Annotated in this window: 56 protein-coding genes and 1 pseudogene; 15 read left to right on the forward strand and 42 right to left on the reverse strand. The window is 71.2% G+C overall.

Features of this window, described 5'->3' with window-relative positions; translation table 11 throughout:
• A partial coding sequence (locus DSC45_RS33255) for a dihydrofolate reductase family protein (protein ID WP_119295757.1) occupies nt 1–591 on the reverse strand: 591 nt, incomplete at its 3' end.
• A gap of 72 nt (nt 592–663) precedes the next feature.
• Between DSC45_RS33255 and DSC45_RS33260 the strand changes: the two genes are divergently transcribed.
• Nucleotides 664–1,242 carry a TetR/AcrR family transcriptional regulator gene (locus tag DSC45_RS33260; RefSeq protein ID WP_119295758.1) on the forward strand — a complete coding sequence of 193 codons (579 nt, stop codon included), beginning with the start codon at nt 664–666 and terminating at the stop codon, nt 1,240–1,242.
• Nucleotides 1,243–1,608: 366 nt separating this feature from the next.
• Here DSC45_RS33260 and DSC45_RS33265 read toward each other — a convergent pair whose 3' ends face one another.
• From DSC45_RS33265 to DSC45_RS33285, 5 genes are all read right to left on the reverse strand, one after another.
• Entirely contained in the window at nt 1,609–2,445 is an 837-nt protein-coding gene (locus tag DSC45_RS33265; protein WP_119295759.1) for a hypothetical protein, read from the reverse strand.
• 77 nt (nt 2,446–2,522) lie between these two features.
• A complete protein-coding gene (locus DSC45_RS33270; RefSeq protein WP_119295760.1) occupies nt 2,523–2,957 on the reverse strand; it encodes a hypothetical protein in 435 nt (144 codons plus the stop codon).
• Nucleotides 2,958–3,167: 210 nt separating this feature from the next.
• A complete protein-coding gene (locus DSC45_RS33275) occupies nt 3,168–3,593 on the reverse strand; it encodes a MerR family transcriptional regulator (protein WP_346426698.1) in 426 nt (141 codons plus the stop codon).
• A 30-nt stretch (nt 3,594–3,623) separates the two neighbouring features.
• Entirely contained in the window at nt 3,624–4,652 is a 1,029-nt protein-coding gene (locus DSC45_RS33280; protein ID WP_119295761.1) for an MDR family NADP-dependent oxidoreductase, read from the reverse strand.
• A 34-nt stretch (nt 4,653–4,686) separates the two neighbouring features.
• Nucleotides 4,687–5,058, reverse strand: coding sequence for a winged helix-turn-helix transcriptional regulator (locus DSC45_RS33285; RefSeq protein ID WP_119295809.1), 372 nt, complete (start codon nt 5,056–5,058; stop codon nt 4,687–4,689).
• Nucleotides 5,059–5,349: 291 nt separating this feature from the next.
• On the opposite strand from DSC45_RS33285, the gene DSC45_RS33290 reads away from it, so the two are divergent.
• On the forward strand, nt 5,350–6,606 hold the full coding sequence (locus tag DSC45_RS33290) for an amidohydrolase (protein WP_119295762.1): 1,257 nt from the start codon (nt 5,350–5,352) through the stop codon (nt 6,604–6,606).
• Nucleotides 6,606–7,250 (forward strand): histidine phosphatase family protein, encoded by a 645-nt coding sequence (locus tag DSC45_RS33295; RefSeq protein ID WP_119295763.1) that lies wholly within the window; start codon nt 6,606–6,608, stop codon nt 7,248–7,250. Before DSC45_RS33290 ends, DSC45_RS33295 begins: the two co-directional genes overlap by 1 nt.
• Nucleotides 7,251–7,275: 25 nt before the next feature.
• Here the strand turns inward: DSC45_RS33295 and DSC45_RS33300 are convergent, their stop codons facing one another.
• Both DSC45_RS33300 and DSC45_RS33305 read right to left on the reverse strand, forming a co-directional pair.
• Nucleotides 7,276–7,905 carry a response regulator gene (locus tag DSC45_RS33300; RefSeq protein ID WP_205571487.1) on the reverse strand — a complete coding sequence of 210 codons (630 nt, stop codon included), beginning with the start codon at nt 7,903–7,905 and terminating at the stop codon, nt 7,276–7,278.
• Between the two features lie 191 nt (nt 7,906–8,096).
• Complete coding sequence (locus DSC45_RS33305; protein WP_119295764.1) at nt 8,097–9,377, reverse strand: sensor histidine kinase; 1,281 nt, start codon at nt 9,375–9,377, stop codon at nt 8,097–8,099.
• Nucleotides 9,378–9,637: 260 nt separating this feature from the next.
• Between DSC45_RS33305 and DSC45_RS33310 the strand changes: the two genes are divergently transcribed.
• A complete protein-coding gene (locus tag DSC45_RS33310) occupies nt 9,638–10,408 on the forward strand; it encodes a class I SAM-dependent methyltransferase (protein ID WP_119295765.1) in 771 nt (256 codons plus the stop codon).
• Nucleotides 10,409–10,467: 59 nt separating this feature from the next.
• On the opposite strand, the gene DSC45_RS33315 is transcribed toward DSC45_RS33310, so the two are convergent.
• The 4 genes from DSC45_RS33315 to DSC45_RS33330 all read right to left on the reverse strand — a co-directional run bounded on the left by DSC45_RS33315 (nt 10,468) and on the right by DSC45_RS33330 (nt 13,548).
• Nucleotides 10,468–10,965, reverse strand: coding sequence for a GNAT family N-acetyltransferase (locus DSC45_RS33315; RefSeq protein ID WP_240434990.1), 498 nt, complete (start codon nt 10,963–10,965; stop codon nt 10,468–10,470).
• Between the two features lie 32 nt (nt 10,966–10,997).
• On the reverse strand, nt 10,998–11,507 hold the full coding sequence (locus DSC45_RS33320; RefSeq protein WP_119295767.1) for a DinB family protein: 510 nt from the start codon (nt 11,505–11,507) through the stop codon (nt 10,998–11,000).
• Between the two features lie 51 nt (nt 11,508–11,558).
• On the reverse strand, nt 11,559–12,035 hold the full coding sequence (locus DSC45_RS33325; RefSeq protein WP_119295768.1) for a cupin domain-containing protein: 477 nt from the start codon (nt 12,033–12,035) through the stop codon (nt 11,559–11,561).
• 229 nt (nt 12,036–12,264) lie between these two features.
• Nucleotides 12,265–13,548: an adenylosuccinate synthase gene (locus tag DSC45_RS33330; RefSeq protein ID WP_119295769.1), complete on the reverse strand. Its 1,284-nt coding sequence runs from the start codon at nt 13,546–13,548 to the stop codon at nt 12,265–12,267.
• Nucleotides 13,549–13,820: 272 nt separating this feature from the next.
• On the opposite strand from DSC45_RS33330, the gene DSC45_RS33335 reads away from it, so the two are divergent.
• Nucleotides 13,821–14,675 (forward strand): diacylglycerol kinase, encoded by an 855-nt coding sequence (locus tag DSC45_RS33335; RefSeq protein WP_240434994.1) that lies wholly within the window; start codon nt 13,821–13,823, stop codon nt 14,673–14,675.
• 93 nt (nt 14,676–14,768) lie between these two features.
• On the opposite strand, the gene DSC45_RS33340 is transcribed toward DSC45_RS33335, so the two are convergent.
• Both DSC45_RS33340 and DSC45_RS33345 read right to left on the reverse strand, forming a co-directional pair.
• Nucleotides 14,769–15,716, reverse strand: coding sequence for a hypothetical protein (locus DSC45_RS33340; protein WP_162929417.1), 948 nt, complete (start codon nt 15,714–15,716; stop codon nt 14,769–14,771).
• A 1-nt stretch (nt 15,717) separates the two neighbouring features.
• On the reverse strand, nt 15,718–16,677 hold the full coding sequence (locus tag DSC45_RS33345) for a hypothetical protein (RefSeq protein ID WP_119295772.1): 960 nt from the start codon (nt 16,675–16,677) through the stop codon (nt 15,718–15,720).
• A 169-nt stretch (nt 16,678–16,846) separates the two neighbouring features.
• On the opposite strand from DSC45_RS33345, the gene DSC45_RS33350 reads away from it, so the two are divergent.
• Nucleotides 16,847–17,593 carry a DUF1838 family protein gene (locus tag DSC45_RS33350; RefSeq protein WP_119295811.1) on the forward strand — a complete coding sequence of 249 codons (747 nt, stop codon included), beginning with the start codon at nt 16,847–16,849 and terminating at the stop codon, nt 17,591–17,593.
• A gap of 52 nt (nt 17,594–17,645) precedes the next feature.
• Nucleotides 17,646–17,996, forward strand: a complete 351-nt coding sequence (locus tag DSC45_RS33355; protein ID WP_119295773.1) for a hypothetical protein — start codon at nt 17,646–17,648, stop codon at nt 17,994–17,996.
• A 67-nt stretch (nt 17,997–18,063) separates the two neighbouring features.
• Here the strand turns inward: DSC45_RS33355 and DSC45_RS33360 are convergent, their stop codons facing one another.
• Nucleotides 18,064–18,672 (reverse strand): GbsR/MarR family transcriptional regulator, encoded by a 609-nt coding sequence (locus DSC45_RS33360; protein WP_119295774.1) that lies wholly within the window; start codon nt 18,670–18,672, stop codon nt 18,064–18,066.
• A gap of 70 nt (nt 18,673–18,742) precedes the next feature.
• On the opposite strand from DSC45_RS33360, the pseudogene DSC45_RS33365 reads away from it, so the two are divergent.
• The 3 genes and pseudogenes from DSC45_RS33365 to DSC45_RS33375 form a co-directional block, all read left to right on the forward strand.
• A pseudogene (locus DSC45_RS33365) lies at nt 18,743–19,641 on the forward strand (ABC transporter ATP-binding protein); the annotation flags it as partial.
• Nucleotides 19,642–20,084: 443 nt separating this feature from the next.
• On the forward strand, nt 20,085–21,755 hold the full coding sequence (locus tag DSC45_RS33370) for an ABC transporter permease (RefSeq protein ID WP_119295775.1): 1,671 nt from the start codon (nt 20,085–20,087) through the stop codon (nt 21,753–21,755).
• Between the two features lie 111 nt (nt 21,756–21,866).
• Nucleotides 21,867–22,292: a hypothetical protein gene (locus DSC45_RS33375; protein WP_240434995.1), complete on the forward strand. Its 426-nt coding sequence runs from the start codon at nt 21,867–21,869 to the stop codon at nt 22,290–22,292.
• Nucleotides 22,293–22,356: 64 nt separating this feature from the next.
• Here DSC45_RS33375 and DSC45_RS33380 read toward each other — a convergent pair whose 3' ends face one another.
• The 4 genes from DSC45_RS33380 to DSC45_RS33395 form a co-directional block, all read right to left on the reverse strand.
• Nucleotides 22,357–23,565, reverse strand: a complete 1,209-nt coding sequence (locus DSC45_RS33380) for a cytochrome P450 (protein WP_240434996.1) — start codon at nt 23,563–23,565, stop codon at nt 22,357–22,359.
• 239 nt (nt 23,566–23,804) lie between these two features.
• Nucleotides 23,805–24,467, reverse strand: a complete 663-nt coding sequence (locus tag DSC45_RS33385; RefSeq protein WP_119295776.1) for a response regulator — start codon at nt 24,465–24,467, stop codon at nt 23,805–23,807.
• On the reverse strand, nt 24,464–25,840 hold the full coding sequence (locus DSC45_RS33390) for a sensor histidine kinase (protein ID WP_119295777.1): 1,377 nt from the start codon (nt 25,838–25,840) through the stop codon (nt 24,464–24,466). The genes DSC45_RS33385 and DSC45_RS33390 overlap by 4 nt, the downstream gene beginning before the upstream one ends.
• A 213-nt stretch (nt 25,841–26,053) precedes the next feature.
• Nucleotides 26,054–26,878, reverse strand: a complete 825-nt coding sequence (locus tag DSC45_RS33395) for an NAD(P)H-binding protein (protein WP_119295778.1) — start codon at nt 26,876–26,878, stop codon at nt 26,054–26,056.
• Nucleotides 26,879–27,057: 179 nt separating this feature from the next.
• Between DSC45_RS33395 and DSC45_RS33400 the strand changes: the two genes are divergently transcribed.
• On the forward strand, nt 27,058–27,660 hold the full coding sequence (locus tag DSC45_RS33400; RefSeq protein ID WP_119295814.1) for a GNAT family N-acetyltransferase: 603 nt from the start codon (nt 27,058–27,060) through the stop codon (nt 27,658–27,660).
• A 26-nt stretch (nt 27,661–27,686) separates the two neighbouring features.
• Here the strand turns inward: DSC45_RS33400 and DSC45_RS33405 are convergent, their stop codons facing one another.
• The 3 genes from DSC45_RS33405 to DSC45_RS33415 form a co-directional block, all read right to left on the reverse strand.
• Nucleotides 27,687–28,622 (reverse strand): alpha/beta hydrolase, encoded by a 936-nt coding sequence (locus DSC45_RS33405; protein ID WP_119295779.1) that lies wholly within the window; start codon nt 28,620–28,622, stop codon nt 27,687–27,689.
• Nucleotides 28,623–28,722: 100 nt separating this feature from the next.
• Nucleotides 28,723–29,973, reverse strand: coding sequence for a kynureninase (kynU, locus tag DSC45_RS33410; protein ID WP_119295780.1), 1,251 nt, complete (start codon nt 29,971–29,973; stop codon nt 28,723–28,725).
• Complete coding sequence (locus DSC45_RS33415; protein WP_119295781.1) at nt 29,966–30,787, reverse strand: tryptophan 2,3-dioxygenase family protein; 822 nt, start codon at nt 30,785–30,787, stop codon at nt 29,966–29,968. Before DSC45_RS33415 ends, kynU begins: the two co-directional genes overlap by 8 nt.
• Before the next feature lie 184 nt (nt 30,788–30,971).
• On the opposite strand from DSC45_RS33415, the gene DSC45_RS33420 reads away from it, so the two are divergent.
• Nucleotides 30,972–31,391, forward strand: coding sequence for a DUF3151 domain-containing protein (locus DSC45_RS33420; protein WP_119295782.1), 420 nt, complete (start codon nt 30,972–30,974; stop codon nt 31,389–31,391).
• A gap of 28 nt (nt 31,392–31,419) precedes the next feature.
• Here the strand turns inward: DSC45_RS33420 and DSC45_RS33425 are convergent, their stop codons facing one another.
• The 9 genes from DSC45_RS33425 to DSC45_RS33465 form a co-directional block, all read right to left on the reverse strand.
• Nucleotides 31,420–32,568, reverse strand: coding sequence for a MalY/PatB family protein (locus tag DSC45_RS33425; protein WP_119295783.1), 1,149 nt, complete (start codon nt 32,566–32,568; stop codon nt 31,420–31,422).
• Between the two features lie 4 nt (nt 32,569–32,572).
• A complete protein-coding gene (malX, locus tag DSC45_RS33430) occupies nt 32,573–34,195 on the reverse strand; it encodes a maltose/glucose-specific PTS transporter subunit IIBC (RefSeq protein ID WP_119295784.1) in 1,623 nt (540 codons plus the stop codon).
• A 311-nt stretch (nt 34,196–34,506) separates the two neighbouring features.
• Nucleotides 34,507–35,529, reverse strand: a complete 1,023-nt coding sequence (gene fbaA, locus DSC45_RS33435) for a class II fructose-bisphosphate aldolase (protein ID WP_119295785.1) — start codon at nt 35,527–35,529, stop codon at nt 34,507–34,509.
• Between the two features lie 199 nt (nt 35,530–35,728).
• Nucleotides 35,729–36,301, reverse strand: a complete 573-nt coding sequence (pyrE, locus tag DSC45_RS33440; RefSeq protein WP_119295786.1) for an orotate phosphoribosyltransferase — start codon at nt 36,299–36,301, stop codon at nt 35,729–35,731.
• A gap of 157 nt (nt 36,302–36,458) precedes the next feature.
• Nucleotides 36,459–37,256 (reverse strand): aldose epimerase family protein, encoded by a 798-nt coding sequence (locus DSC45_RS33445; protein ID WP_119295787.1) that lies wholly within the window; start codon nt 37,254–37,256, stop codon nt 36,459–36,461.
• 58 nt (nt 37,257–37,314) lie between these two features.
• Complete coding sequence (locus tag DSC45_RS33450) at nt 37,315–38,328, reverse strand: SRPBCC family protein (RefSeq protein ID WP_119295788.1); 1,014 nt, start codon at nt 38,326–38,328, stop codon at nt 37,315–37,317.
• A 106-nt stretch (nt 38,329–38,434) separates the two neighbouring features.
• A complete protein-coding gene (locus DSC45_RS33455) occupies nt 38,435–39,991 on the reverse strand; it encodes a polyamine aminopropyltransferase (protein ID WP_119295815.1) in 1,557 nt (518 codons plus the stop codon).
• 141 nt (nt 39,992–40,132) lie between these two features.
• Nucleotides 40,133–40,651, reverse strand: a complete 519-nt coding sequence (locus DSC45_RS33460) for a DUF2617 family protein (protein ID WP_119295789.1) — start codon at nt 40,649–40,651, stop codon at nt 40,133–40,135.
• 284 nt (nt 40,652–40,935) lie between these two features.
• On the reverse strand, nt 40,936–41,250 hold the full coding sequence (locus DSC45_RS33465; RefSeq protein WP_119295790.1) for a hypothetical protein: 315 nt from the start codon (nt 41,248–41,250) through the stop codon (nt 40,936–40,938).
• A gap of 968 nt (nt 41,251–42,218) precedes the next feature.
• On the opposite strand from DSC45_RS33465, the gene DSC45_RS33475 reads away from it, so the two are divergent.
• Entirely contained in the window at nt 42,219–43,427 is a 1,209-nt protein-coding gene (locus tag DSC45_RS33475; RefSeq protein ID WP_119295792.1) for a pyridoxal phosphate-dependent aminotransferase, read from the forward strand.
• A 12-nt stretch (nt 43,428–43,439) separates the two neighbouring features.
• Here DSC45_RS33475 and DSC45_RS33480 read toward each other — a convergent pair whose 3' ends face one another.
• The 3 genes from DSC45_RS33480 to clpB all read right to left on the reverse strand — a co-directional run bounded on the left by DSC45_RS33480 (nt 43,440) and on the right by clpB (nt 47,459).
• Complete coding sequence (locus DSC45_RS33480) at nt 43,440–43,820, reverse strand: Uma2 family endonuclease (protein WP_240434991.1); 381 nt, start codon at nt 43,818–43,820, stop codon at nt 43,440–43,442.
• Between the two features lie 271 nt (nt 43,821–44,091).
• Complete coding sequence (locus DSC45_RS33485; RefSeq protein WP_119295793.1) at nt 44,092–44,649, reverse strand: YbjN domain-containing protein; 558 nt, start codon at nt 44,647–44,649, stop codon at nt 44,092–44,094.
• Nucleotides 44,650–44,813: 164 nt separating this feature from the next.
• A complete protein-coding gene (clpB, locus tag DSC45_RS33490) occupies nt 44,814–47,459 on the reverse strand; it encodes an ATP-dependent chaperone ClpB (RefSeq protein ID WP_119295794.1) in 2,646 nt (881 codons plus the stop codon).
• 236 nt (nt 47,460–47,695) lie between these two features.
• Between clpB and DSC45_RS33495 the strand changes: the two genes are divergently transcribed.
• Complete coding sequence (locus tag DSC45_RS33495; protein WP_119295795.1) at nt 47,696–48,100, forward strand: pyridoxamine 5'-phosphate oxidase family protein; 405 nt, start codon at nt 47,696–47,698, stop codon at nt 48,098–48,100.
• A 107-nt stretch (nt 48,101–48,207) separates the two neighbouring features.
• On the opposite strand, the gene DSC45_RS33500 is transcribed toward DSC45_RS33495, so the two are convergent.
• Together DSC45_RS33500 and DSC45_RS35965 are read right to left on the reverse strand one after the other, a co-directional pair.
• Nucleotides 48,208–48,531, reverse strand: a complete 324-nt coding sequence (locus tag DSC45_RS33500) for a Rieske (2Fe-2S) protein (RefSeq protein WP_119295796.1) — start codon at nt 48,529–48,531, stop codon at nt 48,208–48,210.
• A complete protein-coding gene (locus DSC45_RS35965; RefSeq protein WP_162929418.1) occupies nt 48,528–48,734 on the reverse strand; it encodes a hypothetical protein in 207 nt (68 codons plus the stop codon). Before DSC45_RS35965 ends, DSC45_RS33500 begins: the two co-directional genes overlap by 4 nt.
• A 104-nt stretch (nt 48,735–48,838) precedes the next feature.
• On the opposite strand from DSC45_RS35965, the gene DSC45_RS33505 reads away from it, so the two are divergent.
• Nucleotides 48,839–49,843, forward strand: coding sequence for a helix-turn-helix transcriptional regulator (locus tag DSC45_RS33505; protein WP_240434992.1), 1,005 nt, complete (start codon nt 48,839–48,841; stop codon nt 49,841–49,843).
• Here DSC45_RS33505 and DSC45_RS33510 read toward each other — a convergent pair.
• The 6 genes from DSC45_RS33510 to dnaK all read right to left on the reverse strand — a co-directional run bounded on the left by DSC45_RS33510 (nt 49,806) and on the right by dnaK (nt 55,911).
• Nucleotides 49,806–50,912 (reverse strand): helix-turn-helix transcriptional regulator, encoded by a 1,107-nt coding sequence (locus DSC45_RS33510; RefSeq protein ID WP_240434993.1) that lies wholly within the window; start codon nt 50,910–50,912, stop codon nt 49,806–49,808. The two genes, DSC45_RS33505 and DSC45_RS33510, sit on opposite strands and share 38 nt — an antisense overlap.
• A gap of 265 nt (nt 50,913–51,177) precedes the next feature.
• Complete coding sequence (locus tag DSC45_RS33515) at nt 51,178–51,420, reverse strand: helix-turn-helix domain-containing protein (RefSeq protein ID WP_162929419.1); 243 nt, start codon at nt 51,418–51,420, stop codon at nt 51,178–51,180.
• 215 nt (nt 51,421–51,635) lie between these two features.
• Nucleotides 51,636–52,088: a heat shock protein transcriptional repressor HspR gene (locus DSC45_RS33520; protein ID WP_119295800.1), complete on the reverse strand. Its 453-nt coding sequence runs from the start codon at nt 52,086–52,088 to the stop codon at nt 51,636–51,638.
• 5 nt (nt 52,089–52,093) lie between these two features.
• Nucleotides 52,094–53,299, reverse strand: a complete 1,206-nt coding sequence (gene dnaJ / locus DSC45_RS33525) for a molecular chaperone DnaJ (protein ID WP_119295801.1) — start codon at nt 53,297–53,299, stop codon at nt 52,094–52,096.
• A gap of 33 nt (nt 53,300–53,332) precedes the next feature.
• On the reverse strand, nt 53,333–54,025 hold the full coding sequence (gene grpE / locus DSC45_RS33530; protein WP_119295802.1) for a nucleotide exchange factor GrpE: 693 nt from the start codon (nt 54,023–54,025) through the stop codon (nt 53,333–53,335).
• Nucleotides 54,022–55,911: a molecular chaperone DnaK gene (dnaK, locus tag DSC45_RS33535; RefSeq protein ID WP_119295803.1), complete on the reverse strand. Its 1,890-nt coding sequence runs from the start codon at nt 55,909–55,911 to the stop codon at nt 54,022–54,024. The genes grpE and dnaK overlap by 4 nt, the downstream gene beginning before the upstream one ends.
• Nucleotides 55,912–56,255 lie beyond the last annotated feature (344 nt).

Consider the following 56,255-nt stretch of genomic DNA (forward strand, 5'->3'; position numbering starts at 1 on the left):
GCGGCGGGTGAGATGGGTGAGGATGACCCCGTTGGCGAACGTCGTGCGTTCGGCGACGTCGAAGGTGGTGGGGTCGAAGGCGCCGTCGACCACCGGGATTCCGGCGCCGGCGATGACCGGGTAGGTCTTGATCAGCAGCTCGTCGATCTCGGGCAACACGGCACCCGCGAGCCGGCCGCCGCCGCAGAGCCAGATGTCGAGCCCGGACCCGGCTTCGCGCTTGAGTGCGCGGACCAGGTCGAGCGGGCCGCTCGGCACGACGGTGACCGCCGGGTCGGTGTCCGGCGCGAGGGTGCCGGACACGACGTACTGGCGCAGGTGCGCGTACGGGCTGGTGACCCCGTTGTCGAGGGAGAGGCGGTAGGTGCTCCGGCCCATGACGACGGTGTCGAAGCGGCGATCGGGGACCTCGGCGAGGCCGGCGGCCGCGCGGTAGGCGGTCGGGACGGTGTCCGGGTAGAGCGCGTTCACCCAGGTCGCGTAGGCGGTGGCCTGCTGCTCGTCGCCCTGCGGGAAGAAGTCGAACTCACCGCCGGGGCCGGCGATCCGGCCGTCGAGCGAGGCGGCGATGTAGTACACGAGCCTTCGCATCACACGTACTCCCCACACGTAGTACTCTGCTTGAAGTGGTTTGAACGTAGTACTACACCTGGAGTGGTGTCAATGGTGAGACGGAACGACCAGCGGCGCGCGGCCCTCGTGGACGCGGGCATCGAAGTGCTGGCCCGAGAAGGCGCGCGCGGCCTGACCTTCCGGGCCGTGGACGCGGAGGCGGGCGTGCCCGCAGGCACCGCGTCGAACTACTTCGCCAGCCGCGACGACCTGCTGACCCAGATCGGCGCCCGGGTGTACGAGCGGCTTCAGCCCGACGAGGCCACGGTCGCCCGCCAACGCGCCGCCGGCCACGACCGGGAGGCGTATGCCGCGCTGATGCGTGAACTCGTCGGCCACATCGCCTCGTTCCGCACCGGCTACCTCGCCCTGCTCGAACTCCGCCTGGAGTCCACACGCCGCCCGGAACTGCGCAAGGTCCTGACCGAACGCGTCCGTGCCGACGTCGACGCCAACGTCGCCCACCACGAGTCCTCCGGTCTCCCCGGCGATGCCACGGCCGTCAAACTCCTGATGCTGACGCTGAATTGGCTGATCGTGGAGCAGCTCACCCTGCCGGACGTCTTCACGGAGACAGAGCGCGAGGAACTGGTGACGGCGGCGGTCGAGCGCATCGTGGCGGCGGACTAGGAGGCCGGTCCCTGCCGCGGATAAGGAGACGCGGGCGCGCGGGACGAAGAGATCCTCGGGCATGTTTATGGACGGGCGGGCGGGCGGCCCGGGTCGCGGGCCGTCGGCACTGTCGCCCGCCACCACGAGCCGGTCCTGCTGCCCGTTCGGACCGGCCACCACCGGCGCCGCACCGTGCCGCCGGGCCCGCACGCCCGGTCCCGGGCTCCCACCGCCCTCCGCCTGGGCGCCGCGTCCGGATCAACTGCCCGTCACAGCACGGTGATTGCGCGATGTCACCGAGTCGCGCGAGTTCCGCCATGTGCCGTGCTGAGTCGATTGGCGGTACGTGACCCGCCGCGCGGGAAGCGGGCAGGGAAGCCGCGGCTACGTGGTCCGGCCCCGGGCCACCGTGATCAGGACCGGCGCCGATGTTCCGGTGGATCCGCGGAGGGCGTCGGCGAAGAGCTCCGTGGTCCAGGCGGCGACGTCCGCCGACCACTCTCGTACCCGGCAACGGAAGGACATGGCCGGGCGCATGCCCTCGGCCTGCACCTGCCCGGCGAGAGGGCGGGCGAGACCGTCCGCCACCGCGCCGGCCGCGTGCTTGACCGTCTCGACGGCCATGACGTCGTGACCGCGCTCCACGACGGCATCGCGCACCTCCGCGGCGCGGCCGCTCAGCCCGGCCGACGAACGCGACGACACGGTGACCGCGAGTTCCTCCGCGCCGTCAGGGTCGGCGAGGGCGAACCAGTCGGCCATCATGGCCAGTTCGAAGCGTGAGTCGCCTGCCACGCGGAGCGGGACGAGAGCGTGTGCGCCCGTGAGGTGCACGGTTCCGACACGGTGCAGCGCGTCGTTCAGGACCGTGACCGCCGGGAGCAGCGGCAGACGGGGGCCACGCGGCCTCACCTTCTTGCCCGTCGCGGTCCTGACCGTCGGCAGGGAACCGCGATTCGGCAAGGTGGCCTGGAGCCAGGCCAGTTGACGATTCTCGCCGTCCTCGCCCCAGTCGCCGCCCGCGTCGTTGTGATCCCAGACGGTGCCCTCCGGCGCGCCGGAGACATCCGTGTTGCTCCAGCCGTACGCCGCCGCCCGCTTCACCGCGAGGCTGAACACGTCCTCGTCGAGATCGAATTCGCGGCTGACGCGGTCGATCCACGGATACCGGTGCAGTACCCCGTGCAGTCCCACGATGAGTGTCGTGTCGGCACCTGTCATGGTCGTTCTCCTCGTGAGGCGGGTCAGGCGGGTCAGGCGGGTCAGGCGGCGGTGCGAGCGGGCGGCGGGTCAGGCCGTCAGACGGCGCACTTCACCTTCACGGCCTTGGTGTACACCTTCTCCGGGCTGTCGGCGACGCCGACGATGTCGACGTCGATCTTCGTACGCCACATCCTGGGCTTGGAGTTGCTGCACTTCTTGCGGGCGACGGCCCGACGGGCGCTTCCACCGCCGGACTTGACCGTCTTCGCACCCTTGGACACCGCGTGCCACTTGCCGCCGGTGCTCTTCATCTCGAGCCAGATGGTCACCTTGGCCTTGGTGCCCGGACCGTTGATCTTGATCCACCAGGCGTGCGCCGACGCCGTACGGGGCGGGGTGCTGGAGACATGGACGCGGTCGCCGTTGGTGACGAACGCGCCGGCGGACGGGGCGGCCGAGGCGGGGGCGGCGAGACCGCCGACCAGGAGGGCGGCCGCAGCGGCCGAGGTGATGAGTATCCGCGCACGCACGAGGAGGGTTCCTTCCGGAGTCGAAGCGCCACACGGGCGCAGGAGAGTCGCCCGGGGGCATCACCTCACGCAGGGAATCCGGCAAGAGCAGTACGCGCTCACGGTGCGGGCGCCGTCCTTTCGGACAGCTCCGCACTTCGCCCCCGACATGGGAATTTCAAGATCAACACCCACGAACAGGGAGAACAGTAGAGCGAGATCCAATTCGGGTCAACGGCGGTCATCCGCCCGCGGACCGGGCTGCTCCGCACGTCCGGTCGCGGCGTCGGCCAGGGTCCGGCGCAGGTGCGTGAGGCGGGCGATCTCCGCGTCGAGGGCGGCCAGTCGGGCGGCCACGACGTCGCTGAACTGCCCTTGCCGAGATGGGCAGTCGGGGCCGAGGGAGCCCTCCGAGCCGGCATCGGCGAGGGAGTCGAGCCGGTGGATGCGGCGGCGTACGTCCTCCAGGGTGAGCCCCAGGGCGAGGAGGTCGCGAATGACCCGGATGCGCGCCAACTCGGCCGGACCGTACTTGCGTTGGCCCGACGTGGTGCGTGGCGGCGGCGGAAGCAGACCACGGGCCTCGTACAGGCGCAGCGCGCGAGGCGTCGCGCCGACCGCCACCGCCGCCTCGCCGATCCGCACACGCACAGGCATCCGCGCCTCCAGCCCTCCGCCCCGCCGGACCTATACGACCACCACCGTCGCCCCGAAGGTGCGGCCCGCGATCAGCTGGGGCAACGCCTGCGCCGCGCGCTCCATTCCGCGCACCGCGGTGTACGGGAAGCGGATCTCCCCCGCCCGCAACCACCTGCCGAAGCGCGACTCCCACTCGGCCTCCACGTCCGGGTGATCCGCCCCGGAGTAGCCGGCCATCTGGATTCCCCTGGTCACCAGCCGGTACGTATCGAGCAGTGCCGGTGCGCTACCGCCCGCGCGATCCGGCGCCAACTGGCCTTCCAGGGCGCCCACGAGGGCGAACCGGGCACCCCTGTTGGCGCCGTCGACCGCGGCGGCCAGCTGTTCGCCGCCCACGGTGTCCAGGACGACGTCGACGCCCTCCGGCGCTGATTCGGCGAGCCGGGTGGCGATCGGGCCCGCGCCGCGAAGGACGGTCGCGTCGTATCCGAGTTCCCGCTCGAGGCGCCGGGCCTTGTCCGGCGAACTCGTACTCCCGATCACCCGTGCCGCCCCGAGGAGCCGGGCGATCTGGCCGGCCAGAGAGCCGACGGCGCCGGCCGCGCCCGTCACGAACACGGTGTCGCCCGGGCGGACTTGAGCCAGCCGGGTCAGTGCGCCGTACGCTGACCCCTGCGCGAGGTGGGCGACCGGGTCGGGCAGCGTGCCGTCGAGCGGTCTGCACTCGGCTGCCGTGAGCGTGGCCCAGTCCCGCCAGCCCTGCATATGGAGCACCAACTGCCCCTTCTCCAGCGGGACTTCCGACGACGAAGGCACTTCGACCACCTCGCCGACCGCAGGCCCGAAGAGGACATCACCCGGGTGCAGCGGCGGCAGCGGGACGTCGCGGGTCTCGCCGCCAATGAGCGTGCGCAGGCCCGGGAAGACGAGGAAATGCGTGTTGCGCACGAGGACTTGGCCGGGTCCGGGCCGCGGCACCGGGGTCCGCCGAACAGCGAAATCCTCCGGGGCCGGCAGCCCGACAGGGCGACGGACGAGGTGTACTCGCCGGCATGCGGCGCGATGCGTCTCAGTCATGGAGGGACGCTAGAGCTTGACCCGCGGGTCAGGGTCAAGGAGCCATCGGCGCCGCGGCCGCGTCGTGCGCCGCCCGCGCCTCGCTGATGTCCGCCCGGTGGCGTTCCGCCCAGCCGACGACCCCCGACAGCGTGGCGTGCAGCTCGTGGTCCATGGGCGTGAGGCTGTACTCCACCTTGGGCGGGACGGTCGGGTAGACGGTCCGTACGAGCAGTCCGTCGCGCTCCAGCCTGCGCAGGTTCAGGGTGAGCATGCGGCGGCTGATGCCGACGATCGTTCGTTCCAGCTCGGTGAAACGGATCGGCCCCTGCGCCGCCGCGACGATGATCCCGATGCTCCACTTGCCCGCAACGCGGTCGAGTACCTCGGTCAGCGGACACGCCTCGTGGCTGATCCGGTCGGACACGTCACCGCCGCTTCGCACGGACACGTCGACGCCGCTCCGCACAGGCACATCACCACCAGCCCCGTCGGGCGACTTTCCACCGCCGCGCTCGGATCCACCGCCGCTGACCTGGTCGGACACATGCATGTGACTGCGTGACACGAAAGTGCCTCCTTCCGCTCCCGAACTCACCGATCCCACAAGCGAGTCCGAGCCCCCGCCGGCGCCCTCACCCGCCGCCGGACCCGCTCCGCGACCCCGGCGATAGAGTGCCCGGAAGGGACCATGAGCGGGCGACGAAAGAGCAGGTCAATGGGGCAATCGGTGATCGCGGGACTGGATGCCCTGCGCGGTGGACTGGGCGACTTCTACCGGGACCTGCACCGGCACCCGGAACTGTCCCTGCAGGAGACGCGGACGGCCGGCCTGCTCGCCGGGCGGCTGCGGGACGCCGGGTTCGACGAGGTGGCCGAGCAGGTCGGCGGGACCGGAGTGGTCGGCGTCCTGCGCAACGGCGACGGGCCCGTCGTGATGCTCCGCGCCGACTTCGACGCGCTGCCCGTCGAGGAGCGGACCGACCTGCCCTACGCCAGCACCGCGCGGTCCCTGGACCACGAGGGACGGGACGTCCCCGTGATGCACGCGTGCGGGCACGACATGCACGCGGCCTGCCTGGTGGGCGCGGCGACGCTGTTCGCTCAGGCGCGGGAGGCCTGGTCGGGGACGCTGCTCGTGGTGTTCCAGCCCGCCGAAGAGCTCGTCATGGGCGCCCGCGCCATGGTCGCCGACGGGCTCTTCGAGCGCTTCCCGAAGCCCGGGATCGTGCTCGGCCAGCACGTGGGACCGCTGCCCGCGGGGTTCATCGCGTACGGCACGGGCCCGGTGATGGCGGCCTCCGACTCGCTCGACATCACCCTGTACGGCCGCGGCGGTCACGGCTCGCGGCCCGAGGCGGCCATCGACCCCGTCCTGATGGCGGCCAACGTCGTCACGCGGCTCCAGGGCATTGTCGCCCGCGAGGTCCCGCCGTCCGAGACAGCGGTCGTCACCGTGGGCCGACTGCAGTCCGGCACGAAGGACAACATCATCCCGGACACGGCGGAACTCGGGGTCAACATCCGCTCGTACACCGCGCAGACCCGCGACCTGGTGCGCGCCGCGATCGAGCGGATCGTCCGTGCGGAGGCCGCGGCCAGTGGCGCCGAGCGCGAGCCGGACTTCCGCTGGTTCGGGCACGCGCCTGCGCTGGTCAGTGAGCCGGACGCGACCGAGAGCGTGCGGGCCGCGTTCACCGAGCACTTCGGCGAGCTGCGCATCCAGCCGCTGCCGCCGGTCAACGCCAGTGAGGACGTGGGGGTGTTCGGGGAGGCGCTGGGGGTGCCGACCGTCTTCTGGTTCTGGGGCGGGCTCGAGGCGGAGCCGACGGTCACCGCGTTCCTCGAGGGACGTGCCGACCAACTCCCCGGCAACCACTCCCCGTTCTTCGCCCCGGTCGTCGAACCCACGCTCAGCACCGGCGTCGAGGCGCTCGTCGTCGCCGCGCAGCACTGCCTCACGGGCCGCCTCTGATGCCGCCCACGGCCACCCGGTACCTCCATGTCGTACGGCACGGCGAGGCGCGGCCGGACGAGACCGGGCTGACGGACCAAGGGCTTCGGCAGGCCGAACTCCTCGGCAGGCGCCTGCGGGACGTGCCGTTCGCCGCCGTGCATCACGGCCCGCTGCCGAGGGCCGCGGAGTCCGCCCGCGCCATCGCCGCGCAGCTGCAGGAAGTCCACCCGGACGTCCCGGTGTACGCGTCGGAGCCGGCCGGCGACTACGTACCGTACGTGCCGGACCGCACCGAACTGCCCCCGGATTCAGCCGACTTGTTTCTCCGCTTCGTCGCCGGCACCCCCCAGGAGGAACGGCTGCGGGGCCCTGAACTGGCCCGTCGGGCCCTCGGCCTGTTCACCGGCCCTGTGGACGGTGACACGGACCGGCACGAACTGGTCGTCACCCACAACTTCCTCGCCGCCTGGCTGGTCCGCGACGCCATGCACGCACCGCACTGGCGCTGGCTCGGCCTCAACCACGCCAACGCGGCGCTCACCGTCATCAGTTACCCACCCGACCGCCCGGCCACCGTCCTCACCCTCAACGACATGCGGCACCTGCCCGCCGACCTGCGCTGGACCGGCTTCCCGGACGAGCTCCGCGAGGCGCGCTGGTGAGGACCGGCCGCACCAGCGGCCCCCGCTACGGGAGGAGTCGGTGGCGGGCCGCAGCCGCGACCGCTCCCGAACGGGTGCGGACGCCCAACTTGGTGTACACGCGGGCGAGATGAGTCTTCACCGTGCCCTCGCTGAGGAAGAGGACGCGGGCGATCTCGCGGTTGCCGAGGCCCTCTGCGAGGCGGGCGAGGATCTCGAGTTCGCGGGTGGTGAGGGAGGGTCCGGGGGCGCGCAGCCGGGAGACGACACGGTCGGCCACCGATCCGGAGAGCACGGTACGGCCGGCCGCGGCGTCCCGTACGGCGGCGAAGAGGCGTTCCGGCGGCTCGGCCTTGAGCAGGTAGCCGGTGGCGCCCGCGGCGACGGCGCGCCCGATGTCGGCATCGGTGTCGAACATGGTGAGTACGAGGACCTGCGGGGGCGGTGCGCCGTCCGGGGCGGCGTCGCGCGAGGCCAGTCGTCGAGTGGCGGTGACGCCGTCGATGCCGGTGCCCAGCTGGAGGTCCATGAGCACCACGTCGGGGCGCAGGGCGGCCGCCATGTCGAGGGCCTCCTCACCGCTGCCGGCCTCCCCGACGACGTCGATGCCGTCGGTGCTGGCGAGCAGGGCACGCAGCCCGGCGCGTACGACCGCGTGGTCGTCGCAGAGCAGCACTCGGACCGGGCCGGGACCGGGGCCGGCTCCGGGACCGGGACCGGGACCGGGACCGGGACCGGGACCGGGACCGGAGGCGAAGGCGGGGCCGGATCCGGAGACGGCGGCGGAGTCGGTGGCGGAGGTCTTGTCGGAGATCTTGTCCGAGGCCTTGTCGGAGATCTTGTCGGAGGCCTTGTCGGACGCTGAGGTCACGGCGTCTCCCGTTCCGCGCCGGGAGCGGGACGCCCGACCGTACCGACTCCGTCGCCTGCGCACCCGGTGCCGTACGGCACCGACACGGACACCACCGTTCCCTCGCCCGGTGTCGAGTCGACGGTGAGGGTTCCGCCCGCCTGACGGGCACGCGTGCGCATACCGCCGAGGCCCTGCCCGCGGCCCGCCGTACGACCGCGGCGCGGCGGGTGGCCGAGGTCGAAGCCGCGGCCGTCGTCGGCTATGTCCACGGTGGTCCGGTCCTCCAAGCAGGTCAGGGTGACGACGGCCCGGGTCGCTCCGGCATGCTCCCGCGCGTTCGCCAACGCCTGCTGGGTCACCCGGAGCAGCGCCGTCTCGACGGGCCCGGGCAGCGTACCCGCGACGCCCGGCTCGGCGTCCAGCCGGAACTCGACGGCCGGACCGGGCGCGCCCTGCCGTTCGGCGAGCGCACGCAGTGCCTGGACGAGGGAGGCGTCGGCGAGGTCGAGCGGAGTCAGGTCCCGGACGAACCGGCGCACCTCGGCCAGGCCCCGGTCCGCGGTCGCCGCCGCGTCCCGTACGTGCGAGTGCGCGGTGTCCGGGTCGGTGTGCCAATGGCGTTCGGCGGCCTGGAGGAGCATCTGCTGACTGGACAGGCTCTGGGCGAGGATGTCGTGGATCTCCGCGGACAGCCGCTGGCGCTCGGCGAGGATGCCGGCGTGCCGTTCGGTGGCAGCCAGTTCACCGCGGGCGCGCACCAGGTCGTCGATCAGTACGCGCTGGCGGCCGGTCAGCCGCCTGCTGTGGACGAGTACGGCCGTGGCGACGGTGCCGAGAGCCACCGGGGCGATCACCAGGTTCGGGTTGAACCCGCCGGTGGACACCCGGATCTCGGAGGCGACCACCAGCACCACCAGACCGGCCGCCAGGGACATCGCCATCCGTACCGGCAGCCGGTGCAGCCCGGTGAAGAGCACCGGCATGGTGCACCAGGTGGCGCTCGGTTCGAGCGCGAGCAGCAGCAGCCAGAGGCCGAGCACCGCGGCGAGCCAGCACAGGTGCCGGGGGGTGGGGCGTTCGCCGAGGCGGGGCGAGGGGGCGGTCAGCCGGCCGAGCAGGTAGACGGCGCCGAAGGCGAGGAACAGGACGAGCACCCACCCGGTGTGCGCGCCGTCGGCGGGGCCGTGCGTCAGGAGGCGGGCGACCGCGCCGCCGAGGAGCAGCACGAAGGCGGCGTCCAGGGCCGCGGTCAGCCAGCGCGCGTCGGGGTCGGGCTCCGTGCCGTCTCGGGCCACCGCGTCCCCATCGTGTAGTTCCGGGCGCGGGTCGCCTTCCGGACCCGGGCCGATCCCCGGAGGCGACCCGATCTCCGGCTGCGCGCCGGCCGCCCCCGCTCCTTCACGTATACAAGCGTGCTCCATGCCGTACATCATCCGATCGGCCTGCATCGGCATGACCCGGCGGGGCTGTACGGGGCGGCCGGGCACCGGACGTGCGGGAGCGCTCGCGCCGTGAGACTTCTGGAGACACGGCCCCTACGGAGATCGAGCCAGCCATGCCGAAGAAGCTCACGGCCAACCGCGCCTCCCTCACCCACCGCGTGACCTACGCCCTGCGCAACCCCGGCCGGGTGCCGCGCCACCTGCGCCGCACCGCCCGCGACGCCTGGCTGCGGCACCGCTCGACCGACCACATCGCCTACTACCGGGCGGTGATGCGCTCCGACACCCGGCGCGACCCGGACCTGGCCGTGGGCGGCCGCAGCCGGGAGCGCTGGCTGGCGCTCGGGCAGATGCAGTTCGACTACCTGACGGGCCACGGCCTGCGCCCCGAGCACCGGCTCCTGGAGATCGGCTGCGGCAACCTGCGGGCCGGCTGGCGGTTCATCGAGTACCTGGAACCCGGCCACTACTACGGCGTCGACATCTCCCCCGACATCCTGTTCGCCGCGCAGGACACCCTCCGCGACCAGGGGCTGCAGGAACGGCTGCCGGCACTGACGCCGGTGCGCGATCTACGGCTGCAGTTCCTGCCGGACGGCGCCTTCGACGTGGTGCACGCGCACAGCGTGTTCTCGCACTCGCCGCTGTCGGTGATCGAGGAGTGCTTCGCCCACATAGGCCGCATCCTGGCGCCCGGCGGCTGGTTCGACTTCACCTTCGACCGCACCGAGGGCGAGGAGCACCAGGTACTGCACGAGGACTTCTACTACCGCACCGAAACCCTCACCGCCCTCGCCGCCCGGCACGGCCTCACGGCCCACTTCATGGACGACTGGGAGGCCCTGCCCCACGGCCAGTCCAAGATCCGGATCACTGCGGGGTGAGGTGAACGGTTCCGGGCGCGGCGCCGGCCTCAATGGCACATCGGCCACGGGGGACCCTTTCAGCGCTCCCCGGGGAGGACCCCCAGCCCTTTCGCCATCACGCGCTCCCTCGTGACTCCGTCGGGCAGGACGTCTCCGGGCTCCCCCATGTCGACGAAGCCGTGGCGTCGGTACAGGGCGGCGGCAGTGTCGTTGTCCGGGAGTACGGCGAGTCTCAGCGTCGTGGCACCCGATGTACGCGCCCAGGACTCGACGGCCGCGATCAGGCGATCACCCACGCCGCGGCCGCGGGCGCGCGGATCGACCCAGAGCGAACGGAGTTCGCAGGTGCCGCCGGCGCCGGGCAGGCCGGCGACCATACCGACGGGGTGATCGTCGAGAACCGCGACGAGGTTGTGGGCGGCGGGCATGGCCAGTCGCTCGCGCCAGCGGTGTTCGCCGCCGTGGGGCCAGTCCTGGAGACGGGCTTTGAAGGCGTGCGGTGATTCGGCGAGAGCGGCCAGGCGGACTTCTCGCCACAAGGTCCAGTCGGCCTCGGTGACCACGCGGAGGCGCACCGGGGAACCTGGACGTACTTCCGTCGCACGCATCACGACCCCGTGGTGCCGTCCGCCAGTTCCCGCAGGATGTCCAAGTGGCCGTTGTGGCGGGCGGTTTCCTCGATCATGTGCAGGAGGATCCAGCCGAGGGTGACGTGCGTGCCGTCGCGGATCGGGTGCTTCGCGGTGGCGTCCAGGCCGGCGGCGGCGATGATCGCGTCGTGGCGGGCCGCAGCGGCCTCGTACTCGGCGATGACCTCCGCGAGCGGGAGCTGCGCACCGAGCCGCAGCTCGCGGTCGGGATCGTCATCGGTCCAGGGGCCGACGTCCGGCTCCCCGAGGAAGATCACCTCGAACCACCAATGCTCCACCCACCGCAGGTGGTTGACGATCCCACCCACGGTCGTCAACGGCGACCCCGGCAACGGCGCCGCCGACGCCCCCTCGGCCGCAAGCCCCTCACACTTGGCGACGGCGGTCGCCCGCGCGTAACCGAGCATCGTGGTCAGCAGGGACCGCTCATCGAAGGCGGCAGGCATATCGGTACGCGATGTCGGCATCCGGCGATGATGGCACCGGCGCCCGGCCGGGGACAGCGAATAACCCGGCGCTCAGCCGTCGAGCATGCGGAAGTCCTCGAACGAGAAGCCGGGCGACACGATGCAGCTGACGAGCACCTCGTCGTCCCCGGCAGGTTCCGCACGCTGCCAGACGCCGGGCGGTACGACGGCCTGCAGCACCTGGCCCCGTTCGAGGTCCGGACCCAGGACCAGCCTGGACGGCTGACCACTCGGCGTGTGACCCGACCCGCCGAGATCCAGGTGGAGCGGCCCTCCGCTGTGCCACAGCCAGAGCTCCGCGGAACGCACCGTGTGCCACCGCGACTCCTCACCGGGCGGCAGCAGGAAGTGGATGGCCGTGGCACTCGGCCGACCACCCGGATACCCCTCGGGATGCACGGTGACCTCGCTGCGCCACGTCTCCCGGTACCAGCCGCCCTCGGGGTGCGGCGACAGATCGAGGGCCGCGGCGGTCGCCGGCCGGTCACTCGTCGCACGGTCACCGCGCGGGGAGCTTTCGCTGTCCATGAAGACCTCACCTTCGGCCGAGCTACGGCACACCTGCCGGGAAGGGCACCCGCCCATCCCGCTCCGTCCCGTTCCATCCAAGGATGCACCGGATCACGGGTGGTGGAAGTGCCGTGCGGCGGACGGCGGCGCGGACCGCAGGCGAAGGGCGCCGCGAGAGGATCTCTCCGCGGCGCCCTTCGTGGTTCACAGCACCGGGGCGGACTTCGCGCTCACCCCGACCACCGGCTCAGAGGAACGAGTTGACCTGGATGGTCTCGTCGCGGCCCGGGCCCACGCCGATCGCCGAGATCGGTGCGCCGGACATCTCCTCGAGGGACTTCACGTACGCCTGCGCGTTCTTCGGCAGGTCGGCGAACGTCTTCGCCTTGGTGATGTCCTCGGACCAGCCCGGCAGGTACTCGTACACCGGCTTCGCGTGGTGGAAGTCGGTCTGGTTGTACGGGAGTTCGTCGACGCGCTTGCCGTCGATCTCGTACGCCACGCAGACCGGGATCTGCTCCCAGCCGGTGAGCACGTCGAGCTTGGTGAGGAAGAAGTCGGTGAGGCCGTTGACCCGGGTCGCGTAGCGGGCGATGACCGCGTCGAACCAGCCGCAGCGCCGGTCGCGCCCGGTGGTCACACCGCGCTCGCCGCCGATCCGGCGCAGCGCCTCGCCGTCCTCGTCGAACAGTTCGGTGGGGAACGGTCCGGCGCCCACGCGCGTGGTGTACGCCTTCAGGATGCCGATGACCCGGCTGATCTTCGTCGGGCCCACGCCCGCGCCCGTGCAGGCGCCGCCCGCGGTCGGGTTCGACGAGGTGACGAAGGGATACGTGCCGTGGTCGACGTCGAGCAACGTGCCCTGACCGCCCTCGAAGAGGACGACCTTGCCCGCGTCGACGGCGTCGTTCAGGACGAGCGTGGTGTCCGCGACGTACGGCCGGAGCTCCTCGGCGTACTGAAGCATCTCCTCGACGATCTGCGGCGCCTCGATCGCGCGCCGGTTGAAGACCTTCGCCAGGAGCTGGTTCTTGGTCTCGAGCGCGGCCTCGACCTTCTGCTCCAGGATCGACTCGTCGTAGAGGTCCTGGACGCGGATGCCCACGCGGTTGATCTTGTCGGCGTACGTCGGGCCGATGCCACGGCCCGTGGTGCCGATCCTGCGCTTGCCGAGGAACCGCTCCGTCACCTTGTCCATCGTGACGTTGTACGGAGTGATCAGGTGGGCGTTACCGCTGATCAGGAGCTTGGACGTGTCGACACCGCGGTCGTTCAGCCCGCTCAGCTCGGAGAGCAGGACGGCCGGGTCGACGACGACTCCGTTCCCGATCACCGGGGTGCACCCCGGTGAGAGGATTCCGGAAGGGAGGAGATGCAGCGCGTACTTCTGGTCGCCCACGACGACCGTGTGGCCGGCGTTGTTGCCGCCCTGGTAGCGCACTACGTAGTCCACGGATCCACCGAGCAGGTCGGTGGCCTTTCCCTTGCCCTCGTCACCCCACTGAGCACCGAGCAGCACAAGTGCGGGCACAGGCGTACACCCCTTCCGGGTGGGGCATGTCCAAGGTCAGAGGCTTGGTTCTGTTCGCCTCGGCGACCGCCGTTGGCCGCATTACCCGTCGGACCGGTGCCCCGGAATAGACGAAGCCCCTGGCGCAATAGCGCAAGGGGCTCTTGCACAAAGATGCTACCCGAGGAAGGACCGAGGTGTCGGCTCCAGAGTCCGCCGCTCAGCGCCCGCAGAGTGCAGAACCGGGTGAAAGGGGCACACAGCCGGGCGAACGGCCCGGCGCCCGCCCTCTCCTGGTCGTCGTCGACCCGAGCGCACGCAGCAAGGACGGGGAGTCCGTACGGATCGCGAAGGATGTGCTGTCCGCGGGCACCACGTCGGTCAAGGTCTGCCTGCCCGACGGGCCGGAGGAATTCGCGCGCGCCCTGGCCCGCAGGGGTGCGCGCCGCCCGGTCGTGATCGGCGACGACCGTGCGCTGCTGCGCGCCGTGACCCACCTGCACCGCGAGCGGGATCTCGAGGATGCGGCGCTCTCGGTGGTGCCGGTGGGTGCGTCGACCGAGCTCGTACGGGGCTTCGGAGTGCCGGCCGGGGCGGTGGAGGCGGCCCGGGCGGTGCTCGACGGGCTGCCGCACAGGCTCGACCTGCTCGTGGACGACAGCGACGGCGTGGTCCTCGGTGACCTGCGGCTTCCGGTACATCCGGGCGACGAGCGGGACGGGGCGTCGGGCGACGGGGACGGCGGCCGCGGGACCGGCGATGACCCGTGGTGGGCGCCGCCGCTCAGGACCTGCCAGTCCCTGTTCCAGTCCCTCGCCGCTCGTACGCCGGTGCGCGGCGGCCTCGACGGGGTGCCGCCCGCGCGGCTGCGGGTGGAGGCGGACGGGGAGACACTCGTCGATCTGGACCGGCCCGTCGGGCTCGTGTCGGTCACCGCGGGCGGTGCCCGGAGCGGTTTCGCCCGTATCGAGGTGCGGGCGGCGGGTCCTGGATCGCAGGACCCGGTGGCCCACGCGATCGCACGTTCCCTGACGATCTCGGGCGCCGACTTCCGCTACCGGGCTGACATGGTCACGGCGGGTCCGGTCCGCCGCCGTACGTGGACGGTCCGGCCCCAGGCGTGGATGCTGACGCTGCCTCGGGGGTGAGGGAGCGTCGAACGTGCGCGAGAGCCGCGGCCGGGTGCCGCAGAAGCTCGGGGTGCCGCAGAAGCTCGGGGTGCCTCGGAAGGCGCGGACGCCTCACAGCGTGGACGGCACGATCACGCAGGTCGGTCGGGGAGTGGCGGAGGCGGCGTTCTGGTCGCGGACGACGCTGACGCCGCGGCCGGCCTCGAACTGGGCGAGTTCCTCCGGGAGCCGGTACCGGGTCTCCGTCAGCTCCGTGCCGTCCTCGGTGTGCACGGTGACCACCGTCTCCCAGAAGTCGCCGTGGCGGTGGGCCCCGACGGCGACGGAGGCGACCTCGGCCGCCTCCGGCTGCGACGCGGGAGGGGCCGGCGTGCGAGGGACGGAGCCCGTGCCGGAGGACCGCGCGTCCTCGGGCCGCGCGTCCTCGGGCCGCGCGTCCTCGGGCTGCGGGTCGCCCAGGGCGCGTTCGGCCTCCGTACGCAGAGTCATCAGGGTCGACGGGTCGTGCTGCGGCTCGATCCGTACGAGGTGCTTCAACCCGGGGTAACGGCGGAAGCCGAACAGCATGCCGGGCTCGATCGGACAGGCGGATTCCGTCGGGAACTGCTGCAGACCGTGGACGAGGGGGCCGGTCGCATCGCCGAGGGGGCGCGCGATGACGCGGACGTCATGCATGCCGCTCGCACACCCCTCGCCCCAGCTGACAATGTCGAGTCCGACGACGCAGGCCGCCTCCAGCGGGGTGTCGGGGACCTCACGTTCGCGTCCGTCGTCCCGCTGGACGGAGCTGAAGGTTCCGAACAGGAGCAACAAGAGGAGCGCGCCGACCGGCGTCCACCACGTCCAGTCGAGTTCGGTGGTGACCGCCGCCAGGGCCGCGACGCCGGTGGCGGTGACCGTGAGCAGGGACAAGGGGAGGGTGATGCGTCGGCGGGCCCGCAGCCGGCGGACGTACCCGGCGTGCCGGGCGAGCATCCAGGCGTCCGGAGGACCAGGATCCGGTGCGGCTGCCGGGACACCGGGCGGCCGGGAAGTTCCGGGGACGCGTTCCGTGGTCATCTCAGTACCACGTGGGCCACAGAACCCACCGTCCACAAGGCGGTCCGTCGGTCGCTTCCCGCGCGGATCCCCTCGTCCGCCGCGTCGTCACCCGGGCGACGAGGGCCTGTCCGCTGTGCCGGGCGGTGGCAATCTCCTCCGGGCGCAGAAACCCCCGCACCGTGGAGCTCTCCGGATCGTCGGGGTGCGGGCCGATGGCGGGCGGACGAGGCAAGGGGTCCTCCACACCCTCGTGCAGGACCCGTTCCCTCGCCCTCGCCTTGGAGAGCTGACGCAGCACCTTCGGGTCGACGCCGAGGTTCTCGGCGTGCAGTTCCTCCGAGGGGACGACCGGGCCGACGATGAGCTCGACCTCGACATGTCCCGCCCGCACCCGGCCCGTTGGGCGCAGCGCCGTCAGCCGCACCCGTTCCGGCGTGGCGTTCAGGAGTACGTCGTACTCCTCGGCGTTCAGGAGGCCGAGCCGACTGCGGTGGTCGAGGAGAAGGCGACGGGTTCGGGCGGAGGAAATGACCTCGGGCAGTGTGTCCGCGGGGGCGGGGCTCGCCGCCAACAGCGTGTACCTGCCGGCGCGCACGTTGTTGCCGTCGCCGACCGTCCCGTCCTCGCGGTACTCCGAACCATCGGGCCACCTCAGCCGTAGCCTCGCCCGGGCCGGGCCGCCCTCGCCGTCGCCGGTACCGCCGGTGACCTCGACGATCTCACCGACCACCACCACCCCTTCGGCCCGGCTCCCGCCTTCCTCGGACGTCGACCGCCACCCCGGGATCTGCTCCGGGGCGGACTGCCAGGGCACCATCCGCCGCCGGAGGTAGTGGGCCGGATCGTGCGGGACGGGCAGCTCGTGACGGTGCCGCCACCGGGAGAAGGACTCTGCCCACGCGAACAGGGTGAGCAGCGCGATAGCCACGCTGATGCAGAGCGGCACGACGAGATCGACCGCGAGGGACCCGGTGGTCATGCGCCTCACTGTGCCAGGCACCTGCATGGGCATGCCATGCAGGTGCAGGACATCATCCCGGCCTCCGCTCCCGGTGCGCTTCCTGCAACGGCGTTCCCCACCCGGTGCCTTGGTGTTTCCCGCCCGGCTCCGACCGTGGTCGAGCAGACTGCTCCGTATGACGACTCCCGTGACCACGCCCCCGGAACCGCTCCGCTCCCTCGCCCGCACCCGGGCCTCGCTCGACGGCGAGGAGGTCACGTACTGGTGGTCCGGAGACGTGTACTCCTGGGGTCCCGACGAACCGTACGAGCGCATCTTCGGCTTCGAAGGGATCAACGTCGCCCGGCTCGTCCAGGACGCCGACGCCGGACCGGACGCGTATCAACTGCTCACCCGTGAGGCCGCCTTCTACCTCGACCCGGCCACCCGCGAGATCCTGGAGACCTGGCAGGACCTGCCGGTGGTGCACGTCTGGAACGACCCGGCGAACCAGAAGTGGCGTCCCTTCCCCGTACCGACGACCGAACTCGGCGACCAGGTCTGCTTCAGCCTGGAGATCCCGCTCTCCTACCCGTCGCCGCTGCCGGTGGCCGAGTATCCGGAGCACTCGGCCGGGGACACGTACAAGGCCCTGGAGCTCTTCCAGTTCTTCGCACACCGCGCGGATCTGGCGGGGCCGGAGGCCGGCGTGCCGGCGACCATGTCGTGGACGCGGATGTCCCCGTGGCTCCCGTGGATGGCGCGCGGCCGGCAGCCCGGTGGTCTCACCTATCACTGCCGGGGCCGCAAACTCGGCAGCTACGCGGAGGTGCCGGAGCGCACCCGCGCCTACATCGCCGAGCACCGTCCGGAGTTCGCGCACGCCCCGGAGCAGTGGAGCGCGCCGAACGAGACCAGTTGGACGTACTTCCGCAAGCTCCACCCGCCGAAGTAGCCGACCGGGCCGGGGGGTTCGCGAGGACGGGGTGGCCCGATAGGTTGCCCGCATGCCTTCTGTGCTTGTCGTCGGCTACGACCCGCATGCGATCCCCGGCATGGACGCTGAGGCTCTCGACGCCGCTTTCGAGGCGGAGTTGGCCCGATTCGGCGACCACGGCATCGACGTGGGCTCGGCGCTCGTGGTGTTCGACGGGACGGCCGAACCCACCCTCGTCGCGGCGCTGGACCGGCGTCCGTGGGACGTGGTCGTCATCGGCGGCGGGATCCGCAAGACCGAACAACTCCACCCGCTCTTCGAGCAGATCGTGAACCTGATCCGCCGCCACGCACCCCAGGCGGCGATCGCGTTCAACACCAGCATCAAAGACAGCGTCGAGGCCGCGCAGCGTTGGCTCTGAGCGCAGACCGCCATCGGGCAAGTCCCGCTGTCCGTACGGCAGTCGCTCTCGACGTGGCCGCTCCGGGCTAGGGCTTGGCCGCGTCGCCGAAGAGTTCCTCGCGGCGGATGCGCCAGCGGGCCAGGAGGCCGCCCATCTCGGCCTCGATGAACTCGAAGAACGCCAGCGTCTCGGCCAGGCGGCTGCCGGCGGGGGTCGTGCCGCCGAGGCTGTGGACGCCCTCGCGCAGGGCCGCCTCCCAGTTCTTCAGGACGGTGTCGCGATTGGCGAGCGCCTCGTACCACTGGTCGCTGTGCACGCGGTAGCGGTCGCGGCGGGAGCCGGGCTCGCGCTCGCGGGAGACCATGTGCTGCTGGGAGAGGTAGCGCACGGCGCCGGACACGGCGGCGGGGCTGATCTTGAGCTGCTCGCCGAGCTCGGCCGAGGTCAGGCTGCCGGAGTCGGAGGCGAGCAGGGCGGCGAAGATGCGGGACGCCATGCGTGGCAGACCGGCCTCGACGAGGCGTGCGGCGAACCGCTCGACGAACTGCGCGACCGCCTCGGCGTCCCGGCCCGAAGCCGCTGACAGCGGCGCCCCCGCTTTGTCGTGCGCGGCCACCCCTCGGGCGTGCTGCTGATCGGACTCCGCCGTGCGGGTGCCGTCCTCGGCCATTCCCGGATCATCTCCCCTGTTCATCGCTATCGCGGTCGAGTTTATACGCTTCCTTAACTTCACAAGTTTGTGAATACAGCGTACTTTCAAAAACATGACCAAGGCCATCACCGTCGCCGGACTGCACAAGTCGTTCGGCCGCACCCACGCACTGGACGGTCTCGACCTCGACGTCGAGACCGGCGAGGTCCACGGCTTCCTCGGCCCGAACGGGGCGGGCAAGTCCACCACCATCCGCGTACTGCTCGGCCTGCTCCGCGCGGACTCCGGCGCGGCCCAGCTGCTCGGCAAGGACCCCTGGCACCAGGCGGTCGAGCTCCACCGCCGCCTCGCCTACGTACCCGGCGACGTCGAGCTGTGGCCGAGCCTCACCGGCGGCGAGGCGATCGACCTCCTGTCCCGGCTGCGCGGCGGCGTCGACACCCGGCGCCGCGACGCACTCGTCGAGCGCTTCGACCTGACCCGACGAAGAAGGGCCGCGCCTACTCCAAGGGCAACCGGCAGAAGGTGGCGATCGTCGCCGCCCTCGCCTCCGACGCCGAACTGCTGCTCCTGGACGAGCCCACGGCCGGCCTCGACCCGCTGATGGAGGTCGTCTTCCAGGACGTGATCCTGGAGGCCAAGCGGGCAGGCCGGACCGTGCTGCTCTCCAGCCACATCCTGGCCCAGGTGGAGAAGCTCTGTGACCGCGTCAGCATCGTCCGGCTCGGCCGCACCGTGCAGTCGGGCACGCTGAGCGAGATGCGGCACCTGACCCGTACCACCGTCGAGGCCGAGACCGAACGGCCCGCGGACGAACTCGGCGCGCTGCCCGGCGTGCATCACCTGCAGATGGAGAACGGACGGGTCCGCTTCGCCGTCGACGGCGCTCACCTGGATGCGGCCGTCCGCGCCTTGTCCGGCTTCGGCATCCGGAGCCTGGTCAGCCACCCACCGACCCTCGAAGAACTGATGCTCCGCCACTACGGCGACGAACTCTCCGCGAACGGCCACAAGAGCAGCGACGGCGGCGACGGCGGCGACAGCGACAGCGCGGCTGGAGACGGGCGCGGGGGCAGGAGCGGCGAGCCGTCCGGGGCAGGCGTGCCCACTGCGGGCGGCGGCAAGAGCGCCGAGAGCAGCGGGGACGACGGCACGGACGGCACGGACGGCACGGACGGCACGGACGGCACGGACGGCACGGACGGCACGGACGGCACGGACGGCACGGACGGCACGGACGGCACGGACGGCACGGACGGCACGGACGGCACGGACGGCACGGACGGCACGGACGGCACGGACGGCACGGACGGCACGGACGGCACGGAGGGCACGGACGGCACGGAGGGTGCTCCGGCAGGCGAACTCCCCAGCCGTGCCACCGGCCTGGCCGCCGACCGGCCCTCCACCCGGCCTTCCGCCCAACCCTCCGACTCCTCCCCCGAGGCCGCCCGATGAGTGCCGCTACCGCCCCCACCACGCGCACGTCCGCACCCGCCGGGCAGGGGCCCGTGCCCGGCGGGAACGCCCTGGCCGGGACGCGCACCCTGATCCGCTTCAACCTGCGCCGCGACCGGGTGCGACTGCCCGCCTGGATCCTGGCCCTGTTCCTCGGCACCCTCGCCGCGACGAGCGAGTACACCACCCTCTACGCCGAACCCGAGGACCGCGCCTCCGTCGTCTCCACCCTCGACAGCCCGGCCGGACTCGCCATGACCGGCCCGCGTCACTATCTCGACGACTACAACTTCGGCGCCATGCTCAGCCACCAGACGCTCGGCTTCATGGCCGTCCTGGTCGGCCTGATGAGCGTGCTGGTCGTCACCCGGCACACCCGCGGCGAGGAGGAGACCGACCGCGCCGAACTCGTCCGCTCCACCGTCGTCGGACGGCACGCCCATCTCGCCGCCGCCCTGATCGTGGCGGTCCTCGCCAACCTCGTCCTCGGCGCACTGCTCGCCGCCGGGCTGCCCTCCCTCGGCCTCGACTCCATCGACGCCGGCGGCTCGCTGCTCTTCGGCTGCGCCTACGCCGCCATCGGCATCACCTTCGCCGCCGTCGCCGCCGTGACCGCGCAGATCACCGCCCAGACCCGCGGCGCCTCCGGCATGGCCCTCGCCGTCATCGGCGTCACCTACGTACTGCGGGCCGCCGGGGACGCGGGCGGCAACGGCGCCCTGTCCTGGCTCTCCCCCATCGGCTGGATCCAGCGCACCTACCCCTACGTGGACAACACCTGGTGGCCGCTCGCCCTCTGCCTCCTGATCTCGGTGCTCGCCGGCGCGGCCGGATTCGTACTCTCCACGCGGCGCGACGTCGGCGCGGGACTCAAGGCATCGAAGCTCGGCTCCCCGACCGCCTCGGACGCGCTGACCCGGCCGTTCGGCTTCGCGCTCCGACTGCACCTCGGCATGCTCACCGGCTTCGGCGCCGGACTGTTCCTGATGGGCGCGATGTACGGGTCGATCCTGGGCGACGCCGAGGACATGCTGAAGAACGTCGACCAGATCCAGGACGCCCTGGACAAGATCGGCGGCACCAGCGTCGCCGAGTCGTTCGCCTCGATGGTGATGGTGGTGATCTCGGTGGTCGCCGCGGTGTACGTGGTGATGGCCGCGCTGCGGCCACGCACCGAGGAGACCGCCGGCCGCGCCGAACCTCTGCTCGCCACCGGCCTGTCCCGCACCCGCTGGGTCGGCAGCCATCTCGCCGTCACCCTCCTCGGCGGCACGGCGCTGCTCGCACTCTCCGGACTCGGCTTCGGTCTCGCGGGTGCGGCAGCCGCCTCCGACGCGACCCTGATCCCCAAGCTCGTCGGCGCCGCGCTGGCGTACGCACCCGCCCTGTGGGTGACCGCCGGTGTCGCGGTCGTCCTCTTCGGCTGGCTGCCGCGGGCGAGCGCGGCCGCCTGGGCGGTACCGGTGTACGCCTTCGTCGTCGGATATCTCGGTGAACTCCTCCAGTTCCCCTCGTGGATGAGCAACATCTCGCCGTTCGGCCACGTCCCCCAGTTGCCCGCCGCGGACATGGACTGGACCCCGCTCCTGCTCCTCACTCTCATCGCCGCCGCACTCATCCAGCTCGGCCTGACCGGCTTCCGCCGACGGGACCTCGAGACCAAGTAGAGCTCTCCGCCGCCGTCCGGACGTGAAGTCCCCGGGCCGCCCTCGCGCACCGGTTCGACGTGGTGCGGGCGTCCCGGAACCTCCGAGGCCGTCACCCGCGTCCCCGTGGCCATGGGAATCGGCACGCGACCACCGGCGCAGGACGGCGGCATACGGCAGTCCGCCGGGCACGAGGAACGGCGCCGCGTCCGGACCACCCGCGTCACGGGCGGGCTGCTCGCGATCGTGGGCGCACTGGCCGCGCTGTACGTGTGGGTCGTGTCGCGGCGTACGGACGTCCACCTCGGGGGCGGGTTCGAGGGGGAGGGCGAGGATCTGTCCGTGCTGTGGACCGAGCTGCCGCTCGTGGTCCTCGCCGGTGCATTGGTCCCGGCCGGCGCCTGGCTCCTGGCGCGGCGGGTGCTGCCGCTGCGCGCACGCCCCGCAGCCGGCCTCCTGGTCGCGGCCGCTGTCGCCCTCGCCGGCGCTGCCCTCCTCCTGTGGGGCCTGGACGCCTGGACGTCCACCGGAGCCTCCACCCGGCCGGAAGGCCCGTAACCCCGGCCCGCTCCGAGCGCCCAGGTCCACACCCGACCGTGAACTCCCCCCAGGCCCCGATGAGTCAGAGCTCCACGGGCAGCTCGGCGAAGCCGCGTATGACGTATCCGGGTTTGCGGGGCGGGGGGTCCGTGGCGAGGCGCAGGCCGGGCGCCTGCGCCAGCAACTCGCGGAAGACCGCTGCCAGTTCGATACGGGCCAGCGGGGCTCCCAGGCAGTAGTGGATGCCTCCGCCCAGGGACACGTGCGGGTTGACCGGGCGGGTCACGTCGAAGGTGTCCGGGGCGTCGAAGGCGTTCTCGTCGCGGTTGGCCGAGCCGAAGAGGAGGGCGACCTCCGAGCCGCGCGGGAGGACGGTGCCGGCGATCTCGATGTCCTCCAGGACCCAGCGCTCGAAGAGATGCAGCGGGGTGTCGTAGCGCATGATCTCTTCCACAGCTGTGGACAGCAGGGACGGATCGGCGCGCAGGGCGGCCAGTTGACCGGGGTGGCGGTGGAGGGCGAGCCAGCCGTTCCCCGTGGTGTTGACCGTGGCCTCGTGGCCCGCGTTGAGCAGGAGGACGCAGGTGGAGATCATCTCCTGCTCGGAGAGCCGGTCGCCCTCGTCGTGCGCGGCGATCAGCGCCGAGACGAGGTCCTCGCCCGGCTCCTTGCGGCGCTCGGCGATCAACTCCTGGAGATAAGCGGTGAATTCGAGCGAGGCACGGACGGCTCGGGCGGCCGTGTCCTCGGACGGGTTCAGCTCGTACATCCCGCAGATGTCCGCCGACCAGGGGCGCAGTGGTGCCCGGTCGCCTTCCGGGATGCCCAGCATCTCGGCGATCACGGCGACCGGGAGCGGCTCGGCGATCCGGGCCACCAGGTCCCCGCCGCCGTCCGCCACGAGCCCCGCGACCAGCCGGGCGGCGAGCCCGTCCACGTACCCCCGCAGGCCCTCGACCGTGCGCGGGGTGAAGGCCTTGGAGACCAGGCGCCGGATCCGGGTGTGGCGGGGGGCCTCCAGGTCCAGCAGGCCGTTGTCGTTGAGGAGGTGGAAGGGCTCGTGGTCCGGCGGGGGCGGAGTGCGGCCGAACTCGTCGTGCGTATACCGGTGCAGGTAGGTGCGGCCGAGGCGGCGGTCGCGCAGGAGCGCGGTCACGTCCTCGTGCCGGGGCACCAGCCACTGGCGGGTCGGCTCGTACCGATGCAGCCTCCCGGCCGCCCGCAGCTCGGCGTACGCCGGATACGGGTCGGCGGTGAACTCCGGTGCTCCGGGCCGGAAAACGGCCTCCACGTCAAGGCCGCGCCCCCTGCCGCCCCCGGATCCCGCACTCCCGCGCTCCGCCATGTCCGTCATGGTGCCGCCCTCCTTCGCCGACGGACACCAGCTTGTCCGCAGCTCGCACACGGAAGCGATAGTTCCGCGATCACGCCACCCCAAAGAGTGACGGAGAGTGATATTCCGGCACTGTGGGGCGGCCCACACCAACCCGGAGTGACCGACCGCGCGTGCCGCCCCCGTCCCGACCGCCGTCAGCCCGGAGTGACCAACCGCGCCTCGTACGCGAACACAGCGGCCTGAGTCCGGTCCCGCAGCCCCAACTTGACCAGGACCCGCGACACATGGGTCTTGACCGTGGACTCGGCCACGACCAGGTGCTCGGCGATCTCCCCGTTCGAAAGCCCCTGCGCGACCAGCACGAGCACCTCGGTCTCGCGCTCCGTGAGATCCCCGACCCGAGCCTGCACCGGCGCCTTCACGCCCGTCGCCGCCAGCTTCGAGAACTCGGCGATCAGCCGCTTGGTGACCGTCGGCGCGAGCAGCGCCTCGCCGTCGGCGACGAGCCGTACGCCGTCCGCGAGCTGCCGCGCCGACGCGTCCTTGAGCAGGAAACCGGAAGCCCCCGCGCGCAACGCCTCGTACACGTACTCGTCCAGGTCGAAGGTGGTCAGGACGAGCACCTTGGTCCCGGCGTCGGAGGCGACGATGGCGCGGGTCGCCTCGATGCCGTTCATCTCCGGCATCCGGATGTCCATCAGGACCACGTCCGGGCGGAGTTCGGCGACCCGGTCGACCGCCTCACGGCCGTTGACCGCCTCGCCGGCCACCTCGATGTCCGGCATCGCGTTCAGCAGGACGGAGAAGCCCTCACGGACCATGCTCTGGTCGTCCGCGACCAACACCCGGATCGTCATGCCCCGCCCTCGTCTTCCACGCGCTCGCCTTCGCCGTCACCCGGGACGCCGCGCTCTCCCCCGTCGGCCACCGCCACCGGCAGGAACACCGCCACCTCGTACCCCCCGTCGTCCAGGCCCTCCGCCGTCATCTCACCGCCCAGCATCGACACCCGCTCCCGCATCCCCGTCAGCCCGTGCCCGGCCCCCGGCGACGGGGGAACCTCAGCCGTCGGCGGACCGTTCACCACGCGCAGCCCGAGCCCGCCCAGCACGTAGGCCACCTCCACCTGCGCCGTCGCACCCGGCGCGTGCCGCATCGCATTGCTGAGCGCCTCCTGCACGATGCGGTACGCGGACAGCCCGACGCCCTGCGGCAGTTCACGCACCGCACCGGTGACCGTCTGCTGCACCGTCAGCCCCGTGTCACGGACGTTCGCGAGCAGCGCGTCCAGGTCGGCGAGCGTCGGCTGCGGCGCGTCCGGCGCCTCGTAGTCCTCCGCGCGGACGACACCGAGCACCCGGCGCAGCTCGGCGAGCGCGGCGACCGCGTTCTCCCGGATCGTGGCGAACGCCTGCGCCAGCTCGGGCGGCGGGTTCTCCACCCGGTACGGCGCCGCCTCGGCCTGGATCGCCACCACGGACATGTGGTGCGCGACGACATCGTGCAGCTCGCGGGCGATCGTCGTGCGCTCCTCGAGCAGGAAGCGCTTCGAACGCTCGGCCCGGGTGACCTCCTCCTTGGCGACGACCTCCCGCTCCTTCGCCGCCACCTCCTGCTCCTTGGCCGCCACCTCGAGACGCGCCGAGGTCCAGCCGTGCACCAGGAGCGCACCCGACAGGAGCAGGGCGGACGCCACCCCCATCCCGACGATCTCGTCCGCCCCGTCCTCGCCCGTCACCCAGGCGACCACGATTCCGGACACCACGGTGAGCACCCACATCTCGCCGGCGATCCGGGGCCCGGAGAAACGCAGCACCACCTGCACGATCACCACCAGATGGGCGACGAACCCGGCGACCGACCAGGGATACGTCGCCTCCCAGCCCCCCACCCACGTGGCCGCCAGGAGCGCCATGGTCCCCAGCGAGATCCAGAAGGCCCCCACCGGACGGAACAGGCTGAGCACCACGGGGAACGCCGTGAACACCGCGACGCCCGCCTGCTCCCCGGCGGTGGACTGCCACGACCCGCCCGTGATGCCCAACAGGAACACCAAGGCGGCCAGCGCGAGCACCACGGCGTGCGGCAGCCAGCGCGCCGATCGCCGCCACCTGTCGGGTATCCGGCGCAGCACCCGGGACTCGCCCTCGACCAGTGGCGGCAGCGGCCGGAAGACGAAGGCTCCGGTGACCAGGTCGGCCTGCAGGGAGCCCAGCGCATTGCGCAGCATGCGGCCCTCCGTGTGGAGGCCCTTGGCCGCCGCGCCGGGATCTGCGGAGCGCGGGGCACCGGTCGAGCCGGGCGGGGGACTTGAGGCGTTCGCGGTCTCGTTCACACCCAGAACGGTAGGGGGAACCACCGGAGCGGTCGTCACCAGCGAGGAGGGTCCTCGCACCTCCGTCCCAAGTACTACGCGAGCCCCCTGCCCGCCCGACGCCCTGCCTCATCCCGCCCGGAACGCGTCCGCGTGCGCGGCCGCCCACTCGGCGAACGTACGGGCCGGCCGGCCCGTCACCCGCGGCACCACGTCGTTGACCGTGCGGCCCTCGAGCGGAGTGTTGCCATAGACCTCGATGAGGAAGGCGATGGTGTCCTCGGGCATGCCGTACGACCGCCAGGCGGCCTGCGCCTCGTCGGCGGACAGCTCGACCAGCTCGACCGCGCGGCCCCGCGCCGCCGCGATCGCCTCCGTCTTGTCGGTGAGCGAGAGCACCTCGGGCCCGGTGATCAGGTACTCGCGGCCCGCGTGACCCTCCTCGATGAGCGCCACCGCGGCCACCGCGCCGATGTCGCCCTCGTGCACCATGGCGCTCAGACGGTCCGCGTAGGGCTCGCGGACCTCGTCGTTCTCCTTGATGCCGGGCGCCCACTCGAGGGCGTTCGACATGAACTCGACCGGCATCACGACCGTCCAGTCGAGCCCGCTCTCGCGCACCGCGTTCTCCATCGGCGTCTCTCCGCCGCCGTGCAGCACGGTGAGCCGCCGTACACCCGCGCGCTTCGCCAGCTCGGTGATCCGCGGGCCCGTGGTCAGCGGCGCGAACAACTCGCCGCCGAAGGTGATCAGATGCGCCGCGGACACCCCGTCGAAGGCGTCCCCCAGCGTGTCCGGGTCGGTGAGGTCGCCCCCGACGACCTCCACGCCCTCCGGGAACGCCGCACTGTCCGGACGCCGGGTCAGCACCCGGACGCGCTCGCCGCGCTCGAGCAGCTCGCGCACGATCTCGCGTCCGACGCTTCCGGTGGCTCCGGTGACAAGAACAGTCATGACGGTGTACTCCCTCTTCGACGGGGCCCGCGGCGAAGCTTCGCCGGACGGCGCCCCTCAGCGGCTCGTAGAACCACGATAGGAAGCCTTGCGGACAACTACGGTCCGCAAGAGCCGAGATGGCGGGCGGCAGCGGAGCCGCCCCGGAACTCACCCGCCCTCACGAGCGTTTCCCGGGAATGCCACCGCCCCAGGACACCCCCATCGTCCGCCCCATCACCGACGCCGACGTCCCCACCGCCGTCGACACCCTCGCCCGGTCCTTCGCCGACTACGCCTTCACCCGGCACGTCATCGCCGCGGACGGTCACGAGGACAGGATCCGACGCTTCCAGGAACTCTGTCTGACCCGCATCGGGATGGTGTACGGCCGTGCCTGGGTCGCCGACGCCGGGCGCGCGGTCGCCGTCTGGACCACCCCCGACCAGGACCCCTCTCCCGCCTTCGCCGAGATCGGCACGCTCCTCGGCGACCTCGCCGGCGACCGGGCACCCGCCTACGAGTCCGCCGACCAGGCCCTCGCACCGCACCGACCGCAGGAGCCCGCATGGTTCCTCAACACGGTGGGCGTCATCCCCGAAGCCCAGGGCCGCGGCCTCGGCACCGCGGTACTGACCCCCGGCATCGAGGCGGCCGCACGCTCGGGTCACCCGGCGTTCCTGGAGACCTCCAGCGAGCGGAACGTCGCGTTCTACAAGCGCCTCGGCTTCGACGTCACCGCCGAGACCCCGCTCCCCGACGGCGGGCCCCGCACCTGGTGCATGCGCAGGGACCCACGGTAGGGCGGGAAAGAGGGGGCGGCTCGACGTCAGAACGCCAGCTGTGCGATCTCCTCCGCCACCACCGCACAGGCGTCCGCCGCCGGATCGATCAGCGGGAAGTGCCCCGTGCCCTCGAGCATCGTGAAGCCCACGACCTCCCCCGCCTTCGCCGCCGCATCCGCGTACGCCTCCGCCACGGCCGGCGGCACCACGACATCCGTACCGCCCTGCACGACGGTCGTCGCGATTCCCGTGGGCAGCAGCGCCGACGGATCGGCGAGAGCGCGCCGCTCCTCGAACCGGGCCTCCCCACCGAGCAGTTGGACCGGCGCACCGGAACAGACGTCCAGATCGCGTGCAGTCGTGAAGTCGGCGATCGGCGCCAGCGCCACCACCCCGCGCAGCGGCAGCGGACGCCGCAGGAACCACGGCACGTCCTCGGGCAGCACATGCCGCGACGCCGCCCACAGCGCGAGGTGACCCCCCGCCGAATGCCCGGTCAGAACGGTCCTGCGGGTATCAGCCAGCGGCAGATGCTCCCGTACGAGACCGGGCAGCAGGTCGAGCGCGTTCGCCACGTCGTCGAACGTCCCGGGCCAGCGTCCGGCGACCGGATCCCCGCCCCGCACCGGCTCGATTCCCGGACCCGCGCCCTGCCGCGGGATCTCTCCCGCGGCCGGAGGCTGCGCAGACCCCCACCCGCGCCGGTACTCCACATTGGCCACCGCGAACCCCCGCCGCGCCAGGAAGTCCGCGAACGGCGACAGATGCACCCGGTCGTACGGCGCCCGCCAGGCACCGCCGTGCAGGACGACGACGAGCGGGGCAGAACGGTCCGGCTCACCCCGCGGGGCGTAGAAGTCGACCACCTGGTCCGGGTGTTCGCCGTACGCGGCGGTCGCGTCCGGGGCGACGGGAGGATGCGAGAAGGCCGATGCCTCCTCGGCCGCGTCCCGTGCCCTCGCCTCTTCGGCGCCGTCCATGTCAGACCTCTCTGCTGTATCGATGACGTTGCCGCTACGGGGGCCGGCCGGCGTCCACCGAGGCGGGCGGACGCCGGCCGGCCCCGTAGCTCCCGGGGCTCTACCCCCGCAGGATCTCCGCCAGCACCCACGCCGCACGCTCCGCCTCGGCGAAGCCCACGTACAGCGGGGTGAAGCCGAAGCGCAGCACGTCGGGAGCACGGTAGTCGCCGACCACGCCGCGCGCGATCAGCTCCCCCATCACGGCCTCCGCGTCCGCGCACCGCAGCGCGACCTGACTGCCCCGCTCCGCATGCGCCGCCGGCGTCACCGAAGCGACCCGGCCCTCGGGAACGTAACGCTCCACGCAGGTCAGGAAGAAGTCCGTCAGTGCGAGCGACTTGGCGCGCACCGCGTCCACGGACACCCCGTCCCAGACCGCGAGCGCCGCCTCGAGCGCCGCCATGGACAGGATGTCCGGTGTCCCGACCCGGCCCCGCACGGCCCCGTCGGCCGGCTCGTACCCCGGAAGCATCCCGAAGGGCTCCGCGTGCGAGTTCCAGCCGGGCAACGGCGAGTCGAACGCGTCCTGGTGGCGGTGTGCCACATACAGGTACGCGGGCGAACCCGGGCCCCCGTTCAGGTACTTGTACGTGCAGCCCACCGCGAGGTCCACGCCGTGGTCGTCGAGCCCGACCGGCAGCGCGCCGGCCGTGTGGCACAGGTCCCACACCGTCACCGCCCCGGCCGCACGGGCCGCGGCGGTCAGGCCCGGCAGGTCGTGCAGGCGGCCGGTGCGGTAGTCGGCGTGGTTGGCGAGCACCGCCGCCGTGTCCGGGCCGACCGCGGCGGCCATCTCGCCGACCGGCAGCGCGCGGACCCGGCAGCCGGTGAGCCGGGCCGCGGATTCGGCGATGTACCCGTCCGTCGGGAACGTCGCCGAGTCCACCAGGATCTCGTCCCGCCCCGCCGCGGGACCGCCCGCGAGGCGGACCGCGGCGACCACTGCCTTGAACACGTTCACACTCGTCGAGTCGCCGACCACGACCTGGCCCGGCGCAGCCCCGACCAGCGGCGCGATCAGCTCACCGATCCGCTCGGGCGCCGTCCACCAGCCGGACTCCGTCCAGGAGCGGATCCGCAGCTCGCCCCACTCGCGGGCCACCGTGTCCGCGACCTCGGCGGGTACGGACACGGGCAACGCGCCCAGCGAGTTCCCGTCCAGGTAGACCGTGTCGTCGAGCACGAACTCCGCGCGCTTGCCACGCAGTTCGTCCTTCGCGTCGTACTCCGCCGCCGACGCGGCCAACCGTTCCCGCGACGGGATCGGGCGGCGCCCCTCCTCCGAGTGCGCGGCCGACGGCTCAGACATGGCTGCGCGCCGTCCACAGCTCGGGGAAGACGTTCTTGGCGGCACGTTTCTCCAGCCAGGCGACACCGGCGGAACCGCCGGTGCCCGTCTTGGAGCCCATCGCCCGCCTGGTCGCCACCAGATGATCGTTGCGCCAGCGCCACACCAGCTCGCCGACGTCCGTCAACGCCTCGCCGAGACGAGCCGGTTCGGCGCTCTCGTCACCGGAGTAGATCTCGGCCCAGACCGCCTCGACCTCGGGCGAGGGCTCGTAGCGCTGCGACACGTCCCGGCCGGTGACCGACTCGGGGATCGCGTATCCGCGACGGGCGAGCAGACGCAGCGCCTCGTCGTACAGGCTCGGCTCGTGCAGCGCCTTCTCCAGCTCGGCGTGCACACGCGGGGCGCCCCGGTGCGGGACGAGCATCGAGGCGGACTTCTCGGCGAGCAGGAACTCCATCCGCCGGTACATCGCCGACTGGAAGCCGGAGCCCTCGCCGAGAGCGCTGCGGTACGAGTTGAACTGGGCGGGGGTCAGCTGGGCGAGCGGCCGCCAGGAGGCGTTCAGCGCGTCCAGCTCACGGACGCTGCGCTTGAGCGCGGCGACCGCGGTCGGTATGTCGTCCGAGGCGAGCGCACGGGACGCCGTCTCCCACTCGTGGACGATCACTGTGAACCACAGCTCCATGACCTGGGTGGTGACCAGGAAGACCATCTCTCCGGGATCGTCCGAAAGAGGGTGCTGGAGGTGAGTGAGGACGTCGGCCTGGACGTAGTCCTCGTAAGGGGTGGTACCCGCGAAGTCGAGATGCGGATTTTCCGCGTCGTGGGACATCGCTGTCTCCTTGATACGTGCCGGGTAGCGGTCCGCCCCTGCCGAAGCCGGCACGGGGGCCCCGGTCCCCACCGGCATCTTCGGCAACGTAACCGGAAAAGGGCAAGGCCCGCCTGGTCGACCCCGGCCGCCGGGGCCCTCCGGCGGGCCGGAAGGCCCTCGCGGGCAGTGGCAGACTTGCGGCATGACGACTCACAAGAACCTGCTCGGCGGCCCCGACCCGACCCTCCTTCCGGAGAACGAGGAGGCGTACCGGCTGCTCGGCGAGGAGTCCGCGCCACCCGAGAAGGTCGCCGCGGACTTCCCCACCTTCTCGCTCGCCTGGGCGATGCTCGCCGACGACGCCTTCGCGGCGGAACGTGTCGTGGAGTCGTACGCGTACGCCCGTACCGGTTACCACCGCGGCCTCGACGCGCTGCGCCGGGCCGGCTGGAAGGGCCACGGGCCGGTCCCGTGGAGCCACCGCCCGAACCGCGGCTTCCTGCGCTGCCTGGCCGCCCTGACCCGCGCGGCCACCGCGATCGGCGAGACCGAGGAGGCGGACCGCTGCCGCCAGTTCCTCAAGGACAGCAGCGAAGAGGCCTACGCGGAACTGAAGCTGTAACAGTTGCAGCTTCAACAGCCGTAGCTGATCAGGCCTGCGCCCGCAGGCCGCGGACCAACGCCTGGATGCCCGCCTCCACCTTGGAGCGCGGGCATCCGACATTCACCCGCACATGCCCGGCACACCCGTACGTCCCACCAGGCATGATCGCCACCTTCTCGCGCTCGATCAGCACCCGCTGCAACACGTCGTCGTCCACGCCCAACGGCCGCAGATCGATCCACGCCAGGTAACCCGCCTCCGGCGGCCGCCAGCCGAGCTGCGGGAACGCCTCGTCGAGCCGCTCCCGCACCCGCTCCAGATTGCCCCGCAGATACCTGCCGAGCGCGTCCAGCCAGGGCCCGCCCTCCCGGTACGCCGCGATGTGCGCCACGATCGAGAGCACCGCCGGGGACGAGAGCCCGTCCGCGTCCTTCAGCGCCCGCAGATACCGCTCCCGCGACTCCGGATCGCCGATCAGACCGTAACTCCCGGTCAGCGCCGGGATGTTGAACGCCTTCGAGGCGGACGTCACCACCGCCCAGCGCCCGGCACCGAACCGTGACCACGGCAGGTGACGATGCGGGGGATGCGTCAGATCGGCATGGATCTCGTCGGAGATCACCGCTACGCCGTGCCGCGAGCAGAGCTCCGCCATGGTCCGCAGCTCGTCCTCGGTCCACACATGGCCCGTCGGGTTCTGCGGCGAGCACAGCAGCAGCACCGAGGTGTCGGGCAGCGCGAGGAGACGCTCCAGCCGCTCCGTGTCGTCGACCGGGCAGCCCAGCATCCGGCGCTCGTTCGCCTCGATCGTCTTCGGGAACGCGTCGTACGCCGGCGTGTGCACGACGACCCCGTCGCCCGGCTTCGACCAGAGCCGCAGCAGCTGCGAGACCTGGTAGACGACCGAGGGGCCGTACACGACGGACTCCGGGTCGATCCCGGTGTCGTGGCGGGTGGCGTACCAGTGCCGGACGGCACCGAGGAAGTCCTCGTGCCGCCAGCGCGAGTAGCCGAGCACACCGTGCTCGAGCCGGGTCCGCAGCGCCGCCAGAACCTCGGGTGCGGTCTCGAAGTCCATGTCGGAGATGGTGAACGGCAGCAGACCGGGTACACCGAAACGGTCCTCGACGTAGTCCCACTGCGTGCACCAGGTGCCGTGTCGGTCCACCGGAGTGTCGAAGTCGTACGCGGGCACGGTGTCAGCCCACCGGGATCAGCTTGGCGATGGCGTCCTTCACGGACTGCACCTGGGGCCCGATGATGACCTGCACGGTCTGCTGGTCCAGCTTGATCACACCGACCGCGCCGAGCTTCTTGAGCCGTGCCTCGTCCAGACGGTCGGCGTCCTCGACGGTCATCCGCAGGCGGGTGATGCAGTTGTCGAGCGAGGTGATGTTGTCGGCGCCGCCGATCGCCGCCAGGATCGCGGCCGGGTCGTACTTCCCGGCCACCAGCTCGGGAGCGGGACGGTCGGCGTCGTCGGACTCGGCCGCGTCCGCTGCCGCGCCGTCGTCGTCGGCGGCGGCGTCGTCGTCATCGTCCTCACGGCCCGGGGTCTTGAGGTCGAACCGCTTGATCGCCCAGCGGAAGAGGAAGTAGTACACCGCGAACCAGACGGCCGCGATCACCGGCACCAGATACCACTTCGTGGTCGTGCCCTGCAGTACGCCGAAGACCAGCCAGTCGATGACATTGCCGTCGGTGTTGCCGATGAACACCCCGAGCACCGCCGCCGTCAGGAAGCCTAGACCGACCAGCACAGCGTGGATCAGGTACAGCCACGGGGCGATGAACAGGAACAGGAACTCCAGCGGCTCGGTGATGCCGCCGACCACGCAGGCCACCACTCCGGAGATCAGCAGCGCCTTGATCTCCGGCCGCATCACGCGCTTCGCGCAGTGGTACATGGCGAGCGCGGCGCCGGGCAGACCGCCCAGGTAGGCGGCCATCTTGCCCTGGGAGAGGAAGTGCGTGGCGGAGGTGACGTCGGCGTTCGGCGCGGAGGAGCAGTTCAGCTGGGCGTAGAACATGTTGAGCGCGCCGCTGACCTGGTCGCCGCAGACCGCACCCGAGCCGCCGACATCGGTGAACCGGAACATGGCCACCAGGATGTGGTGCAGGCCGACCGGGCGCAGCAGCACCTCGCCCATGCCGAAGAAGAACGGGCCGAAGACGCCGGTGTGCCCGATACCGCGGCCGACCGCGGTGATCCAGGAGTTGAAGACCGGCCAGACCAGCGGAATCAGCAGGCCCGCGATGCTGAGGACCAGAGCCGAGATGATGGGCACGAACCGCAGGCCGCCGAAGAACGCGAGCGCGTCCGGCATCTGCTGGGCACGGAAGCGGCGGTGCAGTACGGCCACGATGATGCCGACCGCTACGGCGCCGAGCAGGCCCGTGTCGATGGACTGCACGCCGAGCACGTCGGCGATGCCGTAATGCGCGATCTCCTTCTCGTCCTCGAAGTCGACGCCCTTGGTGGTGAGGAAGAAGTTGACCGCGAGGTTCATCGCGACGAAGCCGACGAAGCCGGAGAACGCGGCGACGCCCTTGTCCTCGCGCGCGAGGCCGAGCGGGATGGCCATCGCGAAGAGGACCGGCAGGAACTGGAAGGCGACCAGACCCGTGTTCGCCATCCACGTGAACACCACGTGGAAGCCCTGTCCCTGCAGGAAGGTCAGGTTCTCGGTGACGGCATCACTGGACAGCGAGGACCCGATGCCCAGCATGATGCCGCAGAACGCGAGCAGGGCGACCGGGAGCATGAACGTCTTGCCGAGGCCCTGGAGAAACTCCCAGAGCGCGGCCTTGGTCTTCTTCACGTGGGGGCGCTTTCGTGAGGGGTTGTACCTACGCCGGCGACGTGGCGTACGACATCGTTGTCACCCTCGGCTTTCCCACCCCCGCGGCGCAAGCGTCGCCCGCAAAGTGAGACCCGCCCGAGACCAACCTCACGGCCGCCAGGCCGACCGAACAAGCCCGTCCGGCGCTTGAGGACGAGGCCGCCAGGCCGATGCCTGGAGGCCGCGGGGCGCTGCCCCGGCCCCCGCTCCACAACCGCCGGAAGGGCTTGATTCACCGGACCTGCTGGACAGGCACGAAAGAGAGCCGGCCCCGGTGAGGGCCGAAGGCCCTACTTGATCCGCGTGCCGGCAGAGCGCAGCGCCTCGCAGGCCTGCCCCACCCTCGCGGCCATCCCCGCCTCCGCGACCTTGCCCCACGTGCGCGGGTCGTAGACCTTCTTGTTGCCGACCTCGCCGTCGACCTTGAGGACGCCGTCGTAGTTCTTGAGCATGTGGTCCGCCACGGGACGCGTGAACGCGTACTGGGTGTCCGTGTCCAGGTTCATCTTCACGACGCCGTTCTCCAGCGCCGTCGCGATCTCCTCGGCCGTCGAGCCGGAGCCGCCGTGGAAGACGAAGTCGAAGGGCGAGGACTTGCCGTACTTCTCGCCGACGCCCTGCTGCAGGTCCTTGAGGAGCTCGGGGCGCAGGACGACGTTGCCCGGCTTGTAGACGCCGTGCACGTTGCCGAAGGAGGCGGCGAGGAGGTAGCGGCCCTTGTCGCCCAGGCCCAGGGCCTCGGCGGTGCGGAGCGCGTCGTCGACCGTCGTGTACAGCTCGTCGTTGATCTCGTGGGTGACGCCGTCCTCCTCGCCGCCGGTCGGGGTGATCTCGACCTCGAGGATGATCTTCGCGGCGACGGCCTTGGCGAGCAGCTCCTCGCCGATGGAGAGGTTGTCGGCGAGGGTCTCCGCGGAGCCGTCCCACATGTGGGACTGGAACAGCGGGTTCTCGCCCTTGGCGACCCGCTCCGCGGAGATGTCGAGCAGCGGCCGTACGTACCCGTCGAGCTTGTCCTTCGGGCAGTGGTCGGTGTGCAGAGCGACCGTGATGCCGTACTTCTTGGCGACGATGTGCGCGAACTCGGCGAGGGCGACGGCGCCCGTGACCATGTCCTTGTTGTGCTGGCCGCCCAGGAACTCCGCACCACCCGTGGAGATCTGGATGATGCCGTCGCTCTCCGCCTCCGCGAAGCCGCGCAGGGCGGCGTGCAGCGTCTGCGAAGAGGTCACGTTGATGGCCGGGTAGGCGAACTTGCCCGCCTTCGCCCGGTCGAGCATCTCGTTGTAGACCTCGGGAGTTGCGATGGGCATCTGACCGCTCCTTGGTGATGTGCGAGTGAGTGCTGGGTGGCCCGGACCGGGCCCCGCACCGGACGGGGGCGACGTCATCGTCGGCCCCATCTTTCCAGACTCGGCGGATTGCTCCAGTCCCGGTGCGGCAGCGAACCGGGCGCGCGGGGCCGCGGGCGGCAGACGCCCAGGACATGCCCCGGGGCATGTCCGGAAAGCCCTAGTCCAGGCCGAGCTCGTCCTTGCCGTACGCGAACAGGTACGGGACTCCCGCGCCGTCGGAGATCTTCTCCGCGGCGCCGGTCGCCCGGTCCACGATCGTCGCGACGGCCACGACCTCGCCGCCGGCCTCACGGACCGCCTCGACCGCGGTCAGCGGGGAACCGCCCGTCGTGGAGGTGTCCTCGACGACGAGGACGCGGCGGCCCGCGATGTCGGGGCCCTCCACGCGGCGCTGCAGACCGTGCGCCTTGGCCGACTTGCGGACGACGAAGGCGTCCAGACGCCGGCCGCGTGCGGCGGCCGCGTGCAGCATCGACGCGGCGACCGGGTCGGCGCCCATCGTCAGCCCGCCGACCGCGTCGAACTCCAGATCCGCCGTCAGGTCGAGCAGCACCTGGCCCACGAGCGGGGCGGCCTCGCCGTCCAGGGTGATCCGGCGCAGGTCGACGTAGTAGTCGGCCTCGAGGCCCGACGACAGGGTCACCTTGCCGTGCACCACGGCCTTGTCCTTGATCTGCTGCAACAGATCGTCACGTGTGCCCGGCGGCACGCTTGCGTTGGCGTCGCTCATGGCTGCCAGCTTAAGCGCGCAAGGACGTCGGTGGCGTCGCGGTACCCAGCCTGTGGACAAGCATCCCGGCCGCCTCCCGCGACCTGTGGACAACCGTCCGTCAACGACCGCCTGCGGACGTCGAGTTCCCGGCCGGGCACGGGGAGGCGGCCGCAGCTCAGAGCCGGCGCCAGGTCCAGGTCGTGGCCGTCTCGAGCGGCTCGATGGGCGTGACGAGACGCGGCAGGGTGTTGAGCCCGTTCGGCGGGCCGGTCTGCGGTTCCACGCAGACGGCCTCGGGCTGCTCGTCGTAGATCACGGCCCACTGCGCCGACGAGGTAACCTGCAGCTCGAGCTGTCCCGGCCAGGTCAGCGTGACGTCCACGCCGTCCGGCATGCCGAAGCAGTCGTCCCAGGGGCCGGGCCGCGGGTCGACACGGCGGCCGGTCGGCAGGTGGTCGGCGCCGCGCTCCTCCTGCCAGGCCGCGTCGAAATCGAGCGTCACGTCCGGACCGTCCTCGGTGAGACGGCGCAGGAACCAGGGGTGCCAGCCGGCCTGCGCCGGGAACGAGTCGTCGTACGTCTCGACCCCGAGCCGGATCGTCAGCGCGTCCTCGGTCAGCTCGAAGACCTGTGTGACACGGCCCTTGTACGGCCAGGGGTCCACCAGGTCGTACGTGAACGAGGCCTGGGAGTCCGTGCGGTGCGCGGTGCGCCAGGCGCTGTCCCGGACGGTGCCGTGGATGGCGTGCGGCGGGTCGTTCACGGGCAGTTCGTGCTCCCGCGCGCCGTTCTTGAACCGGCCGTTCTCGGTCCTGCCGCACCACGGCACCATCGGGAAGCTGCCGTAGTGGTCGCCTGGGCGGAGCACCTCGGTGCCGCCGATACGGAGGCTTCCGGCACGGCAGCCGTTGCCCGCCTGCACGGTGAGCTCGGCGTCGCCCGCGGTCAGCAGGATGTCATCTCGTGTGGTCACCCTCCGACCCTAATCGGAGCCGGTGGCGGTCCTCCGGCGGTGGTCCGCCGGACGGGAACTACCGCCGGCGCCGCAGGATGCGGCCCGCGGCGACCGCGGAGACCACGAGGACGGCGGCGACGGGTGCCGCCCAGCGCAGCGTGTCGGTGGCGGTACCGCCCTCGGGCGCCGGGACCGGCGCGTACCGGCCGTGCGGCGGCGCGTGGTCGACCTCCTCGGCGCTGCGGCCGATCATGGTGCGACGGGCGTGCGCGGCCTCGGCCGGGGGCTCTCCGTACGGGTTCTCCGCGGCGAAGTCGTCGTCGGCCGACGGGTCCAGCGAGGACGGCGGCACCTCGGCGTCGAAGACGGAGCCGGACTCCAGGTGCGGATCGACGCCCGCGAAGGGCTCCGCCCCGGGCAACGGCGGGAACTCGGAGGCCGGCCCGACACCGGCTGCGGGCCCGGAGCCGTCCCGCCCCTGCGGCGCGGCGGCGGCGTCCGGAGCGTCATCCGCGCCCGGGGCCCCACCGCCGTCGGCGGCATCATCCTCGGCACCGGCGTCACGGGCGGCGTCCGCACCGGCACCGGCACTACGGGCAGCGCTGGAGTCGCTACCGGCACCGGCGTCCCGGGGAGCCGCGCCCCCCTGCTCTCCGGCACCCTCCGCCAGCCGCTGCGCGAACCGATCCAGGAGCCGGCGCCCCGCGGAAGCGACCGCCGACGGCTCGAACTCCGAGACCCGGCCCTGCGCCTTCGCGGAGCCGGAGAAGACCAGCTTCGTACCGCCGTCGGCGGGCAACAGCCGCACGGTCAGGGAGAGTTGGACGCCGCCGGTGCCACGCGCCTCGGTGGCGTCGCCGTCGACGGCGAAGGACGGCTCCGCGCCACCCGTGCGCTCCGTGACACGCAGCGCCCCGCGGTAGGTGATGCTGTGCCCCGCGATACGGACCTTGAGCCGGCCCGCGACCGGTTCGGCCCCCTCGTGGGCCTCGCGCTGCAGTCCGGGCACGCTGCGCGCGACGCGCGACGCGTCCCCCAGGGCCGCACGGACGGACTCGGGCAACACCGGAACGAACACCTCATGCTCCATGGCAGCCGAGCCTACCCACGGGCGCCCGGCCCGCACCCCCTAAGAACGCTTTCCCTTGAATCCACCCTCCGGCCCCGTACACCCGCACCCCACGACCGACCGCCCGTCACTGCTGCGCGTACCGCGGATGCGTGAGCGTCGACGGCGGCAGGCCGTCGACCCGGGTGCGTTCCGCCAGCCGTGCGCCCTGCTCGAGCGCGGACCGGGTCAGTCCGCGTCGGGGCACGGACGGGTCGAGGCCGAGTGCGGGCCTGCTCCGTCCGGCCAGCAGGAAACCCCAGTCCCTGGGCGTACGGACCGAGGCGGACGAGCGGTCGGGGCCTCCGCCGAACCCCGGCGGCCGGCCGAACGCGCAGTACGCCGTGGTCCTCAGCCCGGCCTCCCGTACGCCCGCGTCGACCGTCCAGAAGGAGCGCTGCCAGCCGTCGCCCGTGGGCCCGGCGTGCACCGCGAGCCGACCGCCGTCGGCCAGCAGCCGGGCCGCGAGGCCGAAGAACTCCTGCGAGTAGAGCTTGGAGCTGGCCGTGATGCCCGGGTCGGGGAGGTCGGAGACGACCACGTCGTACGCACCGCGGGCGGAGCGCAGCCAGTCGAAGGCGTCGCCGTGCGCGACGCGGACCCTCGGATCGTGCAGCGAGTCCTCGTTGAGATCCGTCAACTCCGGGTCCTCGCGCGCGAGTTCGACGACCTTGCGGTCGAGCTCGACCACGTCGACGCGGCGTACGCCGGGGTGGCGGAGGACTTCGCGGACGGCGAGACCGTCGCCGCCGCCGAGCACCAGTACGCGCGCGTGCGGGCCGTTCATCGCCGGGTGCACCAGGGCCTCGTGGTAGCGGAACTCGCCTGCGCCGCTGACCCGGAGGCGGCCGTCGAGGTACAGATTGAGCGGCGATCCCACGCTGCCGGTCAGGACGATCTCCTGGACGTCGCTCTGCATCGCGATCCGCACCTCGTCGCCGTACAGGGCCTTGCGCGCACTGCGTTCGAAGTCGCCGACCAGGACGGCGGCGGACGCGAGGAGGGCCAGGACCAGGAGGGAAGCGGCGAGGAGCAACCGCCGGGAACGCGCGGTCAGATCCCGCCCGAACAGGCCGAGCACCAGACCGCTGCCCGCCACCACATTGACCGCGCCGGTCACCAGCGCTCCGGTCAACTGCCCGAACAGCGGCAGCATCAGGAACGGAAAGGCGAGCCCGCCGACCAGACCGCCCACGTAGTCCGCCGCGAAGAGGTCGGCGACCGCGCCGCCCGCGTCCTGCCGTCTGATCCGCTGGATCAGGGTCATCAGGAGCGGCACCTCGGCACCGATCAGCACCCCGACCGCCAGCGAGAACGCGATCAGCAGCACCCGGGTGTGACCGCCCCACACGAATCCGGCGTACAGCGCGAGCGCGCTGCACCCGCCGACCAGCGCGAGCGCCACCTCGATCGCGCCGAACCCGACGGCCGCGTACGGCCGCAGGCGTTTGGCGAGCAGCGAGCCCACCCCCATGGCGAACACCATGAGGGAGAGCACGATCGACGCCTGGGTGACCGAGTCCCCGATCAAGTACGAGGCGAGAGCGACCAGTTCGAGTTCGTACACCAGACCGCAGGCCGCGCAGACGAACACCCCGAGCAGGACCAGGAACCGCCCCGTGCGCGCGCTGACAGGCAGTGCCACGGAACTCCCCGGCTCCCCGATCCCGGCGGGGGCATGGGGTTTGAGCTCGGTTCGCGGCGGTTCGATCACGCTCGGCACGCTACGTCACCCTCGATGCACGAAGGGTCACCCACAGGAGTGCAACTGAGTCATCGTGCGCGGTCAGACGGGCGCGGGCTGACGCACGCCGACCCGGGTCCGGGTCGAGACGAGCTGCCCCTCCTGGGGGTACGCGTGCCAGGTGCGCCAGAGCACCTGCTCCTCGAGCCGCTGCGCGAGCAGGGCGGTGAACGCGTACGGGCTGCCGGGGAACACCCCGACGATCCCGTTGGGGTGGTCGGCGACCAGCGCGATCAACTCCTGGGCGCGGCCCGCGAACGAGGCCGTCGACAGGGTCTCGACGCGCGCCGCGAACTCGTACTCGCAGGCGCCCACCCGCTTGGCCACACCGAGCGGGAGCGGGGTGCTGCTGCCCGGGATGCAGGCGACCGTCTCCGAGCAGGTGCCCTGCTCCTGATCGAGCAGGACCTGATGGGAGGCCCCGAGGAGCCTCAACTGGATCGTGGCACCCGACAGTTGGAGGTCGAGCACAGCGAGCGCGGGCAGCGGCTCACGGCCGAGCGCCCACGCGAGATCGTCCGCACGTGTATCGGTGTAGGAGGTCCTGAGGGTCGTGAGCATGGGTCGGCTCCGCAAGGATCACGCAGTGAAAGTTGAGCCGGTCCGACCCAGGGCCTGAAACAAGCCCTGGTCCGGGGCCAGGGGCTCACCGGCTGTCCGCCCGCGAATCGTCCGAGGGCTGCGTTGACGGATAGAGCGAATCATGGACAGGGCCGCTGACACAGGGCTTTTGCCCAATTACGCAGAGTTTCCATCCCCAGGGGGCTGCCCAGTTCACCTGTTCTCCACCCTCCAACCATGCCCGGGGCAAAGGCCGTTCGCGGCACGCCCGGGACGATCGGGTTTCAGCCACCGCCTCCGCAGCCGCCACCGCCGCCGCCACCGCACGAGGAGCCGCCCCCGCACGAGGCGCCTGAGCCGCCGTCCGAAGAGCCGCCGGAGCCCGAGTCGAACCATCCGGCGTTCTCTCCGCCCGCCTGGGGGACGTACCCGCCGCCCGCCGCACCGCCGGCGGCCCAGGTGCTGTGCCGGTTACGGGTCCGCCGGCCGCCGCCGCCCGCCGGACGCGGCTTCCCGTCCTTGCGTGCGGCCAGGACGACGGCCAGCAGGACGGCCGCCGTCAGCACGCCGGTCGTGATGAATGCTCCGGTGTCGGTCATGCGTCGCCCCCGTGGTCAGTAGTCCGTGAATCTCGATCCGTGGTCCGTACTCCGTGGTCCGTACTCCGTGGTCCCTGTGCCGTGTTCCGTGCTGTTCGGTGTTCCGTGTTCGGTTCCGGCGCAAGCGCCTGCGCCGAGGCGTCAACTACTGCCCCCGCCGCACGAGGAACCGCCTCCGCCGAGGCCTCCGCCGCCGCCCCAGCCACTGCTCCGATTACGGCCGCGGCGAGACCGCGAACCCGAGCCGCCGAGCACGAGGGCGCCGACGAGCACCGCGACCACCACGACGACTGCGATGACGACCATAAAGACCGCGCCACCCACCATGCGTGCCTCCTTTGTCCGCTCCGTACTACGTCCTTCTGCTGCTGCCCGTCTCTACCACTGCTCACGACGTACTGCTACGGCCCGCCTCCACAGCCCGCCACCGGCTCCCCGAAACGGTCGCCCGCCGGCGCCGTGCCGCGGCGTACCCGTAGCGGCGTACTCAGTACAGGACGGGCCCGGACGCGGATTCGGTTCTCCACCACGCCCGCACGGCCCGGTCCCCGCACAGGGGGGCGGTCACCCGCCCCCACCACCGCCACCGCCACCTCCGCAGCCACCCCCGCCACCGCCACCGCCACCGCCACACGACGACCCACCACCGCACGACGATCCCCCGCCGCACGAAGACCCATCGCCGCCCCAGCCGCCACCGCCACCGGCACCGGCCCAACCGCTGTTCCGGCTACGGCGGTTGTGGCGCACCGAACCGTGGCTGCTGCCGGACTTGATCGCCGCCCCGAACCCGACCACGATCAGTACGAGCAGGGCGCCGATCCCGAGACCGACTCCGAAGAACTCCATGCCTTCCCCCGTCCCTTCGCCTCCGTTTTGTTCCGTGCCGTTGCGTGCTGTTCCGTTCGGATCCCCGCCCCGGGCCGGAGTAAAGCAGGAGTTGAGGAACTCGAGAGGTTCGGCGCAGGATGGCGGCCATGACCTCCACCGAACGCCGCCCGCTCCTGAACCGCCGGCTCGCCGAGTTCGGCACGACGATCTTCGCCGAGATGTCGGCGCTCGCCGTGAAGACCGGTGCGATCAACCTGGGACAGGGCTTCCCCGACACCGACGGACCCGAGTCCGTACGCGAGGCGGCGGTACGGGCCCTGCGGGACGGCCGCGGCAACCAGTACCCGCCGGGCCCCGGCATCCCGGAGCTGCGCGAGGCCGTCGCGGAGCACCAGGCCAAGCGGTACGCGCTGACCTACGACCCGGACCGCGAGGTCCTCGTCACGGCCGGCGCCACGGAGGCACTCGCGGCATCGCTCCTCGCGCTCGTCGAACCCGGCGACGAGGTCATCGCCCTCGAGCCGTACTACGACTCGTACGCGGCGAGCATCGCCCTGGCCGGCGGCACCCGCGTCCCCGTCACCCTGCGGCCCACCACCGCCGAGGACGACAGCGATGGACCGCGCTTCCGGCTCGACCTCGACGAGCTGCGCGACGCCGTCACCGACCGCACCCGGCTCCTCCTCCTCAACACCCCGCACAACCCGACCGGCACCGTGCTGACCCGCGACGAGCTCGCCGCGATCGCCGAACTGGCCGTGGAACGCGACCTGTTGGTCGTCACCGACGAGGTCTACGAGCACCTGGTCTTCGACGGCGAACACATCCCACTCGCCTCGTTCCCCGGGATGCGCGAGCGGACCGTCACCATCTCCTCCGCCGGCAAGACCTTCTCCTTCACCGGCTGGAAGGTCGGCTGGGTCACCGCGACACCCGAGCTCGTCACCGCGGTCCGCTCCGCCAAGCAGTTCCTGACGTTCGTCTCCGCGGGCCCCTTCCAGTACGCCGTGGCCGAAGCGCTCGCGCTGCCGGACTCGTACTTCCACGATCTGCGCGAGGACCTGCGCGCCAAGCGCGATCTGCTCGCCGCCGGCCTCACCGACGCCGGCTTCGGCGTGCACCGTGCGCAGGGCACGTACTTCATCACCACCGACATCCGCCCGCTCGGCGAGAGCGACGGCTTCGCCTTCTGCCGCTCACTGCCCGAGCGCGCGGGCGTCGTCGCCGTCCCCAACGCGGTCTTCTACGACCACAAGGACGCCGGCGCCCCCTTCGTCCGCTTCGCCTTCTGCAAACGCGAGCACGTCCTCACCGAGGCAGTCACCCGCCTCGCGGGACTGCGCTGAGGGCCCTCGACATCAGCGCGTGCCGCCCTCGTCCGGGAGGGGGAGCTCATCGAGGTCGAGCGTGCAGGTGCGGCCGTCAGGCAGCGCGACAGGGGTCCACGACCAAGTAGACGGGGATGCCGTACCGGCCGTACTTCGCCGTGCAGTCGTCGTAGTCCGTGCGGACGAGGTGGAGACGACCTCAGGGATCAACAGGACGTCCGCAAAGCTGTACCGCTTGCCCTCCCGGCGGGCGTCCTCGCGAAGAATAGCCAGGTCAGGGGCAGAGTTCTCATCGGCTGGGAAGTCGATGTACACGTCGGAGACGACCTTCGCGTGGCGGCCGAGAGCAGCGGCGGAATCGATCTGCAGCGACCGGATCGTGCTCGAGTGCTCTTCGCTCCGCGGCGTCATGATCACCTTCCGTCGGCACCGAACAGGACGGTGTACCCCGCGGGGAACTCGGTGTGCATGATCGCGTCAACGCTCATCGACGACTCCTTCCCGTGGGTCGTCAGGAGATACGGCGGAGCCGACCACAGCACCGGTCGCGGCGGAGGTTCCGCCGGATTCCCGCCGGGTGAGGAGGCCACAGTGCACCGCACGGCGAAAGCCCGGCGCCCGTAGGTCGCCGCTGTGGGGCGACCGACCGGGGCCGGGCTCTCGGGCCGAGCGTGGCCGGGATTCAGCTGTCGGAATCGTCGTCTTCCGGCTTCTCCGCCGAGTCGACCTCTTCGACCAGGCCGAGGTGCTCCACCAGCCAGCGGTCGAACTCGATCGCCGCGCGCACCCAGCTGACCGTCGAGGACACGAAGTGCTCGAGGCTGACGCCGGTGCCGATGAGCATCTGCGTCTCACCGATGACGCGGACAGTGGTGGGGCCGCCCTCTTCCTCGTGGGTGTGGCTGTAGACCTTGGGCCACAGGGTGCGGCGGTTCCAGTCGTCGATCGCGTCGAGGATCTGCGGCTTGGACTCGATGGCGTGCGGCCGGTCGTAGAACGTACGCACCGAGAAGACCTGCTGGTCGCCCTCGCCACGGAACATGAAGTACGTACGGAAGTTCTCCCACGGCGCCGCGAGGTCGCCCTCGTCGTCGACGACGTGCTTGAGCTCCATCTGGTCCAGGAGCTGCTTGACCAGGTCCTGGTCGGGCACGATCGGGCCCGCCGGTGCGTCGCCGCCCGGCTGCGGCTCGGGCTGCTGGCCCCCGAAGTTCGGAATCGAGGACGGGTCGATAGTCATTCCTGGTACTCCTGAGTATTGCGCGTAGGTGCTCGGGAACTCGGACGTTTGCCCGGACGTATGCAATCTGCTGCTTCGACCCTAGTCGCGGTGACGGGGCGCCCGTCCACCCGCCAGGGTGACAGCCCCGGCCGTGATGGCCGGGACTGTGCGCCGGGTACCCGCTAAGCGGACTCCGGTACCTCCTGCGGTCCCGCGTCCTGTCCCTCGTCCGGCACCTCGTGCACCGAGGCGCGGCCCACCAGAAGGCCGTCGCCCGCGACGTCCACCCGGACGGTGTCGCCGTCGGCGATCTCGCCGGAGAGGATCTCCCGCGCGAGACTGTCGCCGATCGCCGTCTGCACCAGGCGGCGCAGCGGCCGCGCTCCGTACGCCGGGTCGTTGCCCTCCTCGGCGAGCCAGGCCAGGGCGGCCGGACTGACGTCGAGGGTGAGACGGCGCTCGGCGAGGCGCTTCGCGAGCCGTCCGATCTGCAGGGCCGCGATCCGGCTCAGTTCATCCGTGTCGAGGGCCGAGAAGACGACCAGGTCGTCGAGCCGGTTCAGGAACTCCGGCTTGAACGAGGCCCGGACGACCTTCAGGACCTGCTCCTTCTTCTCCTCCGGCGAGGTGCCCTGGTCGACCAGGTACTGACTGCCCAGGTTGGAGGTGAGGACCAGGATGGTGTTGCGGAAGTCGACCGTGCGGCCCTGGCCGTCGGTGAGCCGGCCGTCGTCGAGCACCTGCAGCAGGACGTCGAAGACCTCCGGGTGCGCCTTCTCCACCTCGTCGAGCAGCACCACGGAGTACGGGCGCCTGCGCACCGCCTCGGTGAGCTGGCCGCCCTCCTCGTACCCGACATAGCCGGGCGGAGCACCGACCAGGCGGGCGACGCTGTGCTTCTCGCCGTACTCCGACATGTCGATACGGACCATCGCCCGCTCGTCGTCGAAGAGGAAGTCGGCGAGTGCCTTGGCCAGTTCGGTCTTGCCGACACCCGTGGGGCCGAGGAACAGGAACGAACCGGTCGGCCGGTCCGGGTCCGCGACCCCCGCACGGGTACGCCGCACCGCGTCGGACACGGCCCGTACGGCCTCGCTCTGGCCGATCAGACGGCGGCCGAGCTCGTCCTCCATGCGCAGCAGCTTCTGCGTCTCGCCCTCGAGGAGCCGCCCCGCCGGGATGCCGGTCCAGGCGCCGACCACGTCGGCGATGTCGTCGGGGCCGACCTCGTCCTTGACCATGGTGTCCTTCGCGACCTCCTCCTCGACGGCCGCGGCCTCCTCCAACTCCCGTTCCAGGCCCGGGATCTCGCCGTAGAGCAGCTTGGACGCGGTGTCGAAGTCGCCGTCGCGCTGGGCGCGTTCGGCCTGGCCGCGCAGGCTGTCGAGCTTCTCCTTGAGCTCACCGACCCGGTTCAGGGACGTCTTCTCCTTGTCCCAGCGGGCGGTCAGTCCGCGCAGCTCCTCCTCCTTGTCGGCGAGGTCGCGGCGCAGTTTGTCGAGGCGCTGCTTGCTGGCCGGGTCGGTCTCCTTGCCGAGCGCCAACTCCTCCATCCGCAACCGGTCGACGGCGCGCTGGAGTTCGTCGATCTCGAGGGGCGAGGAGTCGATCTCCATGCGAAGCCGTGACGCGGCCTCGTCGACCAGGTCGATGGCCTTGTCGGGCAGGAAGCGGGAGGTGATGTACCGGTCGGAGAGTGCGGCCGCGGCGACCAGGGCGGAGTCCGCGATCTGCACCTTGTGGTGCGCCTCGTAGCGTCCCTTGAGACCGCGCAGGATCGCGATGGAGTCCTCGACGGACGGCTCGGCGACCAGCACCTGCTGGAAGCGGCGCTCCAGGGCCGGGTCCTTCTCGATCCGTTCGCGGTACTCGTCGAGCGTGGTCGCGCCGACCATCCGCAGCTCGCCGCGGGCCAGCATCGGCTTGAGCATGTTCCCCGCGTCCATCGCGGAGTCGCCGCCGGCGCCCGCACCGACGACGGTGTGCAGCTCGTCGATGAACGTGACGATCTGCCCGTCGCTCTCCTTGATCTCGGACAGGACGGTCTTCAGGCGCTCCTCGAACTCGCCGCGGTACTTCGCGCCCGCGACCATCGCGCCGAGGTCCAGCGACACGAGCCGCTTGTCGCGCAGCGACTCGGGCACGTCGCCCTTGACGATGCGCTGGGCGAGGCCTTCGACGACGGCGGTCTTGCCGACGCCGGGCTCGCCGATCAGCACCGGGTTGTTCTTGGTGCGGCGGGACAGCACCTGCACGACACGGCGGATCTCCTGGTCCCGGCCGATCACCGGGTCCAGCTTGCCCTCGCGGGCCGCGGCGGTGAAGTCCGTACCGAACTTCTCGAGGGCCTTGTACTGGCCCTCCGGGTCGGGTGTGGTCACCCGTCGGCCTCCCCTGATCGACTCGAATGCGGTGAGCAGCTTCTCGGAGCTCGCGCCCTGCTTGGAGAGTACGTCGCCGCATCGGCCGCCCTTCGCGGCGATACCGATGAGCAGGTGCTCGGTGGACAGGTACTCGTCGCCGAGGTCCTTGGCGCGTGCGGCGGCGTCACTGACGACGGCGAGCAGCTCGCGGTTCGGCTGCGGGGGCGCCACCGTGGAGCCGGTGACGGTGGGCAGGGCCGCGAGCAGGTGCTCCGCACCGGCGCGTACGGCCGCCTGGTCCGCTTCGACCGCGGCGAGCAGGTCGGTGATGTTCTCGTTGTCCTCGCCCTCGAGGAGGGCGAGGAGCAGGTGCGCGGGGGTCAGGTCCGGGTGTCCTGCGGACACGGCCCGGTCGGTGGCCGCTTTGACCGCGTCCCGGCTGCGATGGGTGAACTCGGCGTCCACGGGTGCGTACTCCTCCTTGCGGCCCTGGACAGGGCGGTCGATGACGGTCTCGGGGCGGCCCGCGCGAGGTGTTCCGTCCCCCGCCTGAGGCTGACCCGATCAACGTGTACAAAGTTGAGTCTACTGCACTCAAGTACGAACGGGCGAGCCGATCGGGCAAGGGATTACGGGGTTCGTGGGCCGGCGACGAGGGCGGGCCGGAGGGGCGTCCTCGCCCAAGGAGTAGGTTCCGGGACATGGCCACAGATCCGCGGAACCCGTCCGCGTCCTACCTCAGCTTCTGGCGCGAGAAGCACGTCTGCACGTTGACCACGCTCCGCCCGGACGGCACTCCGCACGTGGCTCCGGTGGGCGTCACCTACGACCCCGACGCCGGCCTGGCCCGCGTCATCACCAGCAGGTCGAGCCGTAAGACCGTCAACATCCTCGCCGCCGGGCAGGACGGCGCCCCGGTCGCCGTCTGCCAGGTCGCGGGCAGGTACTGGGCGACGCTCGAGGGCCGCGCCACGGTCCGCACGGAACCGGACCGGGTCGCCGACGCGGAGGCCCGCTACGCCGAGCGCTACGGCCGGCAGCCGCGGGTGAACCCGGAGCGGGTGGTCCTGGAGATTGCGCTCACCCGGGCCCTCGGCCGGGTCTGAGCCGAAACCGGCCGGGAAACGCACAGCGGCGCCACCGTGTTCAGGTCCACGATGGCGCCGCTGTCGGGGGAAGTGCCTGGGCGGTCTGTAACGACGGGGGAACCGCCTCAGGCACTGCGGGGGGTGGCGGGGATCGGTTCGGGCTCGACCAGTTCATGGTCGCGCTGGTCGAGATTCACAAAGATCATTCCGTACCGCACGGCGCACCGTACGGGCTGCGGAGCGCCCCGGGGGCGGCGCAGGCAGCGAAAGGCGCGGACGTCGTCGCCGTCCTCGTCCCGGGCGACGACCACCGGCTCACCGAACAGGGTGACCATCAACGAATCGCCACGGTGGGGGATTGCCGTGACGAGGTCGATGAAATGCCACCCGGACCGGTAGGCAGACGCCATCTCCCGCCGAAAGCTGGGGTCGTCCGGCGGGGTCGTCATGTGTTCACGCCCGCCGGCGCGCTGTCCCAACTCGGGTCGGGAACTGCGGCGGGCACGAGTTCCGTTTGCGGGTCACCGGCGGCCGCAGCAATCGTCGCCGGCGCGAAGTCCCAGCTGGGATCCTCCAACTGGCCGACAACGCCCAATGCGGCAGCAGCGATGAAGGAAACACCGACCACTGCGCGTATCAGTCTCTTGGTCATCACCGAGCAACCTCACTTGAAGATGTCTCTGCCCACCCCCGTGGCTAAAACCATGGCCCAGACTCCCCCCTTGCACCACCATGGCCAGGCATCATGTTCCTGGCATGCAGGAGCCTGGGGGTGGACATATGGAGAAAAAAGCACAGCAGACGGGACACCCTCATTCGCACACGGAGCTGTGCGAAGCAGGGGCCGAGCTCTATGCGAGCGCGCTCCGAACCGGCCGGATTGCGCGATCGGAGCTGGATTCCGCACCCTGCCTGATCGACTTGGCACTTCTGCACCCTGATCCGGACGACGCGCAGTGGCTGCGACCGGTTCCCCCGTCGGCCGCGCTCGCCCAGCTTCTCCAGCCGATCGAGCGCGACATCCAGGAGCGCCGGCGGCTGACCGTGGCCCTCTCCGACGCCTTTGAGCCATTCATGGCCATCAGTGCGCTGGACCCACCGACCACTCACGCGATCACCGTCCTCGAGGGGCTCGGCCTGATCAACGCCACACTGGACCGTGTAGTGGCCGGATGCAGAAGCGAACTCCTCACCGTTCAACCCGGTGGTGGCCGAAGCGCGCCGGCCGTCAATCAGGGCCTGGGGCGCGTACTTCCCCTGCTCGGCCGCGGCATCAAGATGCGCACTCTGTACCAACACACCGCGCGGCGAACCGAGTTGACATTGGACTACCTGGAGCGGGTGGGTCCCGAGGTCGAGGTCCGCACCCTCGAGGAAATCATCGACCGGCTGATCATCGTCGACCGTGAGGTCGCGTTCATCCCGGCCAGACGCGACCGTCAAGTGGCCCTGGAACTGCGGCACCCGGGGCTCGTGCACTATCTGGTGGGCGTCTTCGACCAGTTCTGGCAAGTGGCCGTCCCGATCAGCGATGAGGTCCCGTACAACTTCAAGGCAGACGGAATAACGGGCGTGCAACGCTCCATCGCCCGGCTCCTCGTCGAAGGACACGTCGACGAAGCCATCGCGAGGCGACTCGGGATGAACGTGCGCACCTGTCGAGGCCACATCGCCAAGCTCGCGGCTTCCCTGGGCAGTGGGAGCCGTGCCCAACTGGGCTACCTCATAGCCCGGTCGGGGATTCTGGACCAGGAGCGCTGACGTACGGCAGCGTGTCGAGTCCTGCCTCCGCGATCCGGACACCGAGCTGCGTACGGCTCGAACTGCCCAACACGTCAGCCAGTTTGGCGATGTGGTGCCGACACGTCCGGACGTTCACTCCCAGGCGTTCGGCCACCTCGGTGTCTGTGAGTCCTTCGGCGAGCAGCGAGGCGATGACCCGCTCCCGGTGGGTGATGCCCTCGACTTCACTGCGATCCGACAACCGATCGTCGAGGGGCAGTGCCGTACGCCAGAAGCATTCGAAGACCGCGTAGAGATAGTCGACCAGCGCGGGGATCCGGATCTCGAGTGCGACGGTGCGATCCGGCACCGCGGCCACGTAGGCCACGCTGCGGTCGAACATGACGAGCCGTTCCGGAACGACGTCGAGCGTACGGATCTCGACAGTCGGCCCCACCAGGTCGAGGTAGGCCTGCAGCCCCATACCGTGGCGCGCCACATGCGTGTACAGGCTCCGCACCCGCAATCCTCGTCCGGCCAGGTCCTGCACCAGCGGCAGCGCTCGGGAGAGGTGAAACTCGGAACGTATGCCCCCGGGCTGAATCCCGGCGTGCTCAGTGGTGCACTTCGCGCTTTCCTCGTCGATGAGGCCCTGGATGTAGTCCTTGCCCTCGACGGCCCGGACGCCACCGCCGGCCGGAAGCTCCGCGACCTGCAGCGCCGCGAACCGCTCGGCGGCCGCGGCGACCGAAGTCATCCGCTCCTGGGTGAGGGCAGTCTGGTCGCGAATACCGTGAAGCAGCCCGGCCAGCACTTCGCCGGGCCTGGCCGGTAGCAACCACTCCAAGTCGGTGGGATCCGCCTGGAGAAGCCCGAGCTCGAAAAGACAACCCGCGTCTTCGGCTTCCGGCCTGGCGATGCCACCGACCCGAAGCGCACGCGCATAGACGCGCTCCCCCGCCTCGCACAGATCCTCGGGCCCGTGCGGATGCGGTCCGTACTCCCCCGGGCTGCGTAGAACCACGGCCATACCCCCCAGCTTTTTCACTGCGCCGCAATCGCCCGGGAGAGCCGCACACGGGCGCCACGGACCCACGACGATCCGCATTATTCCTAATGCAAACCCGCCAAGCACAGCAGAAACCCGAAAGGCGGCCGTCCGGTCGGCCTCACAGTCCAGGGCCGGCCCGCGCAGTGAATTGGCGGCAAGACGCCAACCCCGCACCGATCTCTAGGAAGTTACCGAGACATCTGGTTTCGTGACGGTAAGGGCTGCTTCGGTACGAACCGCGGACTTTCCCCCGGTCCGCCCGGCCAAGCGCCGTACCGGAGCAGCCCTGTCCGCGCACCGGGACCGAGATGTCCCGAACGGCTCACCCGCCGGCGTCCCGCCGCGCGGCCTCGACCTCCGCGCCGAGTGCGTACCCGAGCGCGAAGCGGCTCGTACAGCCGTGGTCGGCCATCAGGTACTGCACCCGCCGCTGCACCGTGCGCTTGCTCAACGCCAGGGCCCTGGCGATCCGTTCGTCGCACCAGCCCCGGGCCAGCAGCTCCACCAGCGCCACGGCGTCGTCGTGCCGCGACGCCGGCGGTGGATCCCCGCGCCTGTCACCCACCCCGAGCACCCCCGCCCTCGGCAGTATCCGCGCGCACCACGATGCCCCGTGCACGGACCGCCCCACCAGCGCCAGCTTCTGCCGCGCCAGGAAAATGACGGTGCGTCAAAACGTCAGAAAAGTGAGTGGGCCAGGGCAAAGCGAACGGGCCGGGGCGGGAGAGTGTGAACTCTCCCGCCCCGGCCCGTTCAGAACCAGAGAGAGCGACCAGGCGTCTACTCCGGCTTCCGCTTCGGCCGCCACACCACCAACGCGCTGGTCTGCTGGGCCTGTTGGTAGGGGACCAGGTCGCGGCGGTACGAGGCGTGGACCTGGGCCTCGCGCTGCTGCATGGCCGCCGCTGCGCCCTCGACCGCGGCCGCGAGCTCGGCGACGCGCGACTGCAGCGCGGCGACCTGGTTCTCCAGCTCGATGATGCGCTTGATGCCCGCCAGATTGATGCCCTCGTCCTGCGACAACTCCTGCACCTGGCGGAGCAGTTCGATGTCACGGGCCGAGTAGCGCCGGCCTCGTCCCGCCGTACGGTCCGGCGAGACCAGGCCGAGGCGGTCGTACTGCCGCAGGGTCTGCGGATGGAGTCCGGACAGCTGGGCCGCCACCGAGATGACGTACACCGGAGAATCGTCTGTCAACTGGTACGGGTTACGACGACGCCCTGGTCCGTCCATCGCCGTCACGCTCCCTTCGCGGCCTTGAACAATTCTGCCCGCGGATCCTCACCCGCAGTCGTCTTGCGGTACGCCTCGAGCGCGGACTTCGCGTCCCCCTCGAGATCCTTGGGAACGCTCACCTCGACGGTGACCAGGAGGTCGCCGCGAGTGCCGTCCTTGCGGACCGCGCCCTTGCCGCGAGCCCGCATCGTACGACCGCCCGGCGTGCCGGCCGGCAGCTTCAGCGTGACCGGCGGACCGCCGAGAGTCGGCACCTTGATCTCGCCGCCGAGCGCGGCCTCGGTGAACAGGACCGGGACGGTGACGGTCAGGTTGTCGCCCTTGCGCCCGAAGACCGGGTGCGGGTCGACGTGCACGACCACATACAGATCGCCGCCGGGACCGCCGCGCTCGCCCGGCGCACCCTTGCCCCGAAGGCGGATGCGCTGGCCGTTCGAGACGCCGGCCGGGATGCGGACCTGCATCGTCCGGGACGACTTGGCGCGCCCCGAGCCCTTGCAGACCTCGCAGGCGTCCTGGGCGATCAGACCGCGGCCCTTGCAGTCCACACACGGATCGGTGAGCGAGAACCCGCCACCGCCGCCGCGCGAGACCTGACCGGTGCCGACGCAGGTCGGGCACACCCTGGGCGTGCCGTTCTTGTCGCCGGTGCCCGAACAGGCCTTGCAGGGCTGCTGGCTGGACATCCTGAGCGGCACGGTCGCACCGTCCACCGCCTCGGTGAAGCTGAGCGTCACCTCGGACTCGATGTCCTGCCCGCGCCGCGGCTGCGTACGCGGACCGCCCTGCGCACCACGGTTGAAGAGCCCGCCGAAGACGTCGCCGAGCCCGCCGCCGAAGCCGCCGGGACCACCTGCACCGCCCGCCGTACCGCCCTGCGGACCTCCCTGGGGGCCGCCTCCGAAGAGGTCGCCCAGGTCGAAGTTGAACGAACCGCCGCCCGCGCCCGGCCCCGGGCGGAAACCGCCGTTGCCGAAGAGCGAGCGTGCTTCGTCGTACTCCTTGCGCTTCTTGGGGTCGCCGAGGATGTCGTTCGCCTCGGAGATCTCCTTGAAGCGGTCCTCCGCCTTGGTGTTGCCCTTGTTGGCGTCCGGGTGGTTCTCGCGGGCGAGCTTGCGGTAGGCCTTCTTGATCTCGGCCTCGGTCGCGTCCTTGGGGACGCCGAGAACCTTGTAATAGTCCTTCTCGATGAAGTCCTTCGTACTCATCCCCGGCGTCCCTCCTTCCCGCTGTCTGCTGCGTCAGCCCTCGTCCGGGCCACCGCTGTCCTTCTCCGGGGCGTCCTCGCCGTCTCCGGCCACGCTCGCCTCGTCGCCTTCGCCTCCCTTGACCGTCTGGGCACCCGGCTGCGGCTCCGCCACCGCCACCCGCGCGGGGCGGATGGTGCGCTCGCCGAACCGGTAACCCGGCTGCAGGATCGCCACGCAGGTCGTCTCGGTGACGTCCGGTGCGTAACTGTGCATCAGGGCCTCGTGGATCGTCGGGTCGAAGGGCTCGCCCTCCTTGCCGAACTGCTGCAGGCCCATCTTGGCGACGACCGTCTCGAGCGATTCGGCGACGGACTTGAAGCCGCCGGTCAGCTCGTCGTGTTCGCGCGCCCGGCCGACGTCGTCGAGCACCGGGAGGAGTTCGGCCAGGAGGTTCGCCACGGCGATCTCCTTGACCGCGACCCGGTCGCGCTCGACCCGACGGCGGTAGTTCTGGTACTCGGCCTGCAGCCGCTGGAGATCGGCGGTGCGCTCGCCGAGGGCGGTACGCACCTGGTCCAGCTGTGCCGTCAGGGCCACGGACTCATTGGTCGCGTCCCCGGCCGGGGCCGCCGCCCCCTCCTCGGGGGAGGGAGAGGCGGCCTTCGGCTCGGTGGCGTCGGGGGTGTCGGCGCCGCCGGAGGGGACGTCGGGCTGCTCGTCGAAGCCCGGTGTCTCCTCCGTCACGCGGCACCGTCCTTCTTCGGCTTCTCGTCGTCGACGATCTCGGCGTCCACGACGTCGTCCTGCTCGGCGGCCTGCTCGGCGCCCGGCGTGCCCGCGTCCTCCGCACCGGCGTCGGCGCCCGGGGCACCCTGTGCGGCCTGGGCGTCGGCGTACATGGCCTGGCCGAGCTTCTGGGCGACGGCCTGGACCTTCTCGGTGGCGGTGCGGATCTCCGCCGCGTTGTCACCTTCGGCGGACTCGCCCGCGAGCTTCTCCTTGAGCTCCTTGACCGCGTCCTCGACCTCGGTCTTGACCTCGCCGGGGACCTTGTCCTCGTTGTCCTTGAGGAACTTCTCGGTCTGGTAGACGAGCTGCTCGCCCTGGTTGCGCGACTCGGCGGCCTCGCGGCGCTTGGTGTCCTCGTCCGCGTACTGCTCCGCCTCCTGGCGCATGCGGTCGACCTCGTCCTTCGGCAGCGAGGAGCCGCCGGTGACGGTCATCTTCTGCTCCTTGCCCGTGCCCAGGTCCTTCGCGGTCACGTGCATGATGCCGTTGGCGTCGATGTCGAAGGAGACCTCGATCTGCGGGACACCGCGCGGGGCCGGCGGCAGACCGGTCAGCTCGAACATCCCGAGCTTCTTGTTGTACGCCGCGATCTCGCGTTCGCCCTGGTAGACCTGGATCTGGACGGACGGCTGATTGTCCTCGGCGGTCGTGAAGATCTCGGACCGCTTGGTCGGGATCGTCGTGTTCCGCTCGATCAGCTTGGTCATGATGCCGCCCTTGGTCTCGATACCGAGGGACAGCGGGGTCACGTCGAGGAGCAGGACGTCCTTGACCTCACCCTTGAGCACACCGGCCTGCAGGGCGGCGCCGATGGCGACGACCTCGTCCGGGTTGACGCCCTTGTTGGCCTCCTTGCCCTCCGTCAGCTCCTTGACGAGCTCGGCGACGGCGGGCATACGGGTGGAGCCACCGACCAGGACCACGTGGTCGATCTCGGACAGCTGGATGCCGGCGTCCTTGATCACGTTGTGGAAGGGGGTCTTGCAGCGCTCGATCAGGTCCTGCGTGAGCTGCTGGAACTGGGCGCGCGTGAGCTTCTCGTCCAGGTGCAGGGGGCCCTCGGCGGACGCCGTGATGTACGGCAGGTTGATCGTGGTCTCCGTGGAGGAGGACAGCTCGATCTTCGCCTTCTCGGCGGCCTCGCGCAGGCGCTGGAGCGCCATCTTGTCCTTGGAGAGGTCCACGCCGTGGCCGTTGTTGAACTGCTTGACCAGGTAGTCGACGACGCGCTGGTCCCAGTCGTCACCACCGAGGTGGTTGTCGCCGTTGGTGGCCTTCACCTCGACGACGCCGTCGCCGATCTCGAGCAGCGAGACGTCGAAGGTGCCGCCACCGAGGTCGAAGACGAGGATCGTCTGGTCGTCCTTGTCCAGGCCGTAGGCCAGGGCGGCGGACGTCGGCTCGTTGACGATGCGCAGGACGTTGAGGCCCGCGATCTCGCCGGCCTCCTTGGTGGCCTGGCGCTCGGAGTCGTTGAAGTACGCCGGGACGGTGATGACCGCGTCCGCGACCTTCTCGCCGAGGTAGGACTCCGCGTCCCGCTTCAGCTTCTGCAGGATGAAGGCGCTCATCTGCTGCGGGTTGAAGGTCTTGTCGTCGATGTCGACCTTCCAGTCAGTGCCCATGTGGCGCTTGACCGACCGGATGGTCCTGTCGACGTTGGTGACCGCCTGACGCTTCGCGACCTCGCCGACGAGCACCTCACCGTTCTTCGCGAAGGCGACGACGGACGGCGTGGTCCTGGCGCCTTCGGCGTTGGTGATGACGGTGGGCTCGCCGCCCTCCAGAACGCTGACGACGGAGTTAGTCGTGCCCAGGTCGATGCCGACCGCACGTGCCATTTCAATCCTCCAGTGACTTGAGTGGAACTGGCTCAAGGATGCACGAGGGAATCGACGGCGTCAACAGACCTGAGCCGTACCGACTCAACTTTTATCTCGCCCTTACCGGCAAGGCGAACCTGACCTGCGCTTTCTCTCCATCGGCGAGGTCCGCAAAGGTTCGCGAGAGTCCGCGGGCGGCGCCCGCGAGAGTCCGCGAGAGTCCGCGAGAGTCCGTGAGAGTCCGTGAGAGCCACACCGTCCCACCCCGGGCAGGCCTGGCCGACCCCCACCCCTGCTCCGGCCCGCCACCCGAGGCCGCCCCCACCCGCGCCACTCGTTTTGCCTGGTATGTCTGCACAACG

Origin of the sequence: Streptomyces sp. YIM 130001 (genome assembly GCF_003574445.1) — a bacterium.
Lineage (GTDB): Bacteria > Actinomycetota > Actinomycetes > Streptomycetales > Streptomycetaceae > Streptomyces.

Coding starts and splice junctions, on each gene's coding strand:
- DSC45_RS33260 (WP_119295758.1), top strand. CDS start 664: ATGGTGAGACGGAACGACCAGCGGCGCGCGGCCCTCGTGGACGCGGGC.
- DSC45_RS33265 (WP_119295759.1), bottom strand. CDS start 2,445: ATGACAGGTGCCGACACGACACTCATCGTGGGACTGCACGGGGTACTG.
- DSC45_RS33275 (WP_346426698.1), bottom strand. CDS start 3,593: ATGCCTGTGCGTGTGCGGATCGGCGAGGCGGCGGTGGCGGTCGGCGCG.
- DSC45_RS33280 (WP_119295761.1), bottom strand. CDS start 4,652: ATGACTGAGACGCATCGCGCCGCATGCCGGCGAGTACACCTCGTCCGT.
- DSC45_RS33290 (WP_119295762.1), top strand. CDS start 5,350: ATGGGGCAATCGGTGATCGCGGGACTGGATGCCCTGCGCGGTGGACTG.
- DSC45_RS33295 (WP_119295763.1), top strand. CDS start 6,606: ATGCCGCCCACGGCCACCCGGTACCTCCATGTCGTACGGCACGGCGAG.
- DSC45_RS33310 (WP_119295765.1), top strand. CDS start 9,638: ATGCCGAAGAAGCTCACGGCCAACCGCGCCTCCCTCACCCACCGCGTG.
- DSC45_RS33320 (WP_119295767.1), bottom strand. CDS start 11,507: ATGCCGACATCGCGTACCGATATGCCTGCCGCCTTCGATGAGCGGTCC.
- DSC45_RS33325 (WP_119295768.1), bottom strand. CDS start 12,035: ATGGACAGCGAAAGCTCCCCGCGCGGTGACCGTGCGACGAGTGACCGG.
- DSC45_RS33340 (WP_162929417.1), bottom strand. CDS start 15,716: ATGACCACGGAACGCGTCCCCGGAACTTCCCGGCCGCCCGGTGTCCCG.
- DSC45_RS33345 (WP_119295772.1), bottom strand. CDS start 16,677: ATGACCACCGGGTCCCTCGCGGTCGATCTCGTCGTGCCGCTCTGCATC.
- DSC45_RS33355 (WP_119295773.1), top strand. CDS start 17,646: ATGCCTTCTGTGCTTGTCGTCGGCTACGACCCGCATGCGATCCCCGGC.
- DSC45_RS33360 (WP_119295774.1), bottom strand. CDS start 18,672: ATGAACAGGGGAGATGATCCGGGAATGGCCGAGGACGGCACCCGCACG.
- DSC45_RS33370 (WP_119295775.1), top strand. CDS start 20,085: ATGAGTGCCGCTACCGCCCCCACCACGCGCACGTCCGCACCCGCCGGG.
- DSC45_RS33375 (WP_240434995.1), top strand. CDS start 21,867: ATGGGAATCGGCACGCGACCACCGGCGCAGGACGGCGGCATACGGCAG.
- DSC45_RS33385 (WP_119295776.1), bottom strand. CDS start 24,467: ATGACGATCCGGGTGTTGGTCGCGGACGACCAGAGCATGGTCCGTGAG.
- DSC45_RS33390 (WP_119295777.1), bottom strand. CDS start 25,840: ATGCTGCGCAATGCGCTGGGCTCCCTGCAGGCCGACCTGGTCACCGGA.
- DSC45_RS33395 (WP_119295778.1), bottom strand. CDS start 26,878: ATGACTGTTCTTGTCACCGGAGCCACCGGAAGCGTCGGACGCGAGATC.
- DSC45_RS33400 (WP_119295814.1), top strand. CDS start 27,058: ATGCCACCGCCCCAGGACACCCCCATCGTCCGCCCCATCACCGACGCC.
- DSC45_RS33405 (WP_119295779.1), bottom strand. CDS start 28,622: ATGGACGGCGCCGAAGAGGCGAGGGCACGGGACGCGGCCGAGGAGGCA.
- kynU (WP_119295780.1), bottom strand. CDS start 29,973: ATGTCTGAGCCGTCGGCCGCGCACTCGGAGGAGGGGCGCCGCCCGATC.
- DSC45_RS33415 (WP_119295781.1), bottom strand. CDS start 30,787: ATGTCCCACGACGCGGAAAATCCGCATCTCGACTTCGCGGGTACCACC.
- DSC45_RS33420 (WP_119295782.1), top strand. CDS start 30,972: ATGACGACTCACAAGAACCTGCTCGGCGGCCCCGACCCGACCCTCCTT.
- fbaA (WP_119295785.1), bottom strand. CDS start 35,529: ATGCCCATCGCAACTCCCGAGGTCTACAACGAGATGCTCGACCGGGCG.
- pyrE (WP_119295786.1), bottom strand. CDS start 36,301: ATGAGCGACGCCAACGCAAGCGTGCCGCCGGGCACACGTGACGATCTG.
- DSC45_RS33450 (WP_119295788.1), bottom strand. CDS start 38,328: ATGGAGCATGAGGTGTTCGTTCCGGTGTTGCCCGAGTCCGTCCGTGCG.
- DSC45_RS33460 (WP_119295789.1), bottom strand. CDS start 40,651: ATGCTCACGACCCTCAGGACCTCCTACACCGATACACGTGCGGACGAT.
- DSC45_RS33465 (WP_119295790.1), bottom strand. CDS start 41,250: ATGACCGACACCGGAGCATTCATCACGACCGGCGTGCTGACGGCGGCC.
- DSC45_RS33475 (WP_119295792.1), top strand. CDS start 42,219: ATGGCGGCCATGACCTCCACCGAACGCCGCCCGCTCCTGAACCGCCGG.
- DSC45_RS33480 (WP_240434991.1), bottom strand. CDS start 43,820: ATGACGCCGCGGAGCGAAGAGCACTCGAGCACGATCCGGTCGCTGCAG.
- DSC45_RS33485 (WP_119295793.1), bottom strand. CDS start 44,649: ATGACTATCGACCCGTCCTCGATTCCGAACTTCGGGGGCCAGCAGCCC.
- DSC45_RS33495 (WP_119295795.1), top strand. CDS start 47,696: ATGGCCACAGATCCGCGGAACCCGTCCGCGTCCTACCTCAGCTTCTGG.
- DSC45_RS33500 (WP_119295796.1), bottom strand. CDS start 48,531: ATGACGACCCCGCCGGACGACCCCAGCTTTCGGCGGGAGATGGCGTCT.
- DSC45_RS35965 (WP_162929418.1), bottom strand. CDS start 48,734: ATGACCAAGAGACTGATACGCGCAGTGGTCGGTGTTTCCTTCATCGCT.
- DSC45_RS33505 (WP_240434992.1), top strand. CDS start 48,839: ATGCAGGAGCCTGGGGGTGGACATATGGAGAAAAAAGCACAGCAGACG.
- DSC45_RS33510 (WP_240434993.1), bottom strand. CDS start 50,912: ATGCGGATCGTCGTGGGTCCGTGGCGCCCGTGTGCGGCTCTCCCGGGC.
- DSC45_RS33520 (WP_119295800.1), bottom strand. CDS start 52,088: ATGGACGGACCAGGGCGTCGTCGTAACCCGTACCAGTTGACAGACGAT.
- dnaJ (WP_119295801.1), bottom strand. CDS start 53,299: ATGAGTACGAAGGACTTCATCGAGAAGGACTATTACAAGGTTCTCGGC.
- dnaK (WP_119295803.1), bottom strand. CDS start 55,911: ATGGCACGTGCGGTCGGCATCGACCTGGGCACGACTAACTCCGTCGTC.